This is a genomic window from Ectobacillus sp. OTK (genome assembly GCF_059698935.1).
This window is the reverse complement of record NZ_AP048547.1, coordinates 4,542,007-4,599,677: the sequence shown is the minus strand read 5'-3', so window position 1 is coordinate 4,599,677 and position 57,671 is coordinate 4,542,007. Positions and strand designations below refer to the sequence as shown.

The 57,671-nt window shown below is 42.7% G+C and carries 51 protein-coding genes, 2 pseudogenes and 2 other annotated features (1 of these 55 running past the window's edge); of the genes and pseudogenes, 48 read left to right on the top strand and 5 right to left on the bottom strand.

The genetic code is table 11. The annotated features are described in order from the left end of the window. The first annotated feature begins 310 nt into the window (after positions 1 to 310). Entirely contained in the window at positions 311 to 982 is a 672-nt protein-coding gene (locus AC6HZ4_RS22775) for a GOLPH3/VPS74 family protein (protein ID WP_497492096.1), read from the top strand. Between the two features lie 13 nt (positions 983 to 995). Further along, positions 996 to 1,277: a helix-turn-helix domain-containing protein gene (locus tag AC6HZ4_RS22770; protein WP_497492095.1), complete on the top strand. Its 282-nt coding sequence runs from the start codon at positions 996 to 998 to the stop codon at positions 1,275 to 1,277. 263 nt (positions 1,278 to 1,540) lie between these two features. Here AC6HZ4_RS22770 and AC6HZ4_RS22765 read toward each other — a convergent pair whose 3' ends face one another. Then, positions 1,541 to 2,416: a sulfite exporter TauE/SafE family protein gene (locus AC6HZ4_RS22765; protein ID WP_497492094.1), complete on the bottom strand. Its 876-nt coding sequence runs from the start codon at positions 2,414 to 2,416 to the stop codon at positions 1,541 to 1,543. A gap of 201 nt (positions 2,417 to 2,617) precedes the next feature. Between AC6HZ4_RS22765 and AC6HZ4_RS22760 the strand changes: the two genes are divergently transcribed. Then, complete coding sequence (locus AC6HZ4_RS22760; RefSeq protein ID WP_497492093.1) at positions 2,618 to 3,037, top strand: RrF2 family transcriptional regulator; 420 nt, start codon at positions 2,618 to 2,620, stop codon at positions 3,035 to 3,037. Between the two features lie 7 nt (positions 3,038 to 3,044). Here AC6HZ4_RS22760 and AC6HZ4_RS22755 read toward each other — a convergent pair whose 3' ends face one another. Then, on the bottom strand, positions 3,045 to 3,191 hold the full coding sequence (locus tag AC6HZ4_RS22755) for a diguanylate cyclase domain-containing protein (protein ID WP_497492092.1): 147 nt from the start codon (positions 3,189 to 3,191) through the stop codon (positions 3,045 to 3,047). A 178-nt stretch (positions 3,192 to 3,369) separates the two neighbouring features. Between AC6HZ4_RS22755 and AC6HZ4_RS22750 the strand changes: the two genes are divergently transcribed. From AC6HZ4_RS22750 to ysxE, 18 genes and pseudogenes are all read left to right on the top strand, one after another. Continuing rightward, a complete protein-coding gene (locus tag AC6HZ4_RS22750) occupies positions 3,370 to 4,032 on the top strand; it encodes a cupin domain-containing protein (protein ID WP_497492091.1) in 663 nt (220 codons plus the stop codon). Positions 4,033 to 4,296: 264 nt separating this feature from the next. Further along, positions 4,297 to 4,440 (top strand): annotated as a pseudogene (locus AC6HZ4_RS22745) (hypothetical protein); the annotation flags it as partial. A 271-nt stretch (positions 4,441 to 4,711) separates the two neighbouring features. Beyond that, a complete protein-coding gene (tagU, locus tag AC6HZ4_RS22740) occupies positions 4,712 to 5,620 on the top strand; it encodes a polyisoprenyl-teichoic acid--peptidoglycan teichoic acid transferase TagU (RefSeq protein ID WP_497492090.1) in 909 nt (302 codons plus the stop codon). 619 nt (positions 5,621 to 6,239) lie between these two features. Continuing rightward, positions 6,240 to 9,590, top strand: coding sequence for a trifunctional glycoside hydrolase family 18/polysaccharide deacetylase/glycosyltransferase family 2 protein (locus AC6HZ4_RS22735; protein WP_497492088.1), 3,351 nt, complete (start codon positions 6,240 to 6,242; stop codon positions 9,588 to 9,590). Between the two features lie 223 nt (positions 9,591 to 9,813). Next, the gene (locus AC6HZ4_RS22730) at positions 9,814 to 10,812 is read left to right on the top strand and encodes a hypothetical protein (protein ID WP_497492087.1); all 999 of its coding nucleotides are present in this window, start codon (positions 9,814 to 9,816) and stop codon (positions 10,810 to 10,812) included. A gap of 191 nt (positions 10,813 to 11,003) precedes the next feature. Continuing rightward, positions 11,004 to 12,290 carry a trigger factor gene (gene tig, locus AC6HZ4_RS22725; protein ID WP_497492086.1) on the top strand — a complete coding sequence of 429 codons (1,287 nt, stop codon included), beginning with the start codon at positions 11,004 to 11,006 and terminating at the stop codon, positions 12,288 to 12,290. Positions 12,291 to 12,672: 382 nt separating this feature from the next. After that, entirely contained in the window at positions 12,673 to 13,938 is a 1,266-nt protein-coding gene (gene clpX / locus AC6HZ4_RS22720; protein WP_497492085.1) for an ATP-dependent protease ATP-binding subunit ClpX, read from the top strand. A gap of 110 nt (positions 13,939 to 14,048) precedes the next feature. Next, positions 14,049 to 15,728: an ATP-dependent protease LonB gene (gene lonB / locus AC6HZ4_RS22715; RefSeq protein WP_497492083.1), complete on the top strand. Its 1,680-nt coding sequence runs from the start codon at positions 14,049 to 14,051 to the stop codon at positions 15,726 to 15,728. A gap of 320 nt (positions 15,729 to 16,048) precedes the next feature. Continuing rightward, a complete protein-coding gene (gene lon / locus AC6HZ4_RS22710; RefSeq protein ID WP_497492082.1) occupies positions 16,049 to 18,370 on the top strand; it encodes an endopeptidase La in 2,322 nt (773 codons plus the stop codon). Continuing rightward, entirely contained in the window at positions 18,367 to 18,972 is a 606-nt protein-coding gene (yihA, locus tag AC6HZ4_RS22705) for a ribosome biogenesis GTP-binding protein YihA/YsxC (protein ID WP_497492081.1), read from the top strand. The genes lon and yihA overlap by 4 nt, the downstream gene beginning before the upstream one ends. A 647-nt stretch (positions 18,973 to 19,619) precedes the next feature. After that, complete coding sequence (gene hemA / locus AC6HZ4_RS22700; protein ID WP_497492079.1) at positions 19,620 to 20,960, top strand: glutamyl-tRNA reductase; 1,341 nt, start codon at positions 19,620 to 19,622, stop codon at positions 20,958 to 20,960. A gap of 18 nt (positions 20,961 to 20,978) precedes the next feature. After that, a complete protein-coding gene (locus tag AC6HZ4_RS22695) occupies positions 20,979 to 21,812 on the top strand; it encodes a cytochrome C assembly family protein (protein ID WP_497492078.1) in 834 nt (277 codons plus the stop codon). Between the two features lie 18 nt (positions 21,813 to 21,830). Next, positions 21,831 to 22,757: a hydroxymethylbilane synthase gene (hemC, locus tag AC6HZ4_RS22690; RefSeq protein ID WP_497492077.1), complete on the top strand. Its 927-nt coding sequence runs from the start codon at positions 21,831 to 21,833 to the stop codon at positions 22,755 to 22,757. A 1-nt stretch (position 22,758) separates the two neighbouring features. Then, complete coding sequence (locus tag AC6HZ4_RS22685; RefSeq protein ID WP_497492076.1) at positions 22,759 to 23,523, top strand: uroporphyrinogen-III synthase; 765 nt, start codon at positions 22,759 to 22,761, stop codon at positions 23,521 to 23,523. A 36-nt stretch (positions 23,524 to 23,559) separates the two neighbouring features. Next, a complete protein-coding gene (gene hemB / locus AC6HZ4_RS22680; RefSeq protein WP_497495812.1) occupies positions 23,560 to 24,552 on the top strand; it encodes a porphobilinogen synthase in 993 nt (330 codons plus the stop codon). Then, complete coding sequence (gene hemL / locus AC6HZ4_RS22675; RefSeq protein ID WP_497492075.1) at positions 24,549 to 25,838, top strand: glutamate-1-semialdehyde 2,1-aminomutase; 1,290 nt, start codon at positions 24,549 to 24,551, stop codon at positions 25,836 to 25,838. Before hemB ends, hemL begins: the two co-directional genes overlap by 4 nt. 352 nt (positions 25,839 to 26,190) lie before the next feature. Further along, positions 26,191 to 27,117, top strand: coding sequence for a stage VI sporulation protein D (gene spoVID / locus AC6HZ4_RS22670; RefSeq protein WP_497492074.1), 927 nt, complete (start codon positions 26,191 to 26,193; stop codon positions 27,115 to 27,117). A 205-nt stretch (positions 27,118 to 27,322) separates the two neighbouring features. After that, the gene (gene ysxE, locus AC6HZ4_RS22665; RefSeq protein WP_497492073.1) at positions 27,323 to 28,366 is read left to right on the top strand and encodes a spore coat protein YsxE; all 1,044 of its coding nucleotides are present in this window, start codon (positions 27,323 to 27,325) and stop codon (positions 28,364 to 28,366) included. Positions 28,367 to 28,465: 99 nt separating this feature from the next. Here the strand turns inward: ysxE and AC6HZ4_RS22660 are convergent, their stop codons facing one another. Next, the gene (locus AC6HZ4_RS22660; RefSeq protein WP_497492072.1) at positions 28,466 to 28,660 is read right to left on the bottom strand and encodes a YszA family small membrane protein; all 195 of its coding nucleotides are present in this window, start codon (positions 28,658 to 28,660) and stop codon (positions 28,466 to 28,468) included. Positions 28,661 to 28,828: 168 nt separating this feature from the next. After that, positions 28,829 to 29,052: a binding site (T-box leader), on the top strand. Positions 29,053 to 29,093: 41 nt separating this feature from the next. On the opposite strand from AC6HZ4_RS22660, the gene AC6HZ4_RS22655 reads away from it, so the two are divergent. The 23 genes and pseudogenes from AC6HZ4_RS22655 to pheA all read left to right on the top strand — a co-directional run bounded on the left by AC6HZ4_RS22655 (position 29,094) and on the right by pheA (position 52,042). Beyond that, positions 29,094 to 31,736 (top strand): valine--tRNA ligase, encoded by a 2,643-nt coding sequence (locus AC6HZ4_RS22655; RefSeq protein ID WP_497492071.1) that lies wholly within the window; start codon positions 29,094 to 29,096, stop codon positions 31,734 to 31,736. A gap of 67 nt (positions 31,737 to 31,803) precedes the next feature. Further along, positions 31,804 to 33,099, top strand: coding sequence for a bifunctional folylpolyglutamate synthase/dihydrofolate synthase (locus AC6HZ4_RS22650; protein WP_497492070.1), 1,296 nt, complete (start codon positions 31,804 to 31,806; stop codon positions 33,097 to 33,099). A gap of 507 nt (positions 33,100 to 33,606) precedes the next feature. Continuing rightward, positions 33,607 to 34,578 (top strand): hypothetical protein, encoded by a 972-nt coding sequence (locus AC6HZ4_RS22645; protein WP_497492069.1) that lies wholly within the window; start codon positions 33,607 to 33,609, stop codon positions 34,576 to 34,578. A gap of 163 nt (positions 34,579 to 34,741) precedes the next feature. Beyond that, positions 34,742 to 35,299, top strand: a complete 558-nt coding sequence (locus tag AC6HZ4_RS22640; protein WP_497492067.1) for a Maf family protein — start codon at positions 34,742 to 34,744, stop codon at positions 35,297 to 35,299. 10 nt (positions 35,300 to 35,309) lie between these two features. Beyond that, the gene (gene radC, locus AC6HZ4_RS22635; RefSeq protein ID WP_497492066.1) at positions 35,310 to 35,993 is read left to right on the top strand and encodes a RadC family protein; all 684 of its coding nucleotides are present in this window, start codon (positions 35,310 to 35,312) and stop codon (positions 35,991 to 35,993) included. Between the two features lie 158 nt (positions 35,994 to 36,151). Beyond that, positions 36,152 to 37,171, top strand: coding sequence for a rod shape-determining protein (locus AC6HZ4_RS22630; protein WP_497492065.1), 1,020 nt, complete (start codon positions 36,152 to 36,154; stop codon positions 37,169 to 37,171). Positions 37,172 to 37,187: 16 nt separating this feature from the next. After that, positions 37,188 to 38,048 (top strand): rod shape-determining protein MreC, encoded by an 861-nt coding sequence (mreC, locus tag AC6HZ4_RS22625; protein WP_497492063.1) that lies wholly within the window; start codon positions 37,188 to 37,190, stop codon positions 38,046 to 38,048. Positions 38,049 to 38,061: 13 nt separating this feature from the next. After that, positions 38,062 to 38,594 (top strand): annotated as a pseudogene (mreD, locus tag AC6HZ4_RS22620) (rod shape-determining protein MreD). A 35-nt stretch (positions 38,595 to 38,629) separates the two neighbouring features. Further along, a complete protein-coding gene (gene minC, locus AC6HZ4_RS22615) occupies positions 38,630 to 39,313 on the top strand; it encodes a septum site-determining protein MinC (RefSeq protein ID WP_497492062.1) in 684 nt (227 codons plus the stop codon). A gap of 2 nt (positions 39,314 to 39,315) precedes the next feature. Next, positions 39,316 to 40,113, top strand: coding sequence for a septum site-determining protein MinD (minD, locus tag AC6HZ4_RS22610; protein ID WP_497492061.1), 798 nt, complete (start codon positions 39,316 to 39,318; stop codon positions 40,111 to 40,113). 161 nt (positions 40,114 to 40,274) lie between these two features. After that, positions 40,275 to 41,039 (top strand): peptidoglycan DD-metalloendopeptidase family protein, encoded by a 765-nt coding sequence (locus tag AC6HZ4_RS22605; RefSeq protein ID WP_497492060.1) that lies wholly within the window; start codon positions 40,275 to 40,277, stop codon positions 41,037 to 41,039. Next, positions 41,032 to 41,892 carry a M50 family metallopeptidase gene (locus AC6HZ4_RS22600; protein WP_497492058.1) on the top strand — a complete coding sequence of 287 codons (861 nt, stop codon included), beginning with the start codon at positions 41,032 to 41,034 and terminating at the stop codon, positions 41,890 to 41,892. Before AC6HZ4_RS22605 ends, AC6HZ4_RS22600 begins: the two co-directional genes overlap by 8 nt. A gap of 170 nt (positions 41,893 to 42,062) precedes the next feature. Further along, a complete protein-coding gene (locus tag AC6HZ4_RS22595; protein ID WP_497492056.1) occupies positions 42,063 to 43,463 on the top strand; it encodes an Rne/Rng family ribonuclease in 1,401 nt (466 codons plus the stop codon). A 69-nt stretch (positions 43,464 to 43,532) separates the two neighbouring features. Beyond that, positions 43,533 to 43,605: a sequence feature (ribosomal protein L21 leader region), on the top strand. A gap of 16 nt (positions 43,606 to 43,621) precedes the next feature. After that, positions 43,622 to 43,930, top strand: coding sequence for a 50S ribosomal protein L21 (rplU, locus tag AC6HZ4_RS22590; RefSeq protein WP_129727709.1), 309 nt, complete (start codon positions 43,622 to 43,624; stop codon positions 43,928 to 43,930). Between the two features lie 3 nt (positions 43,931 to 43,933). Beyond that, a complete protein-coding gene (locus AC6HZ4_RS22585) occupies positions 43,934 to 44,278 on the top strand; it encodes a ribosomal-processing cysteine protease Prp (protein ID WP_497492055.1) in 345 nt (114 codons plus the stop codon). Positions 44,279 to 44,281: 3 nt separating this feature from the next. After that, positions 44,282 to 44,572 carry a 50S ribosomal protein L27 gene (gene rpmA, locus AC6HZ4_RS22580; protein WP_497492053.1) on the top strand — a complete coding sequence of 97 codons (291 nt, stop codon included), beginning with the start codon at positions 44,282 to 44,284 and terminating at the stop codon, positions 44,570 to 44,572. 67 nt (positions 44,573 to 44,639) lie between these two features. Continuing rightward, entirely contained in the window at positions 44,640 to 45,176 is a 537-nt protein-coding gene (locus tag AC6HZ4_RS22575; RefSeq protein ID WP_497492052.1) for a Spo0B C-terminal domain-containing protein, read from the top strand. Positions 45,177 to 45,190: 14 nt separating this feature from the next. Next, positions 45,191 to 46,474 (top strand): GTPase ObgE, encoded by a 1,284-nt coding sequence (gene obgE / locus AC6HZ4_RS22570; RefSeq protein WP_497492051.1) that lies wholly within the window; start codon positions 45,191 to 45,193, stop codon positions 46,472 to 46,474. Between the two features lie 54 nt (positions 46,475 to 46,528). Further along, positions 46,529 to 47,230: a response regulator transcription factor gene (locus tag AC6HZ4_RS22565; RefSeq protein ID WP_497492050.1), complete on the top strand. Its 702-nt coding sequence runs from the start codon at positions 46,529 to 46,531 to the stop codon at positions 47,228 to 47,230. Beyond that, positions 47,227 to 48,297 (top strand): sensor histidine kinase, encoded by a 1,071-nt coding sequence (locus tag AC6HZ4_RS22560; RefSeq protein WP_497492049.1) that lies wholly within the window; start codon positions 47,227 to 47,229, stop codon positions 48,295 to 48,297. The genes AC6HZ4_RS22565 and AC6HZ4_RS22560 overlap by 4 nt, the downstream gene beginning before the upstream one ends. A gap of 85 nt (positions 48,298 to 48,382) precedes the next feature. Then, a complete protein-coding gene (locus AC6HZ4_RS22555; protein WP_497492048.1) occupies positions 48,383 to 49,159 on the top strand; it encodes an ABC transporter ATP-binding protein in 777 nt (258 codons plus the stop codon). Next, the gene (locus AC6HZ4_RS22550) at positions 49,134 to 51,059 is read left to right on the top strand and encodes an ABC transporter permease (protein WP_497492047.1); all 1,926 of its coding nucleotides are present in this window, start codon (positions 49,134 to 49,136) and stop codon (positions 51,057 to 51,059) included. The genes AC6HZ4_RS22555 and AC6HZ4_RS22550 overlap by 26 nt, the downstream gene beginning before the upstream one ends. A gap of 104 nt (positions 51,060 to 51,163) precedes the next feature. Next, positions 51,164 to 52,042 carry a prephenate dehydratase gene (pheA, locus tag AC6HZ4_RS22545; protein WP_497492046.1) on the top strand — a complete coding sequence of 293 codons (879 nt, stop codon included), beginning with the start codon at positions 51,164 to 51,166 and terminating at the stop codon, positions 52,040 to 52,042. Positions 52,043 to 52,054: 12 nt separating this feature from the next. Here pheA and AC6HZ4_RS22540 read toward each other — a convergent pair whose 3' ends face one another. Then, complete coding sequence (locus tag AC6HZ4_RS22540) at positions 52,055 to 52,600, bottom strand: transcription repressor NadR (RefSeq protein ID WP_497492044.1); 546 nt, start codon at positions 52,598 to 52,600, stop codon at positions 52,055 to 52,057. Continuing rightward, entirely contained in the window at positions 52,597 to 53,745 is a 1,149-nt protein-coding gene (locus AC6HZ4_RS22535; protein WP_497495811.1) for an IscS subfamily cysteine desulfurase, read from the bottom strand. The genes AC6HZ4_RS22540 and AC6HZ4_RS22535 overlap by 4 nt, the downstream gene beginning before the upstream one ends. Positions 53,746 to 53,875: 130 nt before the next feature. Here AC6HZ4_RS22535 and nadB point away from each other — a divergent pair, with 130 nt between their 5' ends. The 4 genes from nadB to safA all read left to right on the top strand — a co-directional run. Then, the gene (gene nadB / locus AC6HZ4_RS22530; protein WP_497492043.1) at positions 53,876 to 55,402 is read left to right on the top strand and encodes an L-aspartate oxidase; all 1,527 of its coding nucleotides are present in this window, start codon (positions 53,876 to 53,878) and stop codon (positions 55,400 to 55,402) included. Positions 55,403 to 55,416: 14 nt separating this feature from the next. Next, positions 55,417 to 56,250 (top strand): carboxylating nicotinate-nucleotide diphosphorylase, encoded by an 834-nt coding sequence (gene nadC, locus AC6HZ4_RS22525; protein WP_497492041.1) that lies wholly within the window; start codon positions 55,417 to 55,419, stop codon positions 56,248 to 56,250. Positions 56,251 to 56,276: 26 nt separating this feature from the next. Further along, complete coding sequence (gene nadA, locus AC6HZ4_RS22520) at positions 56,277 to 57,386, top strand: quinolinate synthase NadA (protein ID WP_497492040.1); 1,110 nt, start codon at positions 56,277 to 56,279, stop codon at positions 57,384 to 57,386. Between the two features lie 232 nt (positions 57,387 to 57,618). Then, a protein-coding gene (gene safA / locus AC6HZ4_RS22515) for a SafA/ExsA family spore coat assembly protein (protein ID WP_497492038.1) crosses the window boundary here: on the top strand, positions 57,619 to 57,671 show its start. Its footprint extends 2,257 nt past the window's final position; only the first 53 of its 2,310 coding nucleotides appear in the window; its start codon is at positions 57,619 to 57,621; its stop codon lies beyond the right edge, outside the window.

The window sequence follows — 57,671 nt, the reverse complement described above, 5'->3', positions numbered from 1 at the left end:
TAAAGGCAATAAGGTTAAATAATATGATTACAACAAAAAAGTCCTATCATAAATTTTTCCTTTTTAATATTATAGTACCCATTGTATATAACAACGATACCATTTATACGATAGTTGAAGAACAATTGCCTTTTCGGCCTTATGTCATTTTGGTTAATTCAGGTCGGAATACCTGATTTATAGTCGGAGAGAAATTTTTCCTATTTTGTGGAATTTTTTTATTTATGGAATATAATAAGTAGTAAGTGATAAGTAGTAAGTGGTAAGTAATTGTCGTTCATAAATCCCAATTTAAAAGGAGGTAAATATAATGTTAAAGGATTTAACCATTCCTCAAGAATTTGTATTGTTAGCTTTAGACAAGGAAACGAATAAACTAAAGTCTGTTTTTCGCCAACATATCGGGCTCTTAGCCGTCATGGCTGGTATTGTTGAGTTATCATTAAAAGGGAAAGTAAAATTTACAGATGACGATACAGTAATAATCGCGGATTCTACTCCAACAGGAGAAAAGTCACTTGATCGTCTATTAGAACTGATGACTTTAGAAAAACCGAAAAAAATCAAAAAATGGGTATCTTACTTCTATAACCACATATTTAAACAACGAGAAATCTATAAATTGGTTATAGAGAGCCTTGTGGAAAAAGAAATTCTCCAAGTTGAAAATACAGAAATCCTATTTTTTGTACAGAAGAAAAAATATGTGGATTTAACCAACACTCGTAATTACATTGTTGAGAAAATCCGGGCTGAATTATTAGAAGAAGGAAAAGTAGAGGAGCATACAATAGGTTTAGTCCTATTTTTAAATGTGAAGAAAATGCTAAACGATTATTTCTCAGAGTTTGAGCGCAAGGCGTTGAAACAAAAAATTGAACAACTTCGTAAAGAAGAAATCTTTGAAACCATTAATGCCATCGATAAAGCAATTAAGAATATTGATGCCTCACTTGCTGCAATTGCAGCATCAGCAACATAAAAGGTGAATAGAAATGGGCAGACAGCGGAGTTTAGAGAAAATTGAGAACTCAGAATACGTAAGCATAAGTGAATTGGTTCAACTTTCAGGTGTTCGATATAGTACCATTAAATTTTATGCCGAGGAGGGACTGGTTCCCTTTAAACAGGAAGATACCAGGTTAACACGAAGATTTCCTCGTGTCATAGCGCTTAAACGATTAGCAGAGATAAAAGAAATGAAAGAGAATCAAGGGCTGACAATAAAAGAAATTAAAGAGAAATTATTGGAGAATAAACCGTTGAATAACTCATAATGTTGAAGGAGCTGATCCAAAAGTCCTTAAATAATGAAAATTAATGGTAGTATGTGAAATAGACCATCATCGAAACCCTTGATTTTACGGGGGGGTCAATGGGGGTCTATTTTTCCATTTCAGCTCAAAAAGGAACATTACTACCCTTTTGGGTTAGCCCCTTTTTTTGTTGTCTATCTTATACAAACCTGCCTGTTAGCTAACCATGAAAAAAACACAAAGTGTCGATAGAAATCACACATTGTGTTTTTCTTTTTACTATGTTAAATGCTGTTAACACGGTTCTTTCTTAATTTCCAAATTACATTTGCCACAGCAACTATCCAAAGTGCTGCAAGTACTAAATAGGTAGAAACGCTTACTGTATATGATACATCTAATGCTCCTAATAAAGTCCGGATGTTAGTTATGATAATAATTCCGCCAACCAGGGTGCCTAATAGATTAGTCGGTATTATCTTGACTAACCAAGCAGCAATTGGAGCTGCAATAAGTCCGCCTATCATTAATGCAATTACCCATTGGATGTTAATTTGAGACCATCCTAATGTTAACAGAAATCCTAAAGTAGAAGCTACAGCTATTGCAAATTCGCTTGTATCTACTGAACCGATTACTTTTCTTGGTTCCATTTTGTTGCTAGTTATTAGTACAGGTGTTGCAATTGGCCCCCAGCCTCCGCCTCCAGTAGCATCAAGGAAACCGGCAATAAACCCCAGCGGCAGCAATTGTTTTTTTGACACTGTCTTTTTTGAAATTTGTTGTGAAGTATTAAAATTAAAGAGGAAACGGTAGATTACGAAGAATCCCAATAGTAATAGAAAAACAGAAACATATGGTTTCACTATATCACCAGGAATACTACCTAAGAAACATGCGCCTATAAAAGCACCAATAGAACCAGGTATGATTAATTTATAAACAACTTGTTTATCTACGTTGCCAAACCGGATGTGCGATACTCCTGATGCAGCAGTAGTTACTACCTCCGCCATGTGGACAGAGGCTGATGCCACAGCTGGCGCTATCCCAAACATAAGCAGCAGAGAGGATGAAGTAACTCCATATGCCATGCCTAAAGATCCATCTACCAGCTGTGCTGCTAAACCTATCAAGGCTAGAATTATTAACCTTCTCAAAAGAACCACTCCTTTTTTAAAAATTCCCGAATAGACTAGATATAAAGCATAAATGTATAAGTGAAAAACGGTTTCGTAATTGTTGACTAATCTAATCAAGTTTCTCATCATACAATATGGAATTTCATATTAGTGGGTTCTCTCATTTATTGAAAATAGGTGAATACCCAAGATATATGATTCTAAGGGAGAGATTTTTTGATGAAAATTTCAAGTAGAGGAGAATACGCATTACGTGCTCTAATATGTTTAGGCAGCAGCAACAATCAGCTGACTTCCATTGATGAAGTATCTGAAAGGACATTGGTTCCAGTTAACTATTTAGAACAGATTCTCTTGCAATTAAAAAGAAATGGATATGTTCAAAGTAAAAGAGGTGTTAACGGAGGATATAAACTGAGCAGAAGCCCCCGTGAAATAATTATTGGTGAAGTTATTAGGAATTTAGAGGGACCACTCGCTCCTATGGGATGCGTGAGCATTACCTCTTACGAAAGTTGTCCGCTTGAGGAGGGATGTTTACTCAAACCATTATGGGCTATTGTAAGAGATACAGTTGCCGAATTACTGGATAGGACAACTTTGATGGATTTGTTGGATGGTAATGTAAATAAGACATGATGATGGTTTAATTTCCTGCTTCAACTAGTACGAACGGGTGTGTTAGTTGAAGCAGGATAGAAAATTCTTCACCGCCCATCCTGATCAATACGTCTGATTCGCTAACGTTGCTTTTCATAATAGCATGGATAGCATTTATCAAAGGCGCGAGCATTGAGGCCGTTCTTAGCTGCTACAAGCAGGTAAGAAGAAAAGGCTCATCAACTGTCCCCACACAAATGCCCATACATCTACATATAATGAGTGTGTTCAATAACACATCATTCAGCAAAGTATCTAAATTTAGAAAAATACTTCTAGACTGGCATAGTGTGAAAGGAGGAAAGCAAAGGATGGTTAACTCAGGATATGTTCCTAATAATACGAACATAAAAAAAAGCACGGGAACCCCAAATCTCTTTTTTGACTCGCGGAATAATGTACTTTTCAAGAGAAATGATAAAAATATTGCTTATGAAGTAACCTCAACACAGTTACCTGCTATGGTAGGCGGAGCTTTTGTTAATCTCTTTCTAACCAAGGGGTTTATAAGGGAACCTCACTGGCATCCAAACGCTTGGGAGCTAGATGTCGTTATTTCAGGAGAGGCAATCATTTCCATTCTTGACCCGGATGCTAGGCAGTTGCATCATTACCGGGCAAAGGCAGGTCAAGTGGTCTTTATACCTATGGGCTGGTGGCATTGGATTACACCTGTCTCAGATGAAGCACACCTCCATCTCTTCTTTAATAATGACCAGCCAGAAAATGCAAACGGCTCTGATATGTTGCGTTTCACGCCTCCAGAAGTGTTCGAAATTGCCTACAACGTAAATGCGAAACAATTAGCAGAGGTACTTGCCCCGATAAATGACTCTGTGGTAATAGGACCTCCAAATACAACTGTAGACCAACGATTAAAAACAAAACGAGATGATCAACACAATAAAGATAGCTCGATAACCGTAAAAATTGGAGAAAACACGATTATTTTAGAGGATGGCATAGGAAGCTAATACGGCAAATTAAAGTTTCTTTAACGAACGGCTGCGTTAAAGAAAAAGAAGTGGCTTGGAACTGATCCAAAAGGGAAATAATGCTCTTTTTTGAGCTGGAATGGAGAAATAGACCATCATTGAAACCCTAGTAAAATCAAGGGTTTCGATGGTGGTCTATTTTATACCCTTCTTTTAATTTTTATTGTCTAGCGGTTTTTGGCCAGCCCCGTTTTGAATTACCTAAAACAATAGCTTAGCATGATCTATTATTAGAATAGAAGAATCAACTTGCCAAAATTTTACGTATTAAAGTATTATCTAGAAGGTAATTCTTGGCGAGGCTTGTTCCCGTCTGGTATAGAGAAAAAGACGAAATTCTACTTTGGTGTGAAAGGTACAAATGTAGAGGACAGCCAAGCTGAATAAGATTTTTGCTGCGTTTATAGAGAAGGTAAACAACAGCTTGATGCAGCAGGTGTAAAGAGAGAAGATAGGGGTTTCTTGGGGGATAGTATTTTCGCTGACATATCAATACAGTTATTCAATTTGCTGAATTGTTGAATGCACTTATCGTTTTCTTTCAGGACAGGCCCTCCTATAGGAGGATAGTATCAACTGCATTCAGCAATCAAAAAGCAGGACTTCTGTAATTTTTGCGAAGCAATAAAGATTGGATAACGTGAAAGGGGAAACTAAGATGAAAAGAAAGCTATTACTTTGGATATCAGGAGTTATGGGATTTGTTCTTATTGGAGTTGGAATATACGTCTACTCTGTATACTCCAACGTTTCCAAAACATTGAATGAGGTGAATCAGCCGTTAAAGCGTGATACTTCACCGAAACGGTCTGAAGATATGAAGCAGGGTGCTCCTATTTCAATTTTACTCATGGGAGCTGATCCTCGCGGAGGGGAACGGGGCCGTTCAGATTCGTTAATACTGGTTACACTAAATCCGAGCAAGCAGTCTATGAAAATTGTAAGTATTCCGCGCGATACATACACAGAGATTGTTGGGAAGGGAATCAAGGACAAAATCAATCATGCCTATGCGTTTGGAGGCATTGATATAACAGTTGCCACTGTTGAGAATTTTTTAAATGTACCTGTGGACTATTATATTGAAGTAAATATGGAAGGGTTTAAGGATATTGTGGATGCGGTAGATGGTGTGGATGTTGATAATGATCTGGAATTTACGTATGAGGGCGTACACTTTAAGAAAGGGGCTCTGCATTTGAACGGTGAGGATGCTCTAAAATACTCCCGAATGAGGATGCTCGATTCACGTGGTGATTTTGGCCGTCAAATGAGACAGCGTCAAGTTATTCAGGCTGTGATCCAAAAGGGTGCGAATGTAGAAACTCTTGCAAACTATGGGACGATCTTAAGCGCTATTCAAAAAAATGTGAAAACAAACTTAACGCAAGATGAGATGTTTAAAATTCAACAAAATTATAAAGAAACCCGTAATAACATTGAAGGAATTCAAATCGATGGTGAAGGAAAAATGATGGAAAATACTTGGTATTACATTGTCTCGGATCAGACACGTCAGGAGCTATCCAGGAAACTGCGCGAGCAGTTAGAATTATCCGTACAATAACATGAATGGTTTTGACCCAAAAGAGTAATCATGCCCTCTTTTGGGTCGAAGGGGAAATTGGACCATTAAGGAACCCAGGTAAAATCAACGGTTTCTATAATGGTCTATTTCGCTTGGGGTCAACCCTTTCTTTGTGTTGCCTGAACAATTAATCATAAATTAATTGTTGAGATTTTATTTTAAGACAATCAGCAATTATGTTGTGTATGGTCATGAAAGTAATACAAATTTAACAAATTTAACAATTGGATATATTTACTATCAAGCATAACTTTGTTAGGCTAAGCGTTAGATTAATTAGATTAATAGCTAGGTTGTTATGAAGGTCGAGCGAAATAGTATTGATTATATACTTGGCTGCGACAAAGGAAAGCCTGTTAAAAGCAAGGACGCAAAATCTACGGCTCTGTTCAAGAACTATGACGGCTGGGTTACCGAATAGTTCTCAGGAAAGAGATATTCGATTATAGATAAGGCTGACTCTTTTTGTGTTGTAACGCCTAGAAAAGTTTGAAATATGAAGGAGGGAGTGTACTCTGATAACAGCCAATGTTTTGAAATTTAACTATATCTCCACTGTGATGACTCAGCTAAAAATATTGTAAAGTTAGGTGGCTGCATGCTTAGAAGATTATCAAATGATATGTATAAGAAAGTTAAGAATCTGTTATGCTACTATCGACGTAAAAAAACCATCTCAAACTATGAAACTGCTAATGGAAAATTTGTATTTGAGGATCATTCAAAAAAAAGACAAATTGTAATCAGGTGTTTTCTCGTTAGTTTTGTCATCCTCTCCCTTATGCTGTTAGTTATACCTGGTTTAAGTTTATATATGAGTCCTTTGTTGCCAAAATGGGGCACAAAGGAAGTGAATGAATTTTCAAATATTAGGCCCTCAGGGAAAGTGACTAATGATCCTCTTACACCTTTATATAATGATACAAACAGCAAGCTTCAACAAAAAGAAGATATACATACTGGTGATATGTATGCCTTCTATGTGAATTGGGACCCGAATAGTGAACGATCATTAAAGCGTAATATAGATACGATAGATATTCTAATCCCCCAATGGTTCCATCTGCAGCCTAATTTAGAGCTGGGAGAGGACATCCAAAAGGATATAGGGCAGCTAGCAAAAAAGCATAATGTTAAAGTAGTTCCTTTAATTAGCAACCTAGTTCAGGGTGAGTGGAATCAGGAGATCGTTCATAACTTATTGATTTCTCCGCAAGCACAGTCAAAACTCATCCAAGATTTACATAAACAAATTAAAAAGTATGGCTATGACGGCATAAATATAGACTTCGAAAATATAAAAGCGGATGATAGGGCATTGTTTACAGCCTTTATAAAGGAGCTATATGGTGTGTTTCATGAGGATGGACTTCTAGTGACAATAGATATGCCTCCAAATGATAAAGCATTTGATTATAATGAATTACAACAATACTCAGATCGTATGATTGTGATGTTGTATGATGAGAATTTTCAAACACCAGGTCCTATATCCTCATCCATATGGTATCAAGAAAATCTTGCACGTATACCTAAGGAGAAGCTTGTCGTTAGTTTGGGCAATTATGGTTATGATTGGGATTGGGAAAGCAATCAGCCCGGGGAAGTAGTATCCTTTGAAAATGTTATGAGAATGGCAGATAAGGCAAAATTACATATCCAATGGGATGATATGAGCAAAAATCCTTATATTAGATATATGGATAAGGATAAGCTGCATGAATTATGGTTTTTAGATAGTGTTACATTCTACAACCAATTAAAAATGGCTTCATCAGCTGGTGTTAAGGGAGTTGCGTTATGGAGATTAGGTACGGAAGATCCATCTGTTTGGGATATTCTGGAGAATCGAGGGGCTGATGCACTGCGTAACATAAAGAATGGATACAGCATCTATAACTATGGACAAGGCAATATTTTTCGCGTTAAATCGCTTCAGGAAGAGGGAAAGCGTGACCTTGTTTTGGATGATTCTGGTCAAATTTCAGGCGAGGCCTATCTATCTATACCTAAATCGTTTGAGGTAGAGCATTTAAGTAACGCGGAAACTAAGGAAGTGGTGCTAACCTTTGATGATGGACCTGATCCGGATTATACGACACGTATATTAAATATTTTAAATCAGTATCAAATAAAGGCGACGTTCTTTGTTATTGGTAAAAATGCTATGCTCAATCAAGATATTATGAAACGGATGTATAGAGAGGGTCACGAAATTGGCAACCATACGTTTTTCCATCCGAATACGAATAACATATCGTATGACCAATTAAAACTTGAATTGAATGCGAGTCAGCGCTTAATTCAAGGAATTACTGGACATTCTTCCTTATTGTATCGCCCTCCGTATGGGTATAATGATGAAAATACTGTAAATTCAGATTTTCAAAGGCTTCTGCATACGACTGAAATGGGATACCTTACAGTTAATTATGATATCGATTCCATGGATTGGAAAGCAACGAATAGCAAGGAAATTGTTGATAATATTATGCAGCGGCTGTCTAATGGTAATATTATTTTACTTCATGATGGTGGGGGCGACAGAAACAGCACTGTTCAAGCGCTTCCCGAGATTATTGAGAGCTTACAAAGCAAAGGTTATACATTTGTAACAGTCAGTCAACTAATGAATACGGACAGAAATCACGTTATGCCTTCTGTCAAAGAAGAGGAAAGTCCGTTAGTAGAGAGTGTTAACGTTATTTTAGGAAATATATCTGGCTTGAAAGGCTTGATGTCCCTATTGTTTTATAGTGTGTTATTTCTCTCTATTCTTCGTATGTCTATACTAGTTTACTTTGCTTTGCAGCATAAAAGGCGGACTCGATTGTCTTATACAGACGATGATTCATTTCAGCCCTTTGTGAGCGTCATTATTGCTGCTTATAATGAAGAAAAGGTCATAAAAAGGACCATACAGTCGATTTTAAAAAGTGATTATCCCAATTACGAAATTATTGTTGTAGATGATGGTTCACAAGATCGAACCTTTGCGATTGTATCTGAGAATTTCCATGCCAATGAAAGGGTCCATCTAATTCGCAAAGCAAACGGCGGGAAATCTTCAGCTATTAATCGGGGAGTCCAGAAGGCAAACGGCGATATCATTATTGCTATCGATGCTGATACAATTGTTTCGCATAAAGCTGTTTCATTACTTGTCCGCCATTTTATAGATGAAGAGGTTGCTGCCGTATCTGGAAATATAAAGGTTGGGAATGTGCGTAATATATTAACGGCTTGTCAGCATATTGAATATGTGACAGGGTTTAATTTAGAAAAACGTGCTTTTGGTGTCCTGAATTGTGTCACAGTTGTTCCTGGAGCAATCGGTGCTTGGCGTAAACAGGTGATCATGGAGTGCGGAGGATTTACGGATGATACATTAGCGGAAGATACGGACATGACTTTACAAATTCTACGTCAAGGTTATAAGGTCATCGTTGAAGAGCATGCATATGCTTATACAGAGGCACCAGAAGGCATAAGAGGTTTTCTTAAGCAACGGTATAGATGGACCTATGGAACTTTACAATGTCTATGGAAGCATAAGCGCGCTTTTTTTGCTAGAAAGCACAAATCATTAGGGTGCATTGCAATCCCTAATATATTGCTATTCCAATTTACATTACCTTTGATTGCCCCTGTTTCAGATGCTTTGGCTATCTTAGGAATACTTTCTGGAGATGCAAAGAAGGCATTGTTATTTTATACATGCTTCTTTATGATTGATCTCTTCATTTGCTTACTTACTTTTAGATTAGAGAAGCTAAGTCTTAGGCCGCTTATTTTTCTTTTCTTGCAACGGATGTTCTATCGTTACGTAATGGCTTGGATTGTTTGGAAATCTATTCAAGCTGCTATAAAAGGGACACGAGTTGGGTGGAATAAGCTGCAACGATCTGGAAATCTAGAAGTGGGCGAATCGGTCAAGAAAACAGGATAATGTACATGTTACTGATTTTACTATAAAGTAAGTACACATGCTTTTTTGCACGTGTAACTTGAACGCCCCCTTCGTTTGACCAAAACGAAGGGGCGTTTTTATTTAAAGATTGAGATAGAAAATAAGTGTTTCTAGCTATGTAAAATATGCCATATATTGTGTTTCAAATCTTCTTCTGCTATATTACCTGTAAGTGTAGAAAACCTTAAAAAGAGGCGAAGGTATGGAGGAAAAAGAGAAAACGGTCGTGATGTTTCCGAATCTGGGTGACCGTTTGCGGGAAAAAGGCTTTGATTCGTTACATAACAAACAATTTTCCGAGGCGCTGGACTGTTTTGAACAGCTATGTGAATATGGGCTTCAGGATGAGCAATCAGAGTTTGCAGCTGTTGTCTGTCTCATGGAGCTGCATGATTTGAAGGAAGCTAGAAGGCGGTGCGGAGCCTTGCTAAAGGAGAGTGACATCTTATTTTTTGAGGTGCTGGAGATGTATCTTTCCATCTTGCTTCAGCAGCATGATTATCAGGCAGTTACAGAGGCTGTTGAATTTGCTTTAGGAGATCATAAGCTTTCTGATGAACAAAGAGAAAAGCTATACCCGTTGCTTTCTTTTGCAGAAAAAATGGAAGGCTTAGAAAGCGGAATCCCTAAATCGTCTGAAGAGGAAGAACTAGTGACGGCACTAGGAGAGCGTGATGCAGCAAAGCAGCTGCAAGCTTTATATAATCTAAGACAGCGCGGGCCTATTCAGGCTGTCCCGTTCGTTATACGCTTTCTTCAGGATGATACCAATCATCCATATGTAAAATCCGTTTTGCTGCAGTTTTTGATGGAAAGCGGTGTTCGAGATGAGGTTTCTGTGACAAAGTTTGGCAGAACCATGTCTGTTGTTCCCTGTGAGCTTTCCGACATAAAAGAAAATGCGTTTGTTACTGGTGTGCTGCTTGAGGCGGAGCGAGGAACAGGGGGGCAAAATCCAACGATGATCCAGGCTTTGTCGGAGTATTGGTATGAAATGATGTTCCTTGTCTTTCCGTTTTCTCTTCTTCCTCCTGATGTCCGGGTTTGGGCTGCTGTTCTTGAAAAAATTGGCAGTGAACGCTTTATGCTGTCGTCGATCGATGAACAAATTGTCTCCCATTACGGCATCTCCCAAGCAGATATGGAAGAAGCATATTTGCAGCTTTTGAAGCTCGAGCAGGAAGGGTTTCTGCCGCTTTAAAGAAAAAGAACGTGCGGTGATGTTGAAACGATAATATTCTATGTTATAATGTAATGGTTGCAGGAGACAGATTCCTGCCTTTTTCGTGAAGCAGGTAAAGCAACAGCACTTTACTCAGTTTCGTATTGTTCTCGGACATACATACCGAGTCATGATAGTTTATTAATATCGTTGTTGGAGGGAAAGAATAAATGGTTGCAAAGTGGGAAAAATTAGAAGGTAGCGTTGGTGTACTAACAGTAGAGGTTGACGCTGCAGAAGTAAATCAAGCATTAGATGCAGCATTCAAAAAGGTAGTAAAAACAATTAATGTACCTGGTTTCCGTAAAGGAAAAATGCCTCGTCCGTTGTTCGAACAACGCTTTGGTGTAGAATCCTTATATCAAGATGCATTAGACATTATTCTGCCGCAAGCATATTCTAATGCAGTGGAAGAAACAGGTATCTTCCCTGTTGCGCACCCTGAAATTGACATCGAGCAATTAGAAAAGGGCAAAAACTTAATCTTTACTGCGAAGGTAACAGTGAAGCCTGAAGTGAAATTGGGAGAATACAAGGGCTTAGAGCTTACAAAAGAAGATGAAACTGTAACAGATGAAGATGTAGCAAACGAATTGACAAAGCTTCAAGAGAAGCAAGCTGAGCTTGTTGTGAAGGAAGATGGCGCGGTTGAAAACGGCGATACAGCTGTAATTGATTTCGAAGGCTTCGTTGACGGTGTAGCATTCGAAGGCGGAAAAGGCGAAAACTACTCTCTTACAATCGGTTCCGGTACATTCATCCCAGGCTTTGAAGAGCAATTGATCGGCTTAAAAACAGGTGAAGAGAAGGACGTAGAAGTAACGTTCCCTGAAGAGTACCATGCGGCAGATTTAGCTGGCAAGCCTGCTGTGTTCAAAGTAAAAGTACACGAAATCAAGGCGAAAGAGCTTCCTGCTTTAGACGATGAGTTTGCAAAAGACGTAAATGAAGAAGTTGAAACGCTTGATGAGTTAAAAGCGAAGCTTCGTGCAGACCTAGAAGAAAGCAAAAAGCGTGACGCGGAAAACAAACTTCGTGATGATGCAGTAGCTAAAGCTGTTGAAAACGCGGAAGTTGAAATTCCAGCAGCAATGATTGAAACAGAACTAGGCCGTATGCTTCGTGAATTCGAGCAGCGTCTTCAATTCCAAGGCATGAACCTAGAATTGTACTACCAGTTCACAGGTACAGACGAAGCTGCTTTAAAGGAGCAAATGAAAGAGGATGCGCAATCCCGCGTAAAAACAAACCTTGTGCTTGAAGCAATTGTTGAAGCAGAGGGTATTGAAGCAACAGAAGAGGCAGTAAACGAGGAAGTACAAAAAATGGCTGAAATGTACAACATGACAGCTGAGGCTGTAACACAAGCTCTTGGCAGCCTTGAAGGATTGAAAGAAGACTTGAAAGTTCGCAAAGCAGTTGATTTCCTAGTGGAAAGCAGCAAAGTTACTGCGTAAATCATATATAAACAGGGCGCGATGCTTGATCGTGCCCTGTTTTATAAAGAAGGCTTTTTCTAAGGAGAGGTATCCAGCTCCCATAGCCTGCTCCTACCTGCAAGATAGCCCTCTTCATACAAGGACAAAAAGTTCCTTTGATGAGAGGCAAAAGGCTATGTCTGCTTTTGCCTATAATCATTTTTTCGGGGCAGCAGGAAAACGCTTAGGTGACGCAGAATATATATTTTTTAAAGGTTGTCAAAATTTGCCCTGTACATATGAAACCATATAATTTGTATTTCTAAGCACATAGTGACATAATATGTATTTACATACGGTAGTAATTTCATTCTACATATAGTGGGTACTGTTTCTAGCACTTTTTAAGGGGTGTGAAGGTATGTTTAAATTTAATGATGAAAAAGGGCAATTAAAATGTTCTTTTTGCGGTAAAACGCAAACGCAAGTGCGTAAGCTTGTAGCAGGACCAGGAGTTTATATTTGCGATGAGTGTATTGAGCTTTGTACTGAAATTGTTCAGGAGGAGCTATCTAAGGACGATGAAGTAGAATTCAAGGACGTTCCAAAACCAACGGAAATTCGTGAGATTTTGGATGAATATGTAATCGGACAAAATAAGGCAAAAAAAGCTTTGGCAGTTGCAGTATACAACCACTATAAACGTATTAACTCTAACAGCAAGATCGATGATGTTGAATTGTCCAAAAGCAATATCGCCCTAATTGGACCGACAGGAAGCGGTAAAACGTTATTGGCGCAAACCTTGGCGCGTATTTTGAACGTTCCATTTGCAATTGCTGATGCAACTTCTTTAACGGAGGCCGGCTATGTCGGAGAAGATGTAGAAAACATCTTGTTAAAGCTGATTCAGGCGGCTGATTACGATGTAGAGAAAGCAGAAAAAGGTATTATCTACATAGACGAGATTGATAAGGTAGCCCGCAAGTCTGAAAATCCTTCGATTACACGTGATGTATCGGGAGAGGGCGTGCAGCAGGCGCTTTTGAAAATTTTGGAAGGTACGGTTGCCAGCGTTCCGCCGCAGGGAGGCCGCAAGCACCCGCATCAGGAGTTTATTCAAATTGACACAACGAATATTCTCTTTATTTGCGGTGGAGCATTTGACGGCATTGAGCAAATCATCAAGCGCCGCTTGGGCAAAAAGGTGATTGGCTTTGAGTCCGGTACGGCAAAAAAACAAGTGGATGACGAAAAAATTCTATCGCATGTACTTCCGGAGGATTTGCTGAAGTTTGGTTTAATTCCGGAATTTATCGGCCGTCTTCCAGTAATTGCGAACCTAGAGCAGTTAGATGAAGATGCACTTGTTGAAATTTTGACAAAGCCAAAGAATGCGCTTGTAAAGCAATATCAAAAGCTTCTAGAACTCGATGATGTAGAATTGGAGTTTGAAGAAGGAGCCCTGCTTGAAATTGCTAAAAAAGCAATTGAGCGTAAAACGGGTGCGCGCGGATTGCGTTCCATCATTGAAGGCATTATGCTTGATGTGATGTTTGAACTTCCATCCCGCGATGATATTGAGAAATGTATTATTTCACAAGAAACAGTTGCCGACGGAGCGCCGCCAAAGCTTGTGCTTCATGATGGCACGATATTAGAGCAAGGTACAAAAACATCAGCGTAACGTATAGAGAAGAAACAGCAATTGTCCGCAATTGCTGTTTCTTCTTATGTTTATCTCACACCCTACTCGGAGATACTAAAAGAAAATAGTAGGCTTTGGGAGGGATTGTGATGAGCTGGACGAACATTATTTTGCTCATTCAGTTGGCGCTAGGTGTAATTGTCGGTCTCTACTTTTGGCATTTGCTTAGAAGTCAGCGCACGCAAAAGATTTCAATTGATAAAGAGTCAAGAAAAGAGATGGAGCAGCTGCGGAAAATGAGGATGGTTTCCTTGACAGAGCCGCTTGCCGAACGAGTGAGACCATCTTCGTTTGCTGATATTATTGGTCAAGAGGATGGCATTAAGGCGCTAAAAGCAGCGCTTTGCGGTCCGAATCCACAGCACGTCATTATATATGGACCGCCGGGGGTTGGTAAAACGGCTGCTGCCAGACTTGTGCTAGAGGAAGCGAAAAAAAATGCGAAATCTCCATTTCGTGCAGCCGCTGTTTTTGTTGAGCTTGATGCAACAACAGCACGATTTGATGAAAGAGGGATTGCAGATCCGCTTATTGGTTCGGTGCATGACCCGATTTATCAGGGAGCAGGAGCAATGGGGCAGGCGGGAATTCCGCAGCCGAAAAAGGGAGCAGTAACTGATGCGCACGGCGGAATCCTCTTTATTGATGAAATCGGAGAACTGCATCCGGTACAAATGAATAAAATGCTTAAGGTGCTTGAGGATCGAAAGGTCTTTTTAGAAAGTGCGTATTATAGCGAAGAAAATACGATGATTCCTACATATATTCATGACATTTTTCAAAATGGTTTGCCTGCGGATTTTCGTCTCGTCGGTGCAACAACCCGTTCGCCAGAGGAAATTCCTCCAGCGATTCGTTCCCGCTGTCTTGAAGTCTTTTTCCGAGAGCTTGATACAGAGGAGATTGAAGCGGTTGCCTTAAATGCGGCATCCAAAGTAAACTTAGAGATTGGACGGAAAGGGCTGACTATGATTGGGCAATATGCTCGAAATGGTCGGGAGGCCATTAATCTCGTGCAAATTGCAGCAGGCATGGCGATTAACGAAAATCGTTCGTATATTCAGGATGAAGATATTGAGTGGGTCATTCACTCTAGTCAACTCACACCGAAGCATGAAAAACGTATTTATCCAATTCCAAGAATCGGTCTTGTGAACGGCTTAGCCGTATACGGTCCGAATATGGGGGCCCTTTTAGAAATTGAAGTGACAGCGATACCGACTGATGGAAAAGGCTCGCTTACAATTACGGGAATTGTAGAAGAAGAAAGCATTGGAAGTCAGACAAAATCGATTCGCCGTAAAAGCATGGCCAAAGGGTCCGTTGAAAATGTCACAACGGTTCTTCGATCTCTTGAATTGCTTCCGCAAGGATACGATGTACATATTAACTTTCCAGGAGGCGTACCGGTAGATGGTCCATCTGCGGGTATTGCAATGGCGGTTGGTGTATACTCAGCGGTACATGGCGTATACGTAAAAAATGAGATAGCAATGACGGGTGAAGTGAGCATTCATGGGGAAGTGAAGCCGGTAGGCGGTGTGTATGCAAAAATTAAAGCGGCGAAAAAAGCAGGAGCCAAAATGGTTCTCATTCCTGCTGAAAATATGCAGCCAATTTTATATTCCATTAAAGGCATTGAGATTGTACCAGTTCGGCATATGAAGGAAGTACTGGCACGAGCGATCGTTTCGGCTCCTTCCTCTGCGCGGACAAATATTGAATCTATTCCGTCTTCCTTTAATGAGGGGGATATTCAATCTATATAATCGGTTGAAAAATAATTGGGCAGGCCTATGTGGAAAAGAAGCACGCTTTTTAAGAAACAGCAATCGGCTGCCCAGCCGGTTACTTGCGTTTGACTTCGTTTAAGCATTGCTGCTTAAGCGAAGTCCATTTTTCGTTTTACGTCCTTTTTTAGAGGAGAGACCTGTATTTATATTGGAAAAAGCTCCTTGTACGCCCAAGAACATTCTTCCGTAAGAGGGCCGTGGCCACTTTTCTTAGTGTCTCAGAAATTGCATAACAGTTCTGTTGTAATATACAATAATGAAACAGAGAATTTATAAATCGGAGGTGCTATTACAACATGAAGGATAATGAAAGAGTTGTTCCCCTCCTGCCATTGCGAGGTATTCTTGTGTATCCAACGATGGTTCTGCATCTTGATGTAGGACGTGAAAAATCGATACAGGCGCTTGAAAATGCGGCGATAGACGATAATATTGTGTTTTTAGTAATGCAAAAAGACGTAAATGTTGACGAGCCGCATAAAGATGATTTGTATCCAATCGGTACGCTGGCAAAGGTAAAGCAAATGCTGAAGCTGCCGAATAATACGGTACGTGTGCTTGTAGAAGGTTTACATAGGGCAGAAATACAGGAGCTTTTGGAGGAAGAAGATGTTACGAATGCCGCTGTCCGCATTTTAGAGGATGAGGAAGCAGGTGATTTGGAGGAAAAGGCTTTGATGCGTTCACTGCTTGATCAGTTTGACGAATACATCAAGCTCTCCAAGAAAATCTCCAGTGAGGTATTTGCTACTGTTGCAGATATAGATGAGCCTGGGCGTTTAGCTGATTTAATTTCCTCCCATCTTCCGTTGAAAACAAAGGAAAAGCAGGAGATACTAGCGATTACTAATATTAAAGAACGTCTGCAGACACTGATTGCTTTCATTCAGGACGAGCAGGAGCTGTTAAATCTTGAGAAGAAGATTGGGCAGCGTGTTAAGCGTTCGATGGAACGGACACAAAGAGAGTATTTTCTCCGCGAGCAGATGAAGGCAATCCAAAAGGAGCTTGGCGATAAGGAAGGAAAAGGCGGAGAGGTTGAGGAGCTGCGGGATAAAATTGAGAGCTCCGGTATGCCAAACGAGACGAAGCAAGCGGCGCTTCGCGAGCTGGACCGTTACGAAAAGCTGCCAGGCAGCTCTGCTGAGAGCGGGGTTATTCGCAATTATATCGATTGGCTGCTGGCGCTTCCTTGGACGGAAGCAACAGAGGATATTTTGGACATTGAGCGTGCTGAAACGATTTTAGATGAGGATCATTTTGGGCTTGAGAAAGTAAAAGAACGCGTACTAGAGTATCTTGCCGTACAACAGCTCACACGCTCCTTAAAAGGACCTATTCTCTGTCTTGTTGGTCCTCCGGGAGTTGGGAAAACATCGCTTGCTCGTTCCATTGCAAGATCATTAAATCGCAATTTTGTTCGTATTTCCCTTGGCGGTGTACGCGATGAGTCAGAGATTCGCGGTCATCGAAGAACGTATGTCGGAGCAATGCCTGGCCGCATCATTCAAGGAATGAAAAAAGCAAAAACAATCAATCCAGTTTTCCTTCTGGACGAAATTGATAAAATGTCAAGTGATTTTCGAGGCGATCCATCTGCAGCCTTGCTTGAGGTACTAGATCCGGAACAAAACCATAACTTCAGTGATCATTATATTGAAGAGGCGTACAATTTATCAAAGGTGATGTTCATTGCTACCGCTAACACGCTCTCCAGCATTCCAGGCCCGCTCTTGGATCGGATGGAAGTTATCTCGATTGCCGGGTATACGGAGCTGGAAAAAGTGCATATCGCAAGCGATCATTTGCTGCCAAAGCAAGTGCGGGAGCATGGCCTTAGTAAAGGAAAGCTGCAGGTTCGAGAAGATGCACTATTAGACATTATTCGTTATTACACACGCGAGGCCGGTGTTCGGACACTTGAGCGTCAGCTCGCAACGATTTGCCGCAAAGCGGCTAAAATTCTTGTTACAGAAGATAGAAAGCGGATTGTTGTTACAGAGAAGAATGTGGTGGAGCTTCTTGGCAAAAAGAAATTCCGCTATGGAGAAGCAGAGCAGCAGGATCAGGTTGGTGTAGCGACAGGTCTTGCTTACACGGCAGCGGGTGGAGATACGCTTGCCATTGAAGTGTCGCTCTATCCTGGAAAAGGAAAATTGATTTTAACAGGAAAGCTTGGCGATGTTATGAAAGAGTCTGCACAAGCAGCTTTCAGTTATATCCGTTCCCGTGCGGCTGAGTTACATATTGATCCTGATTTCCACGAGAAAAACGATATTCACATCCATGTACCGGAAGGAGCCGTGCCGAAGGACGGGCCGTCTGCCGGCATTACCATGGCAACCGCACTTATTTCTGCGTTAACAGGGAAGCCTGTCAGCAGAGAGGTTGGCATGACAGGGGAAATTACGCTTCGCGGACGTGTATTGCCGATCGGCGGCTTAAAAGAAAAGTCATTGAGCGCGCACCGTGCAGGACTAAAGAAGGTTATTATCCCAGCAGACAATGAAAAGGACCTCGATGATATTCCAGAGAGTGTTAAGGAAAATCTAACCTTTGTACTTGTATCACATCTTGATGAGGTACTAGAGCATGCGTTAGTAGGAGTGAAGCAATGAAAGTAACAAAGTCAGAAATTGTCATCAGCGCTGTAAAGCCCGCTCAATATCCGGAAGGTGATCTTCCGGAAATTGCCTTGGCGGGGCGCTCGAATGTAGGAAAATCATCCTTTATTAATAGGATGATCAACCGAAAAAGCTTAGCGCGTATTTCTTCTAAGCCTGGAAAAACACAAACATTAAATTTCTATATTATTAACGATGTCATGTACTTCGTGGATGTGCCTGGCTATGGCTATGCCAAGGTGTCTAAGTCTGAAAAAGAGACGTGGGGGAAAATGATTGAAACGTATTTTACTGGACGAGAGCAGCTTAAGGCAGTTGTTCTTATTGTTGATTTACGCCATCCCCCTACAAATGACGATGTTATGATGTATGACTTCTTAAAGCATTACGAGATTCCTGTCATTGTAATTGCAACGAAGGCTGATAAAATTCCCAAGGGAAAATGGCAAAAGCATTTGAAGGTTGTGAAGGAGACTCTGGATATTGAAAAGGGAGATATCGTTGTGTTATTTTCTTCCGAAACAGGTCTTGGCAAAGAAGAAGCTTGGAAAGCGATTCATACATTTACGCATATACGTGAAGAGGAAAACGTGTGATGGATTCATCACGCGTTTTTTTCTTGCAAATCCTTTTTTACAGACTTTCCGAACAGGAAAGCCTAAGTTTAAAAGCAAGAAGAATGAAGTTCATTCCTACACATCAAAGTGTAACTATAGTAAGAGTGGTCCAACGATTCGAGTTGAACAAGATGATTTTGTTCGTATTCCAAAGTTAGGGCTCGTTGCATTTGTTCACACACAAGATGTAAAAGGAAAATTTCTGTCTGCTACTGTTAGTATGGAAGTTTCTGGAGAATATTTTGTTTCACTTCTAACAGCGCGAGATCTTAGAATCCCACTGCTTTAGCTGCGGGAGTGTCAATTATGGAATAAAAAGGTTTGAATTGAAAAAAATATTTGTGAGAAATACAAGCTTGTGTATATGTGAGTAAATGGATAACTGGCTGTTATATAAACGTTATGCAGAAGTAGTTCTCTTTTCTACAGAATAGTTTCCATGGCTTGATTATGCTGTCATTTTTTGATAACGTACAAGGTAGAATGTTTTATTTCGTTATGCTTTGCAGAAATATGTTATTGAGATTTTAAATAAATAATGTTCACATATTTGTCAGGTTTAAGCGGGTCAAGTTGTATTATGATAGGTAATAGATGAAAAATCGGGTGAAAAGGGGGGACAAAGCATGCACGTTCTTACTATTGGTGTGAATTATCGTACGGCCCCTGTAGAAATTCGTGAAAAGCTGTCATTCCAAGATTCAGACTTAGAAAAGGCTATGCTTCAGTTACAGCAGCAAAAGAGTGTACTGGAGAATGTGATCATATCAACATGCAACCGTACGGAAATTTATGCAGTTGTTGATCAGCTTCACACAGGGCGTTATTATGTAAAGAAATTTTTATCCGATTGGTTTGGTCTTCCGCTCGAGGAAGTGTCTCCTTATTTATTTATTCGTGAAGATGACAGCGCGATTGAACATTTATTCCGCGTGTCATGCGGGCTAGATTCGATGGTGGTTGGAGAAACACAAATTCTTGGACAGGTGCGCTCAAGCTTTTTGCAGGCGCAGGTTATGAAAACAACAGGTACAATTTTCAATGAGTTGTTTAAGCAAGCAGTTACGACTGCAAAGCGTGCGCACTCAGAGACAACGATTGGCAGTAATGCTGTTTCTGTTAGCTATGCAGCAGTAGAGCTCGCAAAGAAGATTTTTGGAGAGCTGCAAGAGTGTCATGTTCTGATTCTTGGAGCAGGAAAAATGGGAGAGCTTGCTTTGCAAAATTTGTACGGAAGCGGCGTTGGCAGGGTAACGGTTATGAACCGTACGTTTGAGAAGGCGGAATCGATGGCTCAAAAGTATGCAGGACAGGCAAAGCCATTAACAGATTTGCAGCGTGTGTTAGAGGAAGTGGATATTTTAATTAGCTCAACAGGGGCCGCGCATTATGTTGTTACCAGAGATATGATGGCAAAGGTAGAAAGAGCAAGACGTGGTCGTCCCATTTTTATGGTTGATATTGCTGTTCCTCGTGATTTAGATCCAGCCATTAGCGAACTTGAGAGCGTATTTTTATATGATATTGATGATTTGCAAGGTGTTGTAGAAGCAAATATGGAGGAGCGTCTGAAGGAAGCAGAAAAAATTCAGCTTATGCTTGAAGAGGAAATTGTTATCTTCAAAGCTTGGATGAATACACTCGGCGTCGTGCCTCTTATTTCTGCACTTCGTGAAAAAGCGCTCGCGATTCAAAGTGAGACGATGCAAAGCATCGAACGTAAAATTCCCACATTGACAGAACGAGAGCGCAAGGTGATTAATAAGCATACGAAGAGCATCATTAACCAGATGCTAAAGGATCCGATTCTAGTTGCAAAAGAACTAGCAGCTGAACCGGATGCACAGGAAAAGCTAGAGCTGTTTGCGAAAATTTTCAACGTAGCATCCTCTGCGCAGCAGGAAAGCAGACAAGAGCAGATCAAGCAAGAACAAAAATGGGCGCTGTCTGCTCAGCATCTTGTGTAGCTTAGTGAGGATAAAGGGATGAGCATCCTCGGCGGCAGCATAATTTATCACGTTGCTATTATTTTGTACGCCTGCAGCGTGAGCTTATATTTCATAGATTATTTGCAAAGTAACCAAAAGGCAAATCGTACCGCCTTTTGGTTACTTTCCATTGTTTGGGTGTTGCATACAGTATTTATGGTGATGAGAACGGTAGAAACGAATGCCAACCCAATGCTTACATTGTTTTCAGGCATTTATTTTTATGTATGGCTTTTAATTTCACTATCTCTAATGATTAATCGCCTGCTGCGTATTGATTTTCTTGTGTTTTTTACAAATGTCATTGCATTTGGCGTGAGCGCATTTTCCATCTTTACGCCGATGGGGAGAACGTCTCTCGTGTTAGCGAATCGATTAGTTTCGGAGCTGCTGTATGTTCATGTTGGCATGGCTTTCGTGTCATACGCAACGTTTACAGTCTCTTTCATTTTTTCGGTCATGTATTTACTGCAATACCGGCTGCTAAAGCAAAAAAAATGGAATGCCCGTTTAAGAAGACTTGGAAATTTAACGAAGCTTGACTCGTTATCATACATATTAAATCTATTTTCTATTCCATTTTTCTTTCTCGCCCTTTTATTGGGATGTATTTGGGCTTATGCAAAACTTGACCATTTTCATTGGTATGACCCGAAGGTAATTGGGTCATTTATCGTATTGTTTGTATATTGTATCGGTATTTATTTACGAGTATCCGATAAACTGCAAGGAAGAAGTGTGGCGCACTGGAATGTTGGTGCCTTTCTTGTTATGCTGATGAATATCTTTTTGTTCAGCAGCTTGTCATCATTTCATTTTTGGTACTCATAATGGTAGGAGAGAAAGTGTATGCGCAAAATTATTGTAGGTTCTAGAAGAAGCAAGCTTGCATTAACACAAACCAATTGGGTAATTGAGCAATTGAAGCAGCTCGGTCTGCCATTTGAATTTGAGGTGAAGGAATTTGTCACAAAGGGAGACGTTATTGTAGATGTGACGCTCTCGAAGGTGGGCGGAAAAGGCTTGTTTGTAAAAGAAATTGAACAGGCAATGCTGGATAAGGAAATCGATATGGCTGTACACAGTATGAAGGACATGCCGGCTGTGCTGCCAGATGGGTTAACAATTGGTTGTGTACCGAAGCGGGAGGACCCTCGCGATGTTATCATTTCCAAGCAGCATGTTCCATTTGCAGATCTTCCGTCTGGAGCAGTTGTCGGTACAAGCAGCCTGCGACGCAGCTCGCAACTATTAGCTGCCCGTCCTGACTTACAGATAAAATGGATTCGCGGTAACATTGATACACGTCTTAAGAAGCTGCAGGAGGAAGAATATGATGCAATCGTGCTTGCTGCTGCAGGGCTGAAGCGAATGGGCTGGGCTGAGGATGTGATTACGGAGTATTTGGAACCCGTTACATGCGTTCCGGCAGTTGGACAGGGGGCGCTTGCAATTGAATGTCGCTCGGATGATGAGGAATTGCTGCAAGCATTGCAGCTCTTTAACGATGAGAAAACAGAACGCACAGTAGCGGCAGAGCGTGTGTTTCTTCATCGGCTTGAGGGCGGCTGCCAAGTGCCCATTGGCGGATATGCGACAATAAATGAACAAAACGAGCTTACGCTTACAGCTCTCGTTGGTGCAAAGGAAGGATCAGTTCTTTTAAAAGAGACAGTAACAAGTCAAGATCCACAGCAGGCAGGGGAAGAGGCGGCTCGTTTGTTAATTGCCCGCGGCGCAGATAAGCTAGTGCAGCAATCAAAGGAGCAGGAGTAGGATGAGTACTCTTGCTCCTCTTTCTCATATCTCCGTTTTAATTATGAGGGCGGAGGTACAAGCGAAGGAAATGGCGGAGGCTGTTCGCAGCCGCGGCGGTATTCCGATTGAAATACCGCTACTGCAGATTGAGCCTTCTGTCATGCAGCTAGTAAGACCTCTGGATGAGTATGCTTGGATTATCTTTACAAGCAAGAACGGTGTTCGTTTTTTTCTTGAAGGAATCGGCATGAGTGGAATTCCGGCCTCTGTCAAGCTTGCGGCTGTCGGAGAAAAAACAAAACGTGCGCTTGAAGAGCACGGCTATCACGTGCATTTTATGCCGGAAAAGTTCGCAGCTGAGGTGTTTGCGAAAGAGTTCACGCCGCTTGTTCAGCAGGGAGAGCGTGTGTTGTTTCCAAAGGGAAATCTAGCGCGAGATGTGATTCCGAATGAACTGCGTGCAAAGCATATTCTTCTTGATGAGATTATTGTATATGAGACAAGACGCAATGAAGCAGCTAAGGATCTGTTGACAGAGGTGCTATGCTCTGGAAAGGCAGATGTTTTGACCTTTACGAGCCCATCGACTGTTTTACATTTTGCAGCTTTGCTTGAGGAAACAAATTGGAGAGAATGGACGAAACGTTGTACAATTGCTTGTATAGGGCCAATTACAGGGCAAGCGGCTCTAGCGTATTTTCCTTCTGTTCTCGTCCCTGATACATATACGATCGAAGGCTTACTGCAAAGCTTAGAGAAACATTTTGCAAACGGGATACAATAGGAAGAGAAACTGAAAATGAATGGGAGATGGAAAGCGATGAAGCATTTGCAATTTCAGCGTCACCGCCGCCTGCGGCAAACAGCAAATATGCGTGCGCTCGTTAGAGAAACGCACTTGCATACAGAGGATTTTATTTATCCAATTTTCGTTGTAGAAGGAGAAAACAAGCGTAATCCAGTTGCTTCTATGCCAGGAGTGGAGCAGCTTTCGTTAGATCTTCTGAATGAGGAGATACAAGAAGCAGTAGATTTAGGAATCAAGTCTATTATCGTGTTTGGTGTTCCGAATGAAAAGGACGAGGTTGGCTCTTCTGCATACTGCGATAATGGAATCGTCCAAAAGGCAATCTCTCAGGTGAAGGAGCAATTTCCAGAGCTTGTTGTCATTGCCGATACATGCTTATGTCAATTTACAAGCCACGGTCATTGCGGAGTCATTGAAAATGGTGTAATCGTGAATGACGAATCATTAGAGCTGCTAGCTAAAACAGCGGTCAGCCAGGCAAAAGCAGGAGCTGATATTATTGCACCTTCCAATATGATGGATGGATTTGTGGCGGCCATTCGTCATGCACTTGATGAGAATGGTTTTTCGCATGTGCCAATTATGTCATATGCTGTGAAATTCTCGTCTGCTCACTACGGTCCATTCCGCGACGCAGCCCACAGTTCACCGAAGTTCGGAGATCGGAAAGCGTATCAAATGGATCCAGCTAACCGTTTGGAAGCATTGCGTGAGGCGGAATCAGATGTGTTAGAGGGAGCTGATTTCCTCATGGTGAAGCCGGCCCTTTCTTATTTGGACATTATTCGTGATGTGAAAAATAATTTTAACTTGCCGATAGTTGCCTATAACGTAAGCGGTGAGTATGCAATGGTCAAAGCAGCTGCGCAAAACGGTTGGATTAACGAACGTGAAATCGTGCTCGAGCAGCTCATTAGCATGAAGCGTGCAGGAGCTGATTTAATTCTTACGTATTTTGCAAAGGATGCAGCAAGATGGCTGAAGGAAGGGGACGTTAGCAAATGAGAAGCTTTGACAAATCAATTGAAGCCTTTCAAGAGGCGAAACGTCTTATGCCCGGAGGTGTAAACAGCCCGGTGCGGGCCTTTAAATCGGTAGGCATGAATCCGATTTTTATGGAGCATGGTAAAGGCTCGAAGGTATATGACCTTGATGGCAATGAATACATTGACTATGTGCTATCATGGGGACCGCTTATTCACGGCCATGCAAACGACAGGGTAGTAGAAGCGCTAAAACGCGTTGCCGAAAAGGGTACAAGCTTTGGAGCACCGACTGCAATTGAAAGTGAGCTTGCAAAGCTTGTAATTGAGCGTGTTCCATCGGTAGAAGTTGTGCGGATGGTGAACTCTGGAACAGAGGCGACAATGAGTGCGCTGCGTCTTGCGCGCGGTTATACAGGCCGAAATAAAATTGTAAAATTTGAAGGCTGCTACCATGGCCATGGGGATTCCTTGTTGATTAAAGCCGGCTCAGGTGTAGCTACGCTTGGTTTGCCGGACAGTCCTGGTGTGCCCGAGGGGGTAGCTAGCAACACAATTACAGTTCCATATAATGATTTGGAAAGCTTGCGCGTGGCATTTAAGCAATATGGCGATGATATTGCAGCTGTAATTGTAGAGCCTGTAGCTGGTAACATGGGAGTTGTCCCGCCGCTTCCTGGCTTTTTGGAGGGGCTGCGCAGCATAACAAAGGATCATGGTGCTTTGCTTATTTTTGATGAGGTTATGACAGGTTTCCGCGTTGGTTATCAGTGCGGTCAAGGCTACTTTGGTGTAACGCCGGATCTTACATGTCTTGGGAAGGTAATTGGGGGCGGATTGCCGGTCGGAGCGTACGGCGGCAGAGCGGACATTATGGAGCGCATTGCGCCAAGCGGCCCGATTTATCAGGCAGGAACATTATCGGGCAACCCGCTTGCGATGACAGCAGGCTACGAAACATTGATTCAGTTAACGCCAGACTCTTATCGAGAGTTTGAACGAAAAGCGGAATTGCTAGAGAACGGCTTGAGAGCAGCGGCTGAAACATATGATATCCCGCATTGCATTAACCGTGTAGGTTCAATGGTCGGCTTCTTCTTTACAAATGAAAAAGTTGTTGATTACGAAACAGCAAAAACATCGAATCTGCAGTATTTCTCCGCGTATTATCGCGAAATGATCGAGCAGGGTGTATTCCTTCCTCCGTCCCAATTTGAAGGACTATTCTTATCGACTACACACAGTGATGAGGATATTGACAAAACAATTCAAGCAGCGACAATTGCATTTTCTAAGCTGAAGGGTTGAGAAAAAGGAGCTAACCTAACGTCTGCTGAAGGCGCATTAGGTTAGCTCCTTTTGTTTAAAGATACGTATAGCTCTAGTCCGCGTCCCGCTTCTGTCTTCAGAATAACCTCCCGCGCAAAGGGCAAAAAGCGCCTTGTACGCAGGAGAATATATGGAAATCTTCGATGAATCAACTTTTCCCGAATCGTGCATTTTGTGCTAAGGTTGTGCTTCCGCAGGAGCAAGGGAGCTGTGCCCGCTTTCCGCCGCTTGTTTACTCAAAAATCTCACCCCATTTTTTTTCTTTATCATAAAACATACATTTTGCACATAAACCTGTAATGTCATAGACGTTTGAGAGGGGGAACTCGAAGTGGCAGCAGATAACCAAACATCACTTAGCTTTTCCTTAAAAGAAACGGTATGGTTCCAAAAGGGACAGGAAGTCGAGCAGTTACTTTCCATTGCGCTTGATCCGGATATCATGATACAGGATAGAGATTATGAAATCGTTGTGAAAGGGCAATTGCAGCTGACAGGAGAATATATTCCACAGGACAGTGAAGAAGCATCCTTCTCATTGCGTGAGCTATCTCCTGTACGCACGGTAGATTATGTGTATGTGCGGGAGGATGGAGTAAATGAATTATCGCATTCGTTTCCTTTAGAGATTTCTATTCCGCGCTCTCGTGTGAAACAGGCGGATGATTTATATGTAGAGATTGAAATGTTTGATTATGAACTTCCTGAAAAGGGCTGCTTACAGCTTCTTGCAGATATTGCGATCTATGGATTAGCTGATCAGACAATTGCAGAGGAGCAGCTAGAGGAACGAGTAGAAGAACAGGGGGAATTAGAAGAGCAGTATGCTGCTCCTGCCTTTGTTCAGGAGGAAGAGGATGTCTTTGAGCCTTTTGAATTTGAGGTGCGTAAAGAGCCTGTACTAGAGGAAGAATTGCACAAGGAAGAGCCGGTCATGCAGGTTGAACTGTTTGGCCGTGCCGAGCAGGCGAAGCAGCAGCCTGTTCCTGAAGAGAGCAAAGAGGAAGAGTTTGCGTATTCTAGCCGTGATGAAAATGCATTATATTTAACAAGATTGTTTGGAAAGAATCAGGAAGAGCAGTTTACAAAGCTGCGTATGTATTTTGTACAAACGGGTGATACGGTCGAATCGATTGCAGAGCGGTACGATACAAATCTTCAGCACCTCGCGCGTATAAATCAGCTGGATGATTTATACGTATCACAAGGCCAGGTCTTATATGTTCCGGTGTCAAAAACGAAATCTAAATCATCATGATGCTGATGAGCGTGAGGGAGTCTTTTATCTACGAAATTTCTCAAGAGACGCTGTCTAGCTTCCACGGCCTGCTCCCTGTGAGGAAAGATCTCCGCCTGCTGAGGCAAAAAGTGCCTCAATATGCGGAGAACTGTCTCCTTCGGGAGCAGGGCGGACCGCGTCCGCTTTTCTTACGCCTATTCTGTTAGAAAGGGTCGTTCATCGTATGGAAACTGCAGTGAGAGAGCAATATGAACCTCTTTTGCAAATGTACCGCTTAAATCCAGAACATTTAGAAGAGCATGGAAGCGTATTGAAGGTTTATACGAATCAGGGACCTTATGCGTTGAAAAAGCTGAGCCCGAGCCGACTCGAAAGGAGCAACTTTGTACATCATCTTCGCTATCTTTCAGAGAAGGGATTCACCAATTATGCACCTGTGTATCATGCAAGTGACGGAGAGTATTTCTTATCGGACGGACAAAATCAGTATTATTTAATGCCTTGGCTTGACGGCGCGGAACAAAAGGGTGAGGAGAACGACCATTATCATCAGATGTTTCAAGCGCTTGCTGCCATGCACCAAAAGACAGTACGAGAAGAAAAGATTACAGAGGAAATCATTGAAAATCATTATAACATGCTGTCAGGGCGTTGGGAGCAGGAACGTGATATGCTCGATACATTCTTGACGCAATCTGAAGCAAAGTGGTATATGTCTCCATTAGAGCTGCAATATTGCACGTATTACCATCATATTTTACGTGCGCATGAGTTTGCTACAAGGCAGCTGGAGGAATGGCAGGAGCTTATGAAGGAGAAGGAAACCACCCGAATCTCTTTAATTCATGGAAACGTGTCTCAAAGTCATTTTTTATTTGATCATGAGCGAAACGGCTATTTTATTAGCTTGGAAAATTCGCAGTTTTCCACGCCAGTACAGGATCTTGTGCAATTTTACACTCGTTCGTTTAACACATATCCCATTGCAAGAAATGACCGCTACGAATGGTATCAAATTTATCAAAAACAGTTTCCTTATACGAAGGAAGAAAAGAAGCTGATGCTTGCCTATCTTGCTTACCCACAAAACTTCATCAGGCAAATTGCCCGCTACGTAAAAAGCGGGGAGCAGCGGGATGAACGAAATGAATTGCAGTATGTGAGGCATCTTCAGCAAAGCCATTGGCTTGTGAGCAATACCGAGCACTTCGTATCGCAAATTCAAGCGGCGGAGCATCAAGCAGAGCAAAATCAGCAGCAAACATAAAACCTCTCCAGAACCGGAGAGGTTTTATGTTTGCCAAAATGCAATGGTACAAGATACATGGCTATAAATTCATGCTGCTCCCGCACCCTGTCAATGGGCCTATGCTTGAAAATGTGTTTTAATCGTTAATCCAATAAAGACAATTAATAATATAAAATCTAAAAGTGTTGGAAAGAGCAGTGTTCGAATAGCTTGAAAGACTGTGAGCGGAATAACGAAGTCGTATAGCATTGTTTGAACATTCCGCATCCAGCTCGGCGTTGCAAAATTATAAGTACGTTTAAAGCGTCGCATTATACATTCCTCCGAAAAAACGGTTTGTAGTACCATATGCAGGGCAAATACCCTGTGTGCGCCTTGTGCACTTTTTTCTAATTTCCTGCATATATTACAAAAAACTTGGCAAAGCTTATTGACGATTACAGTTTCTTTTTTTAGACTATAGTTTGTATAAGAAAATAACAAAATGCTTGGATAGGGAAGAGTACGATGTGTTTGCATCTTTCAGAGAGAGAAATCAGTAGCTGCGAGATTTCTTAGATGACAGTGTCGGAAGGTCGCCCTTGAGCTGCTTCTTTGAATATGTAGTAGAGGAAGTCGGGTGTAACCCGTTACCAAATGAAGTGTGCAAGCTTTTGCTTGCAAAAAAAGGTGGTACCGCGAATATAACTCCATTCGTCCTTTTCTGGATGAGTGGAGTTTTTTATTTTGAGAAGGAGGAGTTTGTATGACGAATACGGATAATAATTTGCCAACAAAATACGACCATAAATCCGTAGAAGAAGGACGCTATGAATGGTGGCTTGCAGGAAAATATTTTGAAGCGAAGGGGGAGGCTGAGAAGCAGCCGTACACAATCGTGATTCCGCCGCCGAATGTAACGGGTAAGCTTCATTTAGGGCATGCATGGGATACGACACTTCAGGATATTTTAACGCGTGCAAAGAGGCTGCAGGGCTATGATGTATTATGGCTTCCTGGCATGGACCATGCCGGCATTGCTACGCAAGCAAAGGTAGAAGCAAAGCTGCGTGAAGAAGGTGTAACACGCTACGATCTTGGACGTGAAAAGTTCTTGGAAAAGGCATGGGAGTGGAAGGAAGAGTACGCATCCCATATTCGTGCGCAATGGGCTAAGATCGGCTTAGGTCTTGATTATTCCCGCGAACGTTTTACGCTGGATGAAGGATTATCCGAAGCGGTGCGACATGTATTTGTTTCTTTATATAAAAAGGGACTCATTTACCGCGGCGAATATATTATCAACTGGGATCCGGCAACGCGAACGGCTTTGTCTGATATTGAGGTTATTTATAAGGATGTACAAGGTGCGTTTTATCATATGCGCTATCCGCTTTCTGATGGCTCCGGTTATATTCAAATTGCAACGACTCGTCCGGAAACGATGCTAGGTGATACAGCCATTGCCGTTCACCCGGAAGATGAGCGCTACAAGCATTTAATCGGCAAAACTGCGGTTCTTCCAATTGTGGGCCGTGAAATCCCGATTGTCGGTGACGATTATGTGGATATGGAATTTGGCTCCGGTGCTGTCAAAATCACTCCGGCCCATGACCCGAACGATTTTGAGATCGGAAATCGCCATAACCTGCCGCGTATTCTTGTGATGAATGAGGACGGTACAATGAATGCGAATGCCGGAGTGTATCAAGGGATGGATCGCTTCGAGTGCCGCAAGCAGCTTGTAAAGGATTTGCAGGAGCAAGGTGTGCTTGTCAAAATTGAAGAGCACACGCATTCTGTTGGCCATAGCGAGCGCAGTGGCGTAGTGGTAGAGCCGTATTTGTCCACGCAATGGTTTGTGAAAATGCAGCCGTTAGCTGATGCGGCAATCGAGCTTCAGCAACAGGAGGAAAAGGTAAACTTTGTACCAGAGCGCTTTGAGAAAACATATCTGCACTGGATGGAAAACATCCGTGATTGGTGTATTTCCCGTCAGCTTTGGTGGGGGCACCGCATTCCGGCTTGGTATCATAAAGAAACAGGTGAAGTGTATGTAGATACGAAACCGCCTGCTGATCTTGAAAATTGGGAGCAGGATAACGACGTTCTCGATACTTGGTTCAGCTCAGCGCTTTGGCCGTTCTCGACGCTTGGCTGGCCGAACACAGACTCTGAAGACTTTAAGCGTTATTACTCAACGGATGTGCTTGTAACAGGCTACGACATTATTTTCTTTTGGGTATCGCGCATGATTTTCCAGGGTCTGGAGTTTACGAATCAGCGCCCGTTCAAGGATGTGCTGATCCACGGCTTAGTTCGTGATGCGCAAGGCCGCAAGATGAGTAAATCGCTTGGCAACGGGGTAGATCCAATGGATGTGATCGAGCAATATGGAGCTGACTCTCTTCGATTCTTCCTATCTACAGGAAGCGCACCAGGTCAAGACTTACGTTTTAGCATCGAAAAGGTAGAGTCTACTTGGAACTTTATCAATAAGATTTGGAACGCATCCCGTTTCGTGTTAATGAACATGAATGGTATGACATATCAAGAACTAGATTTGACGGGCGAGATGTCTGTTGCTGATAAATGGATTTTAACGCGCTTTAATGAAACAATTGAGAGCGTGACGAAAAATCTTGATAAATATGAGCTCGGCGAGGTAGGTCGCGCACTGTACAACTTCATTTGGGATGACTTCTGTGATTGGTACATTGAAATGGCGAAGCTTCCGCTTTACGGTGAAGAGGAAGCAGCAAAGAAAACAACCCGTTCTGTATTGGCGTATGTACTTGAAGGAACGATGAAGCTGCTTCATCCGTTTATGCCGTTTGTAACGGAAACAATTTGGCAGCATCTTCCGCATGAAGGCGAATCGATTACGGTAGCGAAGTGGCCGACAATTCGCGAGGATTTAGCGGATAAGGAAGCAGCGGAGGAAATGCGCCAGCTTGTGGAAATCATTCGTTCTGTACGTAATATCCGCGCGGAGGTAAATACGCCGCTTAGCAAGAAGGTTCAACTATACATTAAGGCAAAGGACGAAGCGACGCTTGCAAGTCTAAAGAAAAATAGCTCCTACATTGAGCGTTTTTGTAACCCAAGCGAGCTCGTTATTGAAACAGATGTACAGGCGCCAGAGCAGTGTATGACAGCAGTTATCACCGGAGCAGAGCTATTCCTGCCTCTTGAAGATTTAATCAATCTAGATGAGGAAATTGCTCGTCTAGAAAAAGAGCTGAAACGCTTAGACAGTGAAGTAGAGCGTGTGCAGAAGAAGCTCAGCAACGAAGGCTTCGTGAAAAAGGCACCTGCTCAGGTAATTGAAGAAGAGCGCAAGAAGCAGCAGGACTATACAGAAAAACGTGAGGCGGTTCGTCAGCGTTTGGCAGAATTAAAGAAATAAGCTGATATGCGAACCCGGCAAGATGTGTGCGAAGCCCGGGTTCGCTTTTTTCAGAAAGGAGACTCAGATGACATACGAGGAAGCGGTAAGCTGGATTCATAACCGATTAAAGTTCGGCATCAAACCGGGCTTGGAACGGATGAACTGGATGCTTCAGCAATTGGATAATCCAGAGAGAAGGCTTAAATGCGTTCATCTTGCCGGTACAAATGGAAAAGGTTCTACACTTACATATATACGCTCGGTATTAGAGCAAGCAGAGTATAAGGTCGGTACGTTTACTTCACCGTATATTGAAAGCTTTAATGAGCGTATTAGTATAAATGGAATGCCGATTCCAAACGAGGATATTGCGGAGCTTGTACGCATCGTGAAGCCTGTCACAGAAGCTTTGGATAAAACGGAGCTTGGAGCAGCAACTGAATTTGAAGTTTTAACAGTTATGGCTTTTTATTATTTTGGCAGGATCAATCCATGCGATGTTGTTTTACTAGAAACAGGACTTGGCGGTCGTCTTGATTCGACGAATGTAATATATCCTGTGCTATCTATTATTACAACAATCGGGTATGACCATATGCATGTATTGGGAGAGACGCTTGAAGAAATCACATTAGAAAAGGCAGGCATCATTAAATCTGGTGTACCAGTTATAACCGGTGTTTCCCAACAGGAAGCACTTGCGATTATTGGGGGAGAGGCAAAGAAAAAGAGGGCGAAGGTATATACGTTTGGAGAAGAGTTTTCTGCGAGGCATACGCAATCAGCTGCGGATGGAGAAACGTTTACCTTTGAGGGTCCGTTTGGCATCATGGAAAACTTACGTATTACGATGAAGGGAATGCACCAAGTACAAAACGCTGCGCTTGCATTAATGGCGGTGTATTATTTAAAAACATATCAGTCGTTTCTTGTAGAGGAAGAGAGCATTCGTCAGGGATTAGAGAAGGCCTTTTGGCTTGGCCGCTTTGAACAGCTGTCTGATAGTCCTCCCATTGTGATTGACGGTGCCCATAATCCAGAAGGAATTGCTAGCCTTGTGCAAACGGTACAATCTCATTTTTCTGATAAACGTGTAACGATATTGTTCAGCGCACTTGGGGATAAAAAAATAGATGAAATGGTAGCAGGGCTCGAAACCATTGCAGATCGTATGGTATTCACAACCTTCGATTTTCCCCGTGCTGTTTCGCCAGAGCTATTAGCCGAGCATTGCAGGCTAGGACAAAAGGATGTCTATAAGGATTGGAAAGAAGCTGTAGACAAAATCACACCAATTCTTACGGAGGATGATTTGTTTCTTATTACAGGCTCACTCTACTTTATTTCTGAGGTTCGCAAATATGTACGAGAAAGCAGATAGCGCACGCTATCTGCTTTTTTTACACTTTAAGAAAGTATAAATTTCTAGCTAGAAGAAAATTCGACGTAGCGAGAAATTTTAGGAATAAAGTATAAGGGCAACTATGCCTCTGTCTTCGCCCAAGGGCAGGGCTCGCCAATCGGCGAGTTTTCTTTACAAGGTAAGAAAGTATAACTTTTTGCGGAGACACCGCCTTGCTCCCATGACCTGCTCCCTGTGGAGAAAGACCTCCATCCGCCGAGACAAAAAGCGCCTCACCCGGCAGAGAACTGTCCCCTTCGCAAGATGAGGAAGGGCCTTCTTGATCTAAATACCTCGAAATTACTCTCTTTCAACATCATGCTTATTCTTTTCTTTTTCTTTGTTCTGTTAAGCATTAAGTGAGAATAAACATAGAAATATGAAACAAATTGACGAAAATGATTTTCCTTCTCCTGACAAATCTCACGTTCTTTTTTAGAACAGCTGTGATACCATTCTAAAAAGTAAGAAAAAGGGGATGAAGCCATGGACAAGCGTTCTCCGAAAATCTTAATTAAAGTGAACGGCACAGAAACAAAATATAAGGAAGAGCCGGCAAAGCAAGACGCTCCATTGCAAGAGGAGTTTCAATGGGTGCTCCCTTCAGAGCAGGTTTCGCAGCATAATGTTGTACCATTTCGCGGGGGGAGTGAATCTTCAGCAGAACCAAAAAAAAGGAAAGGGCGCAGCAAGCGGACAATTATTACCGTTGGAACGGCAGTTTTGCTTGGAACGGGCTTTGGTTTCGGTGTATTACATGTATTAGACGGTACGAAAGCGGAAAAAAGCATGCCTGCAGCAGCTAGTGTATCCCCTGCACCAGCCGCTTCTGCAGAGGAGAAGAACTCCTCGGAGCAACAAGTGCAGCAGTCGGCTGCCCTAGAGGGGCTTACTGTGTATGTTATACAAGGGAGTGTATTTTCTACAGCGGAAAGAGGACAAGCGGCACTAGAGGATATGAAGGCAAAGGGAGTACCGGGAGCTCTCATAACCTCCGATGGAAAAACCTTTTTGTTTATCGGTATAGCTAATGATGAAAAAGGAGCGAAGCAGCTCGCCGCTTTCTACAAGGCGAAGGGCTTCTCCGTACTAGAAAAGCAACGGGCTGTTGCGGGCAAGCAGGTACCGGCAGCGTTGAAGAAGTACGAGGGGCTGCTAATCAAAACTGAGAAGTCGCTTCGCACTCTTATTGAGCAAGCCTCAGCTGTATATACGTCGGGAAAAATCAGCAATGCACAGTGGAATGAGCTGGAAAAAAGCGTGAAGGAGCTTGCCAAGGAAGGAAAATCGGCAGAGAAGGACGACGTGAAAAAGCTGCTTACGTACGTGTCTCTTTCCTATAATGCCTTGCAGGAATATAAGGAGACAAAAGATGAGAAAACGTTTGTAAAGCTGCAGCAGCTTTTGTTGGACGGGCTGGTTTCCTATGAAACAGTTACGACAGGAAAGGGCTCGTAATGAACGGAAAGAAGAGAGAATTCTTCTTTCTTTTTTGTTTTCAAAGGATAGGCTTACAGAAATCTATGAACAAAGCGGTATTTTGTAAAATTGAGAGGAAGCTGTATATTTGATACGATACAAGCGTATCTTCCTTCTAAAACAACACAGGAAAGGTGATAGGATGAAAACCCTTATTTTAGCTTCAGCATCTCCAAGACGTAAGGAGCTGCTAGAGCTTGTGCAAATTCCATTTGAAATTTATGTGAGCGAGGTGGAGGAAAAGATTGAAGAAAACGTATCCCCAGCGGAGGTCGTGATGTCACTAGCTATGCAAAAGGCAGTGAATGTTGCGCAGCATCGCCCTCATGCTGTTGTATTGGGGGCAGACACGATTGTGACATACGGTTCACGTATGCTGGGAAAGCCAAGCAGCAAGGAAGAAGCTTTAGAAACGCTGCGCCTTTTATCAGGAAACACGCACGAGGTGTATACCGGGGTTGCGCTCGTTTCTGAGGAAAAAACCTTTACTTTTTATGAACGAACAGAGGTGACGTTTTGGGATTTATCTGAAGAGGAATTGAGGGCTTATGTTGCAACAGGGGAGCCTCTTGATAAAGCGGGCAGCTACGGCATCCAAGGAAAGGGAGCTGCGCTAGTTAAGAAAATTAACGGCGATTATTACTCTGTTGTTGGTCTTCCAGTGGCACGTATTGTGCGCGAGCTGCGATCTTTCATATAGGAGGGAAACGATGAGTGTAAACAGCATTCGCGATGTTGCAAAAGATGATCAGCCGAGGGAACGTCTATTGACGGAGGGAGCAAGCAGCTTATCTAATACAGAGCTGCTTGCTATTTTATTAAGAACAGGAACGAAGGAAGAATCTGTTTTAGCGCTTGCGGGCCGTATTTTACATCATTTTGACGGTCTGCGGATGCTAAAGGACGCAACGGTGGAGGAGCTGACAAGCATTAATGGTATTGGGATCGCGAAAGCTGCACAGCTCATCGCAGCTTTCGAGCTGGGGCGCAGAATGGTGCGGCTTGAATATAAAGAGCGTTATAGCATCCGCAGCCCGGAGGATTGCGCAAAATATATGATGGAGGAGATGCGCTTTCTGCAGCAGGAGCATTTTGTTTGTTTATATTTAAATACAAAAAACCAAGTGATGCACCGGCAAACAGTATTTATCGGCAGTTTAAATGCCTCCATAGTACATCCGCGCGAGATTTTTCGCGAAGCATTTCGCCGCTCCGCAGCCTCTATTATATGCCTTCATAATCATCCCTCCGGCGACCCGGCCCCGAGCCGTGAAGATATCGAAGTTACAAAAAGATTGGCAGAGTGCGGAAAAATTATGGGAATTGATTTGCTTGACCATATTATCATTGGAGAGCATCGTTTTGTTAGTCTAAAGGAAAAAGGTTATATTTAAGTCTATTCATTTTTTTCATTTTGTTTTATAATGTATTTTATGAGTTTTTTATAGGGTTTAGCGAACAATAAAGAAAGCTATAGATAGAAACGTATTGTTTTTAAAATATATAAATAAAATAAGGAAAGTATTTTCGTTTTGGAAAGGAAGATACACATATGTTAGGATTTGGTGGTTTTACTCGTGACCTTGGAATAGACTTAGGCACTGCGAATACGTTAGTATACGTGAAAGGAAAGGGAGTTGTTGTACGCGAGCCTTCTGTTGTGGCGATGCAGACAGATACGAAGCAAATTGTGGCGGTCGGCAACGATGCGAAGCAAATGATCGGACGTACACCAGGAAATGTTGTAGCGCTTCGCCCGATGCGAGACGGTGTAATTGCGGATTATGAAACAACAGCTACGATGATGAAATACTATATTAGGCAAGCGCAAAAATCGAACGGTTTCTTTTCGCGCAAGCCATATGTTATGGTATGTGTTCCATCAGGCATTACAGCTGTAGAGAAGCGGGCTGTAATCGATGCCACACGTCAAGCTGGTGCGCGTGATGCGTATCCTATTGAGGAGCCGTTTGCGGCAGCGATTGGTGCAAACCTTCCTGTATGGGAACCGACGGGCAGTATGGTTGTGGATATCGGCGGCGGTACGACAGAAGTAGCAATTATCTCGCTCGGCGGAATTGTAACGAGTCAATCGATTCGCGTAGCAGGCGACGAGATGGATGAAGCAATCATCCAGTATATTAAGAAAAACTATAACCTGATGATTGGTGAACGGACAGCTGAAACATTGAAGCTGGAGGTTGGTTCTGCTGGTACTGGAGAGGGCATTGAACCAATGGAGATTCGCGGACGTGACCTAATTACAGGATTGCCAAAGACGGTATTGATTAGAGCTGAGGAAATTGCAGATGCGCTGAAGGATACGGTGGCAGCTATCGTCGAATCTGTAAAGAATACGCTTGAGAAGACACCTCCTGAGCTGGCAGCAGATATTATGGACCGAGGTATTGTATTAACAGGCGGGGGTGCGTTGCTGCGTAATTTGGACAAGGTCATTAGCGACGAAACAAAAATGCCTGTGCTTGTAGCAGAAAATCCTCTTGACTGCGTGGCAATCGGAACGGGAAAAGCGCTTGATAATATCGATCTGTTTAAAACAAAACTAAGCTGATTAAGAGGGTGTAAACGTGCCGCAGTTTTTCTTAAACAAACGGTTAATCGTTTTATTAGTAAGCATTATCCTTCTTGTGGCATTAATCGGCATTTCGTTAAAAGAGAGAGAACGGCTAACATGGCCAGAGCAATTTATAAAGGATACAGTTGGAGTAATGGAACGGGCCTTGGAAAAACCCGCACACGCTGTGGCGGGTTTTTTCGAGAGTATTGAAGATATTAAACATACATATGAAGAAAACCAGCTGCTAAAGGAAAAGTTGGACGAGTATGTGAAGCTTTCAGTGGAAGTTAAGAATTTGCAGCAGGATAATGAAGAGCTCCGGGCTATTTTGGGCAAAAAAGACGCACTTCATATTTATAACCCGTTGCAGGCTACAGTCATCGGGAGAAATCCTGATAAATGGTACGACTTAGTTGCAATCGATAAGGGAGAGCAGCAAGGTGTGAAAAAGGATATGGCGGTTATTACAGAAAAAGGACTTATAGGCAAGGTAAAGAGCGTATCGCAGTTTACCTCTACTGTTGAGCTACTCAGTTCTTTAAACCGTACAAACCGTATTTCTGCCGTTGCACAGGATGATGAAAAAGTGTTTGGCTTAATTGAAGGATATGATACAGAAAAGCAGATGCTCGTATTTACAAAAATTCCGTCAGATGCACAGGTGAAAAAGGATCAGTATGTTATGACATCTGGTCTTGGCGGCATTTTCCCAAAGGGGCTTGTTATCGGACAAATTATTGATGTAACACCGGATGAGTATGGTTTAACACAAACGGCTTATGTCAAGCCTGCCGCTGATTTAAATGATATCGATCATGTTATGGTAGCGAAGCGAACGATGCCTACGGCAGAAAAAGAGTTACAGGAGTAGGGGGGGGGGACGAATGCAAAAGTGGATTCTTTCCCTGCTTCTCATCGCTGTATTTTTGCTCGAGAATGTGTTTTCTTTTACTGTTCCCGCAGATTTTCTGTGGAAAGGGAGCGTAGCGGCTCCCCACTTTTTGATTATCGTGCTCTTCTTTATAGCTGTATATTATCATTCGTTGCAGGGTGTATATTTTTCTTTGTTATTCGGTTTTCTGTTTGATATCGTAAATACAGAACTTATCGGTGTTTACTTGTTTCTCTATCCTTTATTGACGTATTTAGTTATTAATGCCATGAGAATTTTACAGGTGAATGTATTCATTGTTTCGGTGCTTGTATTAGCAGGAATTATAGCTTTAGAATATGCGGTGTACGGATTGCTGCTGCTCCTTGGGCAAGTTGATTTGGCACCAAGCATGTTTTTTGAAAAGCGAATCCTCGCTACTCTCATTTTAAACAGCATATTTTTACTGTTGTTTTGTGTCCCGCTGAAAAAATATTTCTTGCGCCTTGCTGAGGTGAGAGAAGAAAAATAAAAAGGATTTTCTGACTTTATGTCGAAATGAATCGGTGGGGTGAGCGTTAGTGAAGGAACGAAAGCAACCATATGTAACGATTAAAGGAACAAAGGACGGTTTAACGTTGCATCTCGATGATACTTGTTCTTTTGACGAGTTATTACAAGAGCTTGAAGAGAGGCTGTCCACAGCATTATACGATAGCGGAGAGCGCTCGCTGATTGAAGTGCATGTAAAGGTGGGCAACCGCTATTTGACGGGAAAGCAGGAGGAGGCACTGCGCACTCTTGTTCGAAATAAAAAGAACCTTGTAGTCAATGAAGTAGAAAGCAACGTAGTTACAAAGGAACAGGCATTGGAGTGGAAACGGGAGACAGAGATTGCCTCTGTTACGAGAATTATCCGCTCTGGCCAAGTTCTTCATGTAAAAGGAGATTTACTATTAATTGGGGATGTGAATCCAGGAGGAACCGTCATCGCTGGCGGGAATATCTTTATTATCGGGGCTTTACGCGGTATTGCCCATGCTGGATATTCCGGTGATAAACAAGCTGTTATCGCTGCGTCACTCATGAATCCACTACAGCTTCGGATTAGTGATGTGACGAATCGAACCCCCGACTATAAGGGGAAAGGAAACGAAATGGAATGCGCGTACATTAACCAAAACAATCAAATCATAGTCGACCGCATTCAAATTCTTACTCATCTCAGACCTAATTTAACACGGTTAGAAAGGGGAATCATATAGCTGTGGGAGAGGCAATTGTTATTACATCTGGAAAAGGCGGAGTCGGGAAAACAACGAGCTCTGCAAATCTTGGAACAGCCCTCGCTTTATCCGGCAAAAAGGTCTGTCTTGTTGACACGGACATCGGACTCCGTAACTTGGATGTCGTGATGGGACTAGAAAATCGTATCGTGTTTGACCTTGTAGACGTAGTGGAAGGCCGCTGCCGTTTGCCGCAAGCTTTGATTAAGGACAAACGATTTGAAGAATTGTACTTATTACCCGCTGCCCAAACGAGCGATAAATCAGCGGTTACACCAGAGCAGATGATTGATATCATTCGTCAGCTTCGTCAAGATTTTGACTACGTATTAATCGACTGCCCAGCCGGAATTGAGCAAGGTTTTAAAAATGCTGTTGCAGGAGCTGACAAGGCGATTGTTGTTACAACTCCTGAGGTTTCTTCTATGCGCGATGCTGATCGCATCATCGGACTGTTAGAAAAAGAAGAAATCGAACCTCCTAAGCTTATTATTAACCGCGTTCGCAGTCATATGCTAAAAAATCATGAAATGCTCGACGTAGATGAAATTGTGCGAACCCTTTCTATTGAGTTAATTGGGGTCGTTGAGGATGATGAAGAGGTTATTAAAGCGACAAACAAGGGAGAACCAGTCGCTCTTATCCCGAACGGGAAAGCATCCATAGCATATCGCAATATTGCGAGAAGGTTGCTTGGAGAGTCTGTCCCTCTCCAGTCATTGGAACAAGAAAAAGGTACTGTCTTAACGAAAGTGAAGAAATTTTTTGGTATTCGCTAAACACTTCGCGGCAAAACGCGAGGTGTTTTTTCTTTTGTGCAAGATAAAGTTTTCGAAGCGGGCTGTGTTCGCTTTTCTTTAAAAACGTCTGCGTTGAGACGAATATCTACTCTGGACAACTCATACATATGTACAAACTATGTAAAGAGGAAGGGGACAGCATGAGAAAAAGGAAGATTGAAGACATTCGTAAGAGAATTGCAAAGCGAAAAGCGGAGCAGCAGCGATATGCACCCTTTGAACAGGCAGAAGAATTGTTTCCAGAGCTAGATGAGCAGGGAGATGAGTTTGGACATGTTATATTCGAGGAGCCAAGGGAGGAGACACGTTCATTATTTCGAAAGGAAGTATTTCTCATGCAGCTGCTCTGTTCCGCCGCTCTTGTGCTGGGGGCGGGTATTATATTTAAAAACAGTAATCCATCCCTAGAACAGGCTCGTACAGCTATCCAGCAGGTCATGCAGGAAGAGTTTCAATTTGCTACCGTCTCTAACTGGTATGAGCATCAATTCGGCAAGCCTCTGACTTTGCTGCCAACTTCCCAGACACAGTCAACGCAGAAGGAGAAAAACTATGCTGTGCCTGCATCTGGAAAGGTGCTGCAAAGCTTTAAGGCGAATGGGCAGGGCGTGTTTGTGCAGACAAACATTAATGCCCCTGTAGATGCCGTAAATGAAGGGGTGGCTGTATTCGTGGGGAAGAAAGAGGGACTCGGAAATACAATTATTATTCAGCATGCTGACGGAACGGAATCATGGTATGGCAATTTATCAGAGGCAACGGTCGCGCTTTATGATTATGTAAAACAAAAGCAAAAAATCGGTGTGGTCGCAAACAGTGAAGACGGAAAGTCAGGAACCTTTTATTTTGCTTTGAAGAAGGAGAACCAATTTATTGATCCGATTCAGGTGATACCATTTGAATAGATACGTAGAGACACTAACAAAGGTGACGATTCATCCGTTGTTTTGGGCTGTCATAGCAATTGGAGTACTAACTGCTCATTTTAGGGAGCTGCTCGTTTTATTTGGAATTGTATTAGTGCACGAGTTGGGACATGGTCTAGCAGCTGCTCATTTTCGCTGGCGGATTAAAAGTATCCAGCTTCTGCCGTTTGGTGGAGTGGCAGAACTAGAGGAGCACGGCAACAAACCTTTGAAGGAAGAGTGTATTGTCGTGTTGGCAGGGCCTGTTCAGCATATTTGGATGGGATTGGCAGTATATGGTTTGTATACTGGGGGTTGGATTTCGGAAGCATCGTATTCTTTTTTCATGTGGAATAATATGACCATTTTCTTTTTTAATCTTCTCCCAATCTGGCCGCTTGATGGCGGGAAGCTTGTGTTAAATATATACTCGGCCTTCGTTCCATTTTTGCAGGCGCATCGCTTAACGCTTCTTACGTCTGGAGCTTGTTTCCTAAGCCTGACAGCTGCCGCTCTCCTTTGGAATGCTTATAATGTAACTATGTGGATCGTTGTCATTTTTTTAGCTGTGTCCATATATTTGGAATGGAAGCAAAGGCAATACATCTTCGTTCGTTTTTTATTGGAACGCTATTATGGGAAGAAACAAGATATTGAAAAGCTAACGCTGATTAATGCCGATGCAAACGATCCGCTTTATACAGTATTTACGCAATTCCGCCGAGGCTATAAGCATTCAGTTGTCATTAAAGGCAAGGAACGGCAGCAATATACGTTAGACGAAAATGAGCTGCTATACGCATATTTTACAGAAAAACGCATCAGCTCCTCAATAGGAGAACTGATTAGCTAGTGTTGACGCAGGCACTAGCCTTTTTGTATGGTAAAAAGAAAAGCGGAATCGGCCCGTTTAGCTTGCGAAGGGGGATTTTACGGAAGGGAACAGGTCGGGGAGCTGGACAAAAAGAAAAGCGGGCACAGCTTGTTCCCTTCCGCTAGACAAGAAGAAAAGAGGTAACAAAAGTGAGAACGTTATATATGAATCTGCTTGGAGAAGAAAAACGTATTGCGGTAGAGGAGGACGGCAGGCTGGTGGAGCTTTTTTTACATCGCCCTAACGATGAAGATATTGTTGGAAATATATATCGGGGCCGTGTTGTCAATGTACTGCCGGGTATGCAGGCTGCGTTTGTCGATATTGGAACGGAAAAGCATGCGTATCTCCGCCGCGAGGACCTTCCATCCTTTACAGAGGGTGTATCCATCAGCCAGTTGGTGCATCAAGGGCAGCAAATAATCGTGCAGGTTGTAAAGGAAGCAGTGGATACAAAGGGTCCGAAAATTACAGCTAAGATAGAGTTCACGGGGAAATATGTTGTCTATATTCCGTCTGACTCGTATTCTGCTGTCTCCAAAAAAATTCGAGATGAAGGGAAGCGAAATGAGCTGCTTCAACTTGGAAAAGCGGGCGGTTTTGTGTTTCGTTCCGCCTGCGAGACAGCTCTTATTGCACAGGTGCAAGCTGAGATGGAGGAGCTTTGCCGTACATATGAGGCCATTCAAGCAAGCAACCAGGGGAAGGTGCCGTTACTTCTCTATTCCTCACAATCGTTGCTTGACCGTGTATTCCGGGAGATCCCGACAGAAACAGTTTCTCATGTAATCGTTGATGATCGTCTGAGCGTACGTGAGCTTGCTGAAAGGGTCAGTAAGGAACGCGTTACCTTATATACTGGAAAAGAAAATCTATTCCTTTCGTATGGTATCGAGCATGAAATCGAGAAAGCATTAAAAAAAATTGTCTGGCTTGAGAATGGTGCTTATCTTCTAATTGAACAAACAGAAACGATGACGGTAATTGATGTAAATACAGGGAAATTTACAGGTAAGCAAACGCTGCAGGATACGGTGAGAAAAACGAATGAGGCGGCTGCAGCAGAAATTGCAAGGCAGCTGCGGCTGCGGGATATTGGCGGTATGATTTTAATGGATTTTATTAATATGAAGGATGAACGTGATAAGGAAGCGGTGCGCAACCTGTTAATAGCCGCACTAAAGCGAGATGGTACGCCGACAAGAGTGTTCGGATTCACCGCTCTTGGCATTTTAGAGATGACACGAAAGCGGAAGCGGAAGTCATTGCGGGATATGCTTGAGTCTGCCTGCGGAAGCTGTAATGGCAAAGGCAGCGTTTCTTCTCCTGAAACGGAGGCCTATCGCTTACAACGTGAGCTGCTCGCTTATAAGGGAACGGATTATGAAGCGGTCCTTGTTGAGTGCAGCCCGGATGTGAAGAAAATCTTTCAAGGCTATCAACTGCAGGATGTATTAACGATGGAGGTGCACTTCATAGACAATAGATCACATATGTACCATGTTCGTCATATGGGAACAAAGCAAGAGGTCATAGAGCGAAGTCTGTAAAATCCGTTATTGACAGATTGCTTTCATCTATGATAGGATTCTTTTGTTATAGTTTATAGCACCTATAGCTATATGCTACAACCGCACGCATTAGGTTTTCAAAGACAGATGTCTACCGATTGCGGCGAGTCTGAGTATACTTATGAGGAGGTGCAATTATGTACGCAATCATCGAAACAGGTGGAAAACAAATCAAAGTTGAAGAAGGTCAAGCAATCTACGTAGAAAAGCTTGGCGTTGAAGCTGGTGAAACAGTTACTTTCGACAAAGTTCTTTTCGTTGGCGGTGAAAACGTGAAGGTTGGCAGCCCAGTAGTAGCTGGCGCAACTGTAACAGCGAAGGTTGAGAAAGAAGGCCGTGCGAAGAAAATCATCGTTTTCAAATACAAAGCGAAAAAGAACCAACGCAAAAAGCAAGGTCATCGTCAACCATACACTAAGCTTGTGATTGAAAAAATCAACGCATAAGGTATGATACAGGTTACGATACATCGCGAAAAAACAAATGCCATTCAGTCATTTACGATGAAGGGACACGCCAATTACGCCCCCCATGGACAAGACCTTGTTTGTGCCGGCGCTTCAGCTGTCGTGTTCGGCGCGATTAACGCAGTGGAGGCGCTCACGGGTGTAGTGGCAACCATCGAGCTTGGAAAGGGCGGAGGCTTCCTGGAGTATAAGCTTCCAAATGATTTGGACGACCAGTCATTTGTGAAAGCACAGCTGCTTTTGGAAGGGATGCTCGTTTCTTTGCAAACAATCGAAATGGACTATGGCAAATATATCCGCATAAAAGAAATCAAGCAGGAGGTGTAAATCATGTTAAGATTAGATCTTCAGTTTTTCGCATCTAAGAAGGGTGTAGGTAGCACAAAGAACGGTCGCGACTCCATCTCGAAGCGTCTTGGCGCTAAGCGTGCAGACGGTCAGTTGGTAACAGGCGGATCTATCCTTTACCGCCAACGCGGTACTAAGATTTATCCAGGTGTAAACGTTGGCCGCGGTGGTGACGATACTCTATTCGCGAAGGTTGACGGCATTGTACGCTTCGAGCGTCTTGGCCGTGACCGCAAACAAGTGAGCGTATATCCTGTTGCTCAAGAAGCATAAGAAACTCACGGAAAACTCTAACCTGGGTGCAGGTTAGAGTTTTTCTATATTAAAGAGGGGTAAACCGATGGATAAAAAATGGACGGTTATAGATGCTTTGCGACATTCGCGTCATGATTGGCTGAATCGATTGCAGTTAGTCAAAGCGCATCTTTCACTCGGAAGTGTAGATCGTGTGCATGAGCTTATTGAAGAATTCGTAGGTGAATCACAGCAGGAAGCACGTCTGATGAATTTAAAAATACCTCTGTTTGCCGAGCTTTTGCTTACCTATGGCTGGGAACCTCAACCATGCTCCTTGGAATACGAAATACTAAGCGACATACATACATTATCCCATTTAGATGAAGAATTAACAGCTTGGACGAAGCAATTTCTCTCTTTGCTGCATCCTTGTTTAGATAAGTATAAGGAAAATCATCTGTGCGTAACAGTTGAACAGGAAGAGGAAGATATTTGTTTCTTTTTTGATTTTCGTGGAAAGCTAACCTCTATAGAGAAGATGACACAATGGCTTGCGAAGCAGGAAAGCAGTGTGTTTTCTGTTTCATATTCGTTAAACAATGAAGAAGGATCAGTTGCTCTGCAGCTGAAAGAAAAATAAAGAGTGGTGAAACTATGTTCGTCGATCAGGTCAAGATTTATGTAAAAGGCGGCGATGGCGGTAATGGAATGGTAGCATTCCGCCGTGAGAAATATGTACCAGAGGGCGGTCCAGCGGGCGGTGACGGCGGCAAGGGTGCCGATGTTGTGTTTATCGTCGATGAAGGACTGCGCACGTTAATGGATTTCCGTTATCAGCGGCACTTTAAGGCGCCGCGCGGTGAGCATGGCATGAGCAAGGGCCAACACGGTAAAAACGCGCAGGATATGGTCGTCAAGGTACCGCCGGGAACAGTGGTGATGGATGCTGATACAGGACAAACGATTGCTGATTTGGTTACGCATGGACAAAAGGCTGTTGTTGCAAAAGGCGGCCGCGGCGGCCGCGGCAATACTCGTTTTGCAACACCAGCAAATCCTGCACCGGAAATCGCAGAAAACGGTGAGCCGGGACAAGAACGCAATTTGACGTTGGAACTAAAGGTGTTGGCTGATGTGGGGCTGGTCGGCTTTCCGAGCGTTGGAAAGTCTACGCTGTTATCTGTTGTATCGGCAGCGCGCCCGAAAATTGCAGCTTATCATTTCACAACGATTGTTCCAAATCTAGGTGTTGTTGAGACAGAGGACGGTCGCAGCTTTGTTATGGCTGATTTGCCGGGATTGATTGAAGGCGCGCACGAGGGAGTCGGACTTGGGCACCAATTTTTGAGACATATTGAGCGTACGCGTGTAATTGTGCACGTCATTGATATGTCTGGAATGGAAGGACGCGATCCGTACGAAGACTATGTGACGATCAATAATGAGCTGAAGGAGTACAATCTGCGGCTCACTGAACGTCCGCAAATTATCGTAGCGAATAAAATGGACATTCCAGAAGCAGAAGAAAACCTGCGCATTTTTAAAGAAAAGGTAGAGGAGGATGTAAAAATCTTCCCAATTTCCGCTGTTTCTCGTCAAGGATTGCGTGATTTGTTATTTACAATTGCTGATCTTCTTGAAACAACTCCTGAATTCCCGCTTGAAGAGGTGGAGCAGGAAGCAACAAATGTGATGTACAAGTTCCAAAAAGAAGAAGCTCCATTCAAGATTACACGCGACAGCGATGGTGCTTGGGTACTGTCTGGTGCGGAGCTGGAAAAGCTGTTTAAAATGACGGACTTCTCCCGTGATGAATCAATTCGCCGTTTCTCCCGCCAAATGCGCGGTATGGGCGTTGATGAAGCATTGCGCGAGCGTGGAGCAAAGGATGGAGATACAGTCCGCATTATGAAATATGAGTTTGAATTTATTGAGTAAAGCTGCCAAATGTAGGCAGCTTTTTTTATTATAATATAAGAAGGGGGGCTGCTCATGTATAAAATCTTAATTGTAGAAGATGATGAGAAAATTGCACGTATTTTAGAGGAGCATGTACAAAAATATGGCTACAGCTCATATATAGTGCGGAACTTTCGGGAGATTAAGCAGGAGTTTCTTATGTATAGTCCGCATCTTGTGCTTCTTGATGTTAATTTGCCGTATTTTGATGGATTTTACTGGTGTCGGCAAATTCGTACAGTATCAAATGCTCCCATTTTATTTATTTCTGCGCGAACAGGAGATATGGATCAGGTAATAGCCATTGAATATGGCGGTGATGATTACATTACAAAGCCGTTCCATCTTGATGTTGTAACGGCAAAAATAAAGGGAGCATTGCGGAGAGTGTATGGGGAATATGCGGCAAAAAATGATCAGGAGTGCTATGGCATCAATGGGTTACTGCTCTTTCCTGCTCAGCATATGGTGCAATGGAACAATAAAAAAATAGAGTTAACAAAAAATGAATATAATTTACTATCATGTCTAGTGAAAAAAGCCAATCAATATGTCACAAGAGAGGAGCTGCTAGAAGCGCTTTGGGACGAAATAGCGTTTATTGATGATAATACGCTTACTGTTAATGTAAAGCGTGTCCGTAATAAATTGGGGGAACTTGGAATCACTGGAGCGATTGTGACAAAAAGGGGCTATGGATATTCCTTTACAAGTGATTGGGGGGAAGAGCAGTGAAATACATACGCGATTGGCTTCCCTTTCTCCTTGTGTACATTCTAAGCCATGTGTTGCTTATCTTAGTGGTCCAGCTTGATTTACATATTCACAGAAAGTCACTTGAAGTGTCAACAATCCTATACGGAACCTCACTATCACTTTTTCTGCTTTTGCTGCTGCTAGGACAAGTCTATCGGAAACGAAGACGATTTATCAGGCAGCTTAAGCATTATGTAGCATCAGGAACGGCGCTCACCGATTCCTTTACAATTCAAGAGCCGCCATATCATGAGCAGAGGCTGATGCTAGAGGCGTTAGCGTCTATGAGACAGCAATATATGGACAGCATGCAGAAAAAGGTAACAAAGGAGCAGCAGCAGGTTGTTTTCTTGAATCAATGGATTCATCAAATGAAGACACCTGTTTCTGTCATTGAGCTGCTTGTGCAAAAGGGCCTTGCTAATGGAGATAGTGCTGAAGTCCTAAAGCAAATTCGCGAGGAGAATGAACGGATTTTACAAGGACTTGATTTGGCGCTGCAACTCGCCAGACTTGAGCAATTTGAAAAGGATCATAAAGTTGAAAGTGTCGAATTGCGAGAATTTATCCGAGCATTTATTAATCAGCATAAAAGGCTGTTTATCCAATACAGTGTATATCCGAGGCTTCAAGGAGAAGAAATGAAAACTGTTATTCAAACGGATCGCAAATGGTTGTCTGCTGCATTATGGCAGGTTATCGGGAATGCGCTAAAATATACGAGTACTAGCAGCAAGCAGCAAAAATACATAGAGATACGCATTGAAAATCAAGAGAATAAGGCTGAACTGCATATTATTGATAACGGTATCGGGATTCCGAAGCAGGATGTTAAGAGAGTGTTTGAGCCTTTTTTTACAGGAGTGAACGGAAGAAAAATGAGAGAGGCAACAGGGATGGGCTTGTATATTGCTAAGCATGTTTGTGACAGGCTTGGCCATCGGCTTACCGTTGAATCTGAGGTTGGTGCAGGAACCACGGTGAGCTTTGAATTTAATAAGGATGAAGCTTACTACAATATACTATCTCAGGTGACAAAAATGTAAGATAACTCACGATTTTGTAAGGAGAATCACTCGTTTCGCTTTCTGTATTCCCTTATAGTAAGGGTAGAGAAAGGGGAATGAATCAATGAGTATATTAGAAACAAAGGGACTTACTAAGGTGTATAGCACAAAGGGAGCAGTGGCGACAACCGCTTTAAATGGGATTGACTTAAGTATCGCAAAGGGAGAGTTTGTTGGGATTATGGGACCATCTGGGAGCGGGAAAACGACGCTTCTGAATATGCTTGCCACGATTGACAAGCCAACATCCGGGCAGATCCTTATTAATTCGCAGGATGTGAGCAGGCTAAAGGCGGAGGAACTTGCTGTGTTCCGCCGAAAAAATCTCGGCTTTATTTTTCAAGATTTTAATTTGCTTGATACATTAACAATTCAGGAAAATATGATTTTGCCGCTTGTAATGGACCATCGTTCTGTTACAGAGATCGAACAACGAGTAGGAGAGATTGCCAGCTTTCTTGGCATTACAGGGGTGTTAAACAAAAAGGTGTATGAGGTATCGGGAGGGCAGCAGCAAAGAGCAGCTGCTGCGCGTGCGATGATTCATGAGCCTGCCTTGCTGCTTGCTGATGAACCGACTGGAAACTTAGACTCTAAGTCAGCAAAGTCTCTCATGACGGCACTCGGGCAGCTGCATGAGCAAAAGCAAGCGACTATTACAATGGTAACTCATGACCCGGTAGCAGCTAGCTACTGTGAGCGGATTTTGTTTATCCGCGATGGGGAAATTTTTTCTGAGCTTTGTAAAGGAGATAGTAAGCATTCATTTTTTCAGGAGATTTTAGATGTATTGTCCATGATGGGAGGGGATTATCATGAACCTTCGTCATCTCGCCTTTAAAAATGTAAAAGGAAATTGGCGCAGCTATAAAGCTTTTTTATATAGCAGCTGCCTTTCGATTATCATTTTCTTTATGTACACATCATTTATCTATCATCCTGACGTGATCAATGGACCAATTAATCCGCGTGTGCAAAAGGGGCTCGTCGCCTGTAATTATTTGATTATAGTGTTTTCTGCGCTATTTATTTTGTATTCAAATGCAACATTTCTACGCTCGCGGAAAAAAGAGCTTGGACTGTTAACACTCATCGGTGCTACAAGGAAGCAAATTGCTCGTATGGTTATGCTTGAGCAAATGCTGATTGGGATTTTATCGATTGTCATAGGTGTAGGTACAGGGATGGTGTTTTCAAAGCTATTTTTTATGATGATGAGCATACTGCTCGAGGTGAAAAACCCTATCCCATTTGTTTGGAATGGAAAAGCGATTATACTAACGTTTGTAACCTATTTCCTATTATTTTTCATGCTATCGTTATTGGGAGTATGGAGGATTCGAAAGCTAGAAGTAGTAGAGCTATTAAAAGATGCACGGAAAGAGCGAATTGAGCCGTTTTATTCCAGATGGCTGCTTCTGTTAGGCGGGGCATGTATCACAGTTGGCTATATTTTATCTCTTCGTGTAACATTAGTAAGCTTTGGGAAGCTTTTCTATCCAATCGTTGGTCTTGTGACAATTGGAACATACTTTCTCTTTACACAGGGGAGTGTAGCGTGTTTAAAGGGACTTCAGCGTAAAAAGAGTTTGTTTTACCGATATCCAAACTTGTTTGTTATTAGCAATCTTGTATATAAAATGAGGGACAATGCAAGATTTTTGTTTACGATTTCTATTTTAACTGCGCTTGTTGTTTCAGCGACAGGAGCAATGCTGACGTATTATGCAGATTTAAAGAATAAAGTAGTAGAAGGCCGGCCATATGCATTGTCGTATACAGAGAAGGGAATTGGTTCGCATACCGTTTTACAGCCTGAACGATTGAAGGAAGCATTGCAAAGACATGGTTTTTCTGAAGCGAGGGAAACTATCATTGAACAGCTTCCTGCAAAGTTTTTTTCCATAGAAAAGCAAGAAACAGACATTATGATTGTTTCGGAAGCTGCGTATAATGCTGAGGCGAAACGGCTTGGCAAACAGGAGTGGCACAGCAGTCCAGGAAGCGGTGTGCTTTTGTATCCGAATGCGTACGGTGACTTTCGTTTTTATAAAGGATCTGAATTTGTTTTCACCTTCATGGGAGTAAAGCAGAAGATGGGGCTGCGTACGCAGAAGGCAGATTCTATTTTTGCATCCGAGCTATGTTTTTTGGTAAATGATGAGGACTATAAGCGGTTTGCTGCTTCTGTTCCGGAAAGCGGAAGATATGTATATTATGCTTATGAGATTACAAATTGGGAGAAAACAGAGGAGCTTGCGCGGGATTTACAGCAGCAGGTGAAGAAAACTGGGCTGGAGCAACGCCGGTTTGAGGGGAGAATTGCACCTGTACAGGTGTTTGAAACGAGGATTTTACCATTTATCGAAATTAAGCAATATGGTGCGCTTACGTTGTTTATTGGCGGATTCATTAGCGTTTTATTTTTCCTCTCCTCATGCAGTATGACATATTTCAAATGGTTCACAGATATTGAGCAGGATCGTTCTCAGTTTCATTCGTTGCTGCGCATCGGGATGACGCGGAAGGAAATCAATCGGATTGCCGCCCGGCAAATGGGAGTTGTGTTTTTTATTCCAATTGTTACAGGCGTGCTTCATAGTGTATTTGCTCTATATTCATTAAGCCATATGCTCGATATTAATTTATTGCGAACAAGCCTTCTTGTTGTTGGGATATACTGCATGGCAGCGTTGCTGTATTTCCTTTTTGCACAGCGAGAATATATGAAGCATATTTAGCCTTAATCCTGCTTTTCTTTGTACGAATATTAGAAAAATATCTAGAAGGAAAAGTGTATCCATGATATAACTAAGAGCATAATGAATGAAAAAGGAGAGACTTCATGAGCTACCGAATTGGATATTTAGGACCGGAGGCAACGTTTACAAACATGGCTGTAACGCGTTTCTTTCCTGGAGAAATAAGCATTCCATATGTGACAATTCCCGATTGCATCGATGCCGTTGCATCTGGGGAAATTGATTATGCTGTCGTGCCGCTCGAGAATGCGATTGAGGGCTCGGTCAATATTACAATTGACTATCTTGTGCACGAGCAGCCAGTGCCGATTGTGGGGGAGATTACGGTGCCGATACAGCAGCATCTTCTCGTTCATCCCAACCATGCCGATGCGTGGCGGGAGGCGAAGACGGTATATTCCCATCCCCATGCGATTGCGCAATGCCATAAGTTTTTAAGTCAGCATTTAAAGGGGACTCCGGTTGAGGATGTAACATCGACAAGTGCAGCAGCACAGCTTGTAGCGCAGCATCCGGAGGAAAACCTTGCAGCGATTGCGAATGAAGCAGCAGCTGAGAAATACGGTCTAACAATTGTGCAGCGAAGCATTCATACGCATCAAAATAACCATACAAAATTTATCATTTTGCATCAAACGCCAGAAACACAATTCCAAAAAAACGAGGATTATTGCGGGGAGAAGGCAACGCTTATGGTAACGCTGCCGTCTGATTATGCTGGTGCGTTGTATCAAGTGCTTGCCGCATTTGCATGGCGCAAAATTAACCTTTCCAAAATTGAATCTCGTCCGATGAAGACAGGACTTGGAAACTACTTCTTTTTAATTGACGTTGAAGGAGAGTACGACAGCGTTCTTTTATCAGGAGCGAAAGCGGAGCTGGAGGCACTGGGCTGTTCAGTGAGCTTTCTTGGAAGCTACCCGTGCTATTCCTTTAAACAAAACGAAAGCGCTAAGTCATAAGACTTTGCGCTTTTATGCTTCTACGAGAAAACCGGCCGAGTCAAGAGCCCGGCATGCATCATCCAATTTGCGGATTGAATCGGCTTCAATAGTGTGCAGGTGAACGCCTCCTGTTAATTGTGATAGGTAGGCTGCGTTCGTTTCTTTTATTTTTTGTAAATATTGTGCCACCTCATTGCGCGTGCTGACAAAAATGGGTGCTGTTAAATCTCCATAAACTGGATGTTCAACCTTTACATCCCGAATTGTAACGCCGTGGTCGACAAGAAGAGTCAGCTCTTGCTCAACCTGCTCAGGCCGATGAATGCAGGCGATTACCCGCTCAAAGCGCTGCTTGGGGGAGAGCGGCTTCACATATATATATCCTTGCGATGTAGCGATAATCGGTTCGTTCCGCGCCTTGAGGAGAGAAATATCCTGCACAATTACTTGTCGGCTGACATTTGTTTTCTTTGCTAATTCTCCGCCAGACAACGGTTTTTCTGCTTCCGTCAACCAATGTAAAATGAGCTGTCTTCGTTCCTCTCCCAATATTTTTTTTCGTTCGTTTTCACTCATGTCAAGCTAACTCCTTTAAAAAATTGCTGAAGCATTGTTCTGAGCACCTCTAGCGTTTTATAAATATGTTCCTCCGTTGTATGAATGCCAAATGAAAAGCGGACATATTGCTTTGCCTCCTCGGCCTCCTTGCCAATAGCGAGCATCGTTTTGGAGGGCTCTTGCTTTCCGATTTGGCAAGCACTTCCCACTGAAATCGCGATACCGTGTCGATTGCATTCGAGCATTGTATACTGACCTTCGATTCCTTTGATGGTAACACCTATAATGTTTGGTAAACAAGCTGTTGGATGTCCCTCAACTGAAATTGAGTGCCCAATCGATTGTAACCCGTCCACAAACAAACGGCGCAATTGTTTCAGGCGAGCCGCTTCCTGCTCCATTTGTTCTGTCATGCGGCGAGCTGCTGTAATGAAGGAGGCTATGCCAGGCACGTTCACAGTGCCGGGGCGAAATCCGCCCTCATGAGATGTGCCCTCAAACATAGGCTGCCAGCGGATCTGCGGGTTTATATAGCAGGCACCAACTCCTTTTGGACCGTACAGCTTATGTGCCGAAATAGATAGACTGTCGATATGCATGCTCTGAACATCAATCGGAATCTTTCCGAATGTTTGTACACAATCTGTATGAAACACTATATCATATTTTTTTAAGATTTTTCCAATCTTTTCAATATTTTGAAGAGTTCCGATTTCTGAGTTCGCGTGCTGAATGCTTGCTAATATAGTTTGCTCTGTTATGGCGTTCTCTAGAACCTCTAGATCAACCGCCCCATAACGATCCACTGGTAAATACGTAACGCGATACCCATCCTTTTCGAGTTTCCGAAAGTAGTTTCGAATTGAAGCATGTTCTACCTCTGTTGTAATAATATGACTTCCCGGCCTGTGTACAGCTAGCAAGGAATGAAGAGCTAAATAGTTCGATTCTGAGCCGCCGCTTGTAAAATACACACCCTGCTCCTTGCCGCCGATCATACCCGCGAATTCTTTCCGGCATGCTTGCAGCAAGGCTGCTGCAGAGGTTCCTGTATCATGCAGGCTTTGTTCATTTCCAAAGTATTGCTGGGAGGCCTGCACGAAAGTCTGTAAAGCTTCCTCACTCATTGGAGTTGTTGCTGCGTAGTCCATATATATCATAATCGTGGCCTCTCTTCATAGAAGAATATTTGCTTTCTTTTACCTTTTCATAAAAAGCTCTTGTCATTAGTTTAAATATATGTAAATATAGGTGTCAAGACAGTATAAAAAGTGGAAACAGGGGGCGTACAGGATGGACGTCTTAATTGTTGGAAGCGGGCTGGCTGCATTGCAGACAGCGAATAAGCTCAGTCAGTCAAAGAATGTGATTCTTATCACAAAGAAAACGAAATATGATAACAATTCAAATATGGCGCAAGGCGGTGTTGCCGCTGTTTTCGCTCCGGAGGATCACTGGACCTCACATTACGAAGATACGCTCCTTGCCGGCTGCCATTACAACAATGAAGCTGCAGTACAGTACTTGGTTCAAGAGGGAGCGAAGGAAATCCATCGTTTAATTCAAGGTGGTATGGTATTTGATGGAGATGAAAACGGTCCTAGCCTCGGACAAGAAGGAGCGCACAGCATGAGGAGAATCCTTCATGCAGGCGGAGATGCTACTGGAGCAAATATCATGCGGCATACATTGCAGTATCTCTCTGATCGCGTACAGGTCATTGAGAATGAAATGGTGTTAGATTTAATTATTGAGGACGGAAGATGCCTTGGAGTGACAACGAGGGATGAAGAGGGTGAAGTGAAGTGCTACTATGCATCTCATACTGTACTCGCAACAGGCGGAAGCGGCTCACTTTATTCTTTCAGCTCAAACAACGGTACGGTAACAGGAGACGGACTGGCGATGGCATACCGAGCTGGTGCGGACCTCGTTGATTTAGAGTTCGTGCAATTTCATCCGACAATGCTGTATGTAAATGGAGGGTGCCGCGGTCTTATATCGGAGGCGGTACGCGGGGAAGGAGCTCTCCTTTATAATTCTCGGGGTGAGCGTTTCATGGAAGAAATCCATGAGCAAAAAGAACTCGCTCCAAGGGATGTTGTAGCGCGTGCGATTCATGAGCAAATTTTGCAGGGGGAAATGGTGTATTTAGACATCAGGATGATTGATCATTTTGCTTCACGCTTTCCAACCATTGCCTCTTTGTGTGAAAGTAATGGAATTTCTTTGGAGGAAGGTCGTATTCCTGTCGTGCCGGGCGCTCACTTTCATATGGGAGGCATCCGGACAAATTTGGACGGTGAAACGACGATTCCAGGATTATACGCTGTCGGAGAGGCAGCATGTAACGGAGTACATGGTGCTAACCGACTTGCGAGTAATTCCTTGCTAGAATGTCTTGTGTTCGGTAAACGGCTCGGAGAACATCTGCTCACAAAGCCAGATGTAAAGATAAAGCCGAGAAAGCCAAATCCTCAAACCGTTTTCTTTGATACTGCACTTCCATCAAAGGAAGCTCTGCAGGAGATGATGATGAAGCACGCTGGTATCGTCCGAACGGAGCAATCCCTACAGGAAGTAAAGCAATGGATTGAGCGTTACCTATCTTCATCAGTAAATGAAGCGCTTCCGTACAAAGCATTAACAAATGAGCAAGTAACCATATACAACATGATGACAGCTGCGTGGCTTATGGTGACGGCTGCGCTAGAACGAAGAGAAAGTATAGGCGGACATTATCGAAGTGATTTTCCGAATAGAAGCGAAACGACAAAGCCAATTGTACTATCAAAAGAGATGATGCTTTCACTTGTGTGATAAGGGGGAACAACATGAATTTGTTAAAATTGAAACACGCATTGCAGCAATTTTTTATGGAAGATATCGGAGAGCGTGATGTAACATCACAGCTTATCTTTCCGGGAAACATGCAGGCGAAGGGAACGTTTCTTGCGAAGGAGAGCGGTGTGTTTACCGGTGCGGACGTGATTGAGGCTGGCTTCCATCTGCTTGATCCAAGCATTAAGATTGAACTTTATAAAAAAGATGGAGATCGTGTGGAAAAGGGAGACATTCTTGCGGCGGTGCAGGGACCGATTGTACAGCTGTTAACAGGTGAACGCGTCATTTTAAATATCATCCAACGTATGAGCGGTATTGCCACATTGACGAGAGAAGCCGTAGAGCGGCTAGATAGCGAACATACGCGCATTTGTGATACAAGAAAAACAATGCCGGGTTTGCGTATGTTTGATAAATATGCTGTAACGTGCGGAGGCGGCTATAATCACCGTTTTGGGCTGTATGACGGCGTCATGATTAAAGACAATCATATTGCGTTTGCTGGTTCGATTACAAAGGCGGTTGCAGCTGTTAAACAGCAGCTTGGGCATATGGTGAAGGTCGAAGTCGAGACGGAAACGAGAGAGCAGGTGCTTGAAGCGATTGAAGCAGGTGCAGACATTATCATGTTTGATAACCGTACGCCAGAAGAGGTAAAGGAGTTTGCAGCTCTTGTGCCAAGAAGCATTGCAACAGAGGCATCTGGAGGCATTACATTAGCGAACTTGCACGAATATGGCAAAACCGGGGTTGATTATATTTCGCTTGGAATGCTGACGCATTCGGCAAAGGCGCTTGATATTAGCTTTAATATTGAGGAATAACATAAAGGGTGTTAGGGGGAAAAAGCATGAGCATTTTTGAAATGGTAGAACAACATGGTCAAGTAGCACTTCCAGAGCGATATACGAACATGTCAGTAGAAGAGATGGAGCAGCGCGTTCGTGAAATTAAGGAGAAGTTTGGAGAGGAATTATTTCTTCCTGGACATCATTATCAAAAGGATGAGGTTGTGAAATTCTCTGACTCTACAGGAGATTCCTTACAACTTGCACAGGTAGCAGCAAAAAATACGAAAGCAAAATATATTGTGTTTTGCGGTGTGCATTTTATGGCGGAAACAGCGGACATTTTAACGACTGAAGAGCAGGTTGTCATTTTGCCGGATATGCGAGCTGGCTGTTCCATGGCAGATATGGCGGATATTGAGCAGACAGAACGTGCGTGGCCGAAGCTGCACGAGTTATTTGGAGATACAATTTTACCGCTCACATATGTAAACTCTACAGCTGCTATTAAGGCATTTTGCGGTCGAAATGGCGGAGCAACTGTTACATCGTCGAATGCAAAGCAAATGGTAGCATGGGCATTTACGCAAAAAGAACGCATTCTGTTCTTACCGGACCAGCATCTAGGCAGAAATACAGCGTATGACTTAGGTGTGCCTCTTGAGCATATGGCAGTTTGGGATCCGCAAACGGATGTGCTTGAGTATGAAGGAAATCTAGAAGATATTAAGGTGATTTTATGGAAGGGGCATTGCTCCGTCCACCAAAACTTCACAGTGAAGAATGTAGAAAATATAAGAAAGCAATACCCGGACATGAATGTAATTGTACATCCGGAATGCTGTCGAGAAGTTGTTGCTGTTTCTGATTACGCAGGCTCCACAAAATATATCATTGATATGATTGAAAAAGCGCCGGCAGGAAGCAAATGGGCAATTGGAACAGAGATGAATCTCGTTCAACGCATTATCGCACAGCATCCAGATAAGCATATTGTATCGTTAAATCCGTACATGTGCCCGTGCTTAACGATGAATCGTATTGATTTGCCGCACCTGCTATGGACATTAGAATCGTTAGAACAGGGCGAAGTAGTGAACGTGATTCAAGTGGATAAGAAAGTTGCGAAGGACGCGTTGCTCGCGTTAGACCGTATGCTCGCTTTAGCATAAAAGAATGAAGATAGGAAAAAGCAGGGAGATATCTCCTTGCTTCTTTTTTTAGAGATAAAAAGCATAACTTTTTGGGGCATTGTCTAATGAGAGGGGGACATGCAGCTTTACACAGGGTTGCCCAGAAATTTTGTACATAAAGTCCTTTGCTAGCGCATAGATTGTGATGAAGTCACATGGCACTCAAACTTTCATTCCTAATTATAGAGACGTTATACAGGAGGGGGAAAAGGTGAAAATTCACATCGTGCAAAAAGGGGATACTTTGTATAAAATCGCAAATAA

Bases quoted from the DNA above. Each gene is read 5' to 3' on its own strand.
- pheA (WP_497492046.1), top strand. From the start codon at position 51,164: ATGAGCTACCGAATTGGATATTTAGGACCGGAGGCAACGTTTACAAAC.
- AC6HZ4_RS22770 (WP_497492095.1), top strand. From the start codon at position 996: ATGGGCAGACAGCGGAGTTTAGAGAAAATTGAGAACTCAGAATACGTA.
- hemL (WP_497492075.1), top strand. From the start codon at position 24,549: ATGAGAAGCTTTGACAAATCAATTGAAGCCTTTCAAGAGGCGAAACGT.
- tig (WP_497492086.1), top strand. From the start codon at position 11,004: ATGGTTGCAAAGTGGGAAAAATTAGAAGGTAGCGTTGGTGTACTAACA.
- AC6HZ4_RS22655 (WP_497492071.1), top strand. From the start codon at position 29,094: ATGACGAATACGGATAATAATTTGCCAACAAAATACGACCATAAATCC.
- AC6HZ4_RS22575 (WP_497492052.1), top strand. From the start codon at position 44,640: ATGGATAAAAAATGGACGGTTATAGATGCTTTGCGACATTCGCGTCAT.
- lon (WP_497492082.1), top strand. From the start codon at position 16,049: ATGAAGGATAATGAAAGAGTTGTTCCCCTCCTGCCATTGCGAGGTATT.
- nadA (WP_497492040.1), top strand. From the start codon at position 56,277: ATGAGCATTTTTGAAATGGTAGAACAACATGGTCAAGTAGCACTTCCA.
- AC6HZ4_RS22565 (WP_497492050.1), top strand. From the start codon at position 46,529: ATGTATAAAATCTTAATTGTAGAAGATGATGAGAAAATTGCACGTATT.
- AC6HZ4_RS22645 (WP_497492069.1), top strand. From the start codon at position 33,607: ATGGACAAGCGTTCTCCGAAAATCTTAATTAAAGTGAACGGCACAGAA.
- AC6HZ4_RS22730 (WP_497492087.1), top strand. From the start codon at position 9,814: ATGGAGGAAAAAGAGAAAACGGTCGTGATGTTTCCGAATCTGGGTGAC.
- rpmA (WP_497492053.1), top strand. From the start codon at position 44,282: ATGTTAAGATTAGATCTTCAGTTTTTCGCATCTAAGAAGGGTGTAGGT.
- AC6HZ4_RS22735 (WP_497492088.1), top strand. From the start codon at position 6,240: ATGCTTAGAAGATTATCAAATGATATGTATAAGAAAGTTAAGAATCTG.
- AC6HZ4_RS22650 (WP_497492070.1), top strand. From the start codon at position 31,804: ATGACATACGAGGAAGCGGTAAGCTGGATTCATAACCGATTAAAGTTC.
- AC6HZ4_RS22685 (WP_497492076.1), top strand. From the start codon at position 22,759: ATGAGTACTCTTGCTCCTCTTTCTCATATCTCCGTTTTAATTATGAGG.
- AC6HZ4_RS22540 (WP_497492044.1), bottom strand. From the start codon at position 52,600: ATGAGTGAAAACGAACGAAAAAAAATATTGGGAGAGGAACGAAGACAG.
- hemC (WP_497492077.1), top strand. From the start codon at position 21,831: ATGCGCAAAATTATTGTAGGTTCTAGAAGAAGCAAGCTTGCATTAACA.
- tagU (WP_497492090.1), top strand. From the start codon at position 4,712: ATGAAAAGAAAGCTATTACTTTGGATATCAGGAGTTATGGGATTTGTT.
- rplU (WP_129727709.1), top strand. From the start codon at position 43,622: ATGTACGCAATCATCGAAACAGGTGGAAAACAAATCAAAGTTGAAGAA.
- AC6HZ4_RS22605 (WP_497492060.1), top strand. From the start codon at position 40,275: ATGAGAAAAAGGAAGATTGAAGACATTCGTAAGAGAATTGCAAAGCGA.
- AC6HZ4_RS22640 (WP_497492067.1), top strand. From the start codon at position 34,742: ATGAAAACCCTTATTTTAGCTTCAGCATCTCCAAGACGTAAGGAGCTG.
- AC6HZ4_RS22755 (WP_497492092.1), bottom strand. From the start codon at position 3,191: ATGCTCGCGCCTTTGATAAATGCTATCCATGCTATTATGAAAAGCAAC.
- hemA (WP_497492079.1), top strand. From the start codon at position 19,620: ATGCACGTTCTTACTATTGGTGTGAATTATCGTACGGCCCCTGTAGAA.
- AC6HZ4_RS22555 (WP_497492048.1), top strand. From the start codon at position 48,383: ATGAGTATATTAGAAACAAAGGGACTTACTAAGGTGTATAGCACAAAG.
- AC6HZ4_RS22760 (WP_497492093.1), top strand. From the start codon at position 2,618: ATGAAAATTTCAAGTAGAGGAGAATACGCATTACGTGCTCTAATATGT.
- radC (WP_497492066.1), top strand. From the start codon at position 35,310: ATGAGTGTAAACAGCATTCGCGATGTTGCAAAAGATGATCAGCCGAGG.
- ysxE (WP_497492073.1), top strand. From the start codon at position 27,323: ATGGAAACTGCAGTGAGAGAGCAATATGAACCTCTTTTGCAAATGTAC.
- nadB (WP_497492043.1), top strand. From the start codon at position 53,876: ATGGACGTCTTAATTGTTGGAAGCGGGCTGGCTGCATTGCAGACAGCG.
- AC6HZ4_RS22750 (WP_497492091.1), top strand. From the start codon at position 3,370: ATGGTTAACTCAGGATATGTTCCTAATAATACGAACATAAAAAAAAGC.
- AC6HZ4_RS22695 (WP_497492078.1), top strand. From the start codon at position 20,979: ATGAGCATCCTCGGCGGCAGCATAATTTATCACGTTGCTATTATTTTG.
- clpX (WP_497492085.1), top strand. From the start codon at position 12,673: ATGTTTAAATTTAATGATGAAAAAGGGCAATTAAAATGTTCTTTTTGC.
- AC6HZ4_RS22660 (WP_497492072.1), bottom strand. From the start codon at position 28,660: ATGCGACGCTTTAAACGTACTTATAATTTTGCAACGCCGAGCTGGATG.
- AC6HZ4_RS22775 (WP_497492096.1), top strand. From the start codon at position 311: ATGTTAAAGGATTTAACCATTCCTCAAGAATTTGTATTGTTAGCTTTA.
- lonB (WP_497492083.1), top strand. From the start codon at position 14,049: ATGAGCTGGACGAACATTATTTTGCTCATTCAGTTGGCGCTAGGTGTA.
- obgE (WP_497492051.1), top strand. From the start codon at position 45,191: ATGTTCGTCGATCAGGTCAAGATTTATGTAAAAGGCGGCGATGGCGGT.
- AC6HZ4_RS22630 (WP_497492065.1), top strand. From the start codon at position 36,152: ATGTTAGGATTTGGTGGTTTTACTCGTGACCTTGGAATAGACTTAGGC.
- AC6HZ4_RS22585 (WP_497492055.1), top strand. From the start codon at position 43,934: ATGATACAGGTTACGATACATCGCGAAAAAACAAATGCCATTCAGTCA.
- nadC (WP_497492041.1), top strand. From the start codon at position 55,417: ATGAATTTGTTAAAATTGAAACACGCATTGCAGCAATTTTTTATGGAA.
- hemB (WP_497495812.1), top strand. From the start codon at position 23,560: ATGAAGCATTTGCAATTTCAGCGTCACCGCCGCCTGCGGCAAACAGCA.
- yihA (WP_497492081.1), top strand. From the start codon at position 18,367: ATGAAAGTAACAAAGTCAGAAATTGTCATCAGCGCTGTAAAGCCCGCT.
- AC6HZ4_RS22550 (WP_497492047.1), top strand. From the start codon at position 49,134: ATGAACCTTCGTCATCTCGCCTTTAAAAATGTAAAAGGAAATTGGCGC.